Source organism: Streptomyces sp. NPDC005408, assembly GCF_040606445.1.
Taxonomy (GTDB): domain Bacteria; phylum Actinomycetota; class Actinomycetes; order Streptomycetales; family Streptomycetaceae; genus Streptomyces.
Map to the genome: position 1 here is coordinate 1 of NZ_JBEXEX010000045.1, position 57,671 is coordinate 57,671.

General features: G+C 68.6%; 51 protein-coding genes, 1 tRNA gene and 1 pseudogene. 34 read left to right on the forward strand and 19 right to left on the reverse strand.

What is annotated here, in order from left to right; all coding sequences use genetic code 11:
• Nucleotides 1–986: 986 nt before the first annotated feature.
• Nucleotides 987–1,391, reverse strand: a complete 405-nt coding sequence (locus ABZS64_RS30265; protein WP_355836583.1) for a GntR family transcriptional regulator — start codon at nucleotides 1,389–1,391, stop codon at nucleotides 987–989.
• 188 nt (nucleotides 1,392–1,579) lie between these two features.
• On the opposite strand from ABZS64_RS30265, the gene ABZS64_RS30270 reads away from it, so the two are divergent.
• From ABZS64_RS30270 to ABZS64_RS30300, 7 genes are all read left to right on the forward strand, one after another.
• Nucleotides 1,580–1,930: a hypothetical protein gene (locus ABZS64_RS30270; protein ID WP_355836586.1), complete on the forward strand. Its 351-nt coding sequence runs from the start codon at nucleotides 1,580–1,582 to the stop codon at nucleotides 1,928–1,930.
• Between the two features lie 83 nt (nucleotides 1,931–2,013).
• Nucleotides 2,014–2,139, forward strand: coding sequence for a hypothetical protein (locus ABZS64_RS30275; protein WP_355836589.1), 126 nt, complete (start codon nucleotides 2,014–2,016; stop codon nucleotides 2,137–2,139).
• A complete protein-coding gene (locus ABZS64_RS30280) occupies nucleotides 2,136–3,545 on the forward strand; it encodes a cell division protein FtsK (RefSeq protein WP_355836591.1) in 1,410 nt (469 codons plus the stop codon). The genes ABZS64_RS30275 and ABZS64_RS30280 overlap by 4 nt, the downstream gene beginning before the upstream one ends.
• Before the next feature lie 44 nt (nucleotides 3,546–3,589).
• A complete protein-coding gene (locus tag ABZS64_RS30285; protein ID WP_355836594.1) occupies nucleotides 3,590–4,300 on the forward strand; it encodes a DUF2637 domain-containing protein in 711 nt (236 codons plus the stop codon).
• Nucleotides 4,301–4,458: 158 nt separating this feature from the next.
• Nucleotides 4,459–5,946: a replication initiator gene (locus ABZS64_RS30290; protein WP_355836597.1), complete on the forward strand. Its 1,488-nt coding sequence runs from the start codon at nucleotides 4,459–4,461 to the stop codon at nucleotides 5,944–5,946.
• Nucleotides 5,943–6,149 (forward strand): helix-turn-helix domain-containing protein, encoded by a 207-nt coding sequence (locus tag ABZS64_RS30295; RefSeq protein WP_355836600.1) that lies wholly within the window; start codon nucleotides 5,943–5,945, stop codon nucleotides 6,147–6,149. Before ABZS64_RS30290 ends, ABZS64_RS30295 begins: the two co-directional genes overlap by 4 nt.
• On the forward strand, nucleotides 6,143–7,540 hold the full coding sequence (locus tag ABZS64_RS30300; protein WP_355836603.1) for a site-specific integrase: 1,398 nt from the start codon (nucleotides 6,143–6,145) through the stop codon (nucleotides 7,538–7,540). Before ABZS64_RS30295 ends, ABZS64_RS30300 begins: the two co-directional genes overlap by 7 nt.
• Before the next feature lie 58 nt (nucleotides 7,541–7,598).
• Here the strand turns inward: ABZS64_RS30300 and ABZS64_RS30305 are convergent, their stop codons facing one another.
• Complete coding sequence (locus ABZS64_RS30305; RefSeq protein ID WP_355836606.1) at nucleotides 7,599–8,297, reverse strand: hypothetical protein; 699 nt, start codon at nucleotides 8,295–8,297, stop codon at nucleotides 7,599–7,601.
• 170 nt (nucleotides 8,298–8,467) lie between these two features.
• Between ABZS64_RS30305 and ABZS64_RS30310 the strand changes: the two genes are divergently transcribed.
• Both ABZS64_RS30310 and ABZS64_RS30315 read left to right on the forward strand, forming a co-directional pair.
• A complete protein-coding gene (locus ABZS64_RS30310; RefSeq protein ID WP_355836609.1) occupies nucleotides 8,468–9,487 on the forward strand; it encodes a hypothetical protein in 1,020 nt (339 codons plus the stop codon).
• Between the two features lie 6 nt (nucleotides 9,488–9,493).
• On the forward strand, nucleotides 9,494–10,129 hold the full coding sequence (locus tag ABZS64_RS30315) for a hypothetical protein (RefSeq protein WP_355836611.1): 636 nt from the start codon (nucleotides 9,494–9,496) through the stop codon (nucleotides 10,127–10,129).
• A gap of 358 nt (nucleotides 10,130–10,487) precedes the next feature.
• Here ABZS64_RS30315 and ABZS64_RS30320 read toward each other — a convergent pair whose 3' ends face one another.
• Nucleotides 10,488–12,017, reverse strand: a complete 1,530-nt coding sequence (locus ABZS64_RS30320; protein ID WP_355836614.1) for a trypsin-like peptidase domain-containing protein — start codon at nucleotides 12,015–12,017, stop codon at nucleotides 10,488–10,490.
• Nucleotides 12,018–12,263: 246 nt separating this feature from the next.
• On the opposite strand from ABZS64_RS30320, the gene ABZS64_RS30325 reads away from it, so the two are divergent.
• The 3 genes from ABZS64_RS30325 (at nucleotide 12,264) to ABZS64_RS30335 (ending at nucleotide 14,846) form a co-directional block, all read left to right on the forward strand.
• Nucleotides 12,264–13,064, forward strand: a complete 801-nt coding sequence (locus tag ABZS64_RS30325) for a glycerophosphodiester phosphodiesterase (RefSeq protein ID WP_355836617.1) — start codon at nucleotides 12,264–12,266, stop codon at nucleotides 13,062–13,064.
• 53 nt (nucleotides 13,065–13,117) lie between these two features.
• Nucleotides 13,118–13,717, forward strand: a complete 600-nt coding sequence (locus ABZS64_RS30330) for an ATP-binding protein (protein ID WP_355836620.1) — start codon at nucleotides 13,118–13,120, stop codon at nucleotides 13,715–13,717.
• A 136-nt stretch (nucleotides 13,718–13,853) separates the two neighbouring features.
• Complete coding sequence (locus tag ABZS64_RS30335) at nucleotides 13,854–14,846, forward strand: DUF5926 family protein (protein WP_355836622.1); 993 nt, start codon at nucleotides 13,854–13,856, stop codon at nucleotides 14,844–14,846.
• Between the two features lie 195 nt (nucleotides 14,847–15,041).
• Here ABZS64_RS30335 and ABZS64_RS30340 read toward each other — a convergent pair whose 3' ends face one another.
• Nucleotides 15,042–15,647, reverse strand: a complete 606-nt coding sequence (locus ABZS64_RS30340) for a hypothetical protein (RefSeq protein ID WP_355836625.1) — start codon at nucleotides 15,645–15,647, stop codon at nucleotides 15,042–15,044.
• A gap of 196 nt (nucleotides 15,648–15,843) precedes the next feature.
• Complete coding sequence (locus tag ABZS64_RS30345) at nucleotides 15,844–16,527, reverse strand: bifunctional DNA primase/polymerase (protein ID WP_355836628.1); 684 nt, start codon at nucleotides 16,525–16,527, stop codon at nucleotides 15,844–15,846.
• A gap of 483 nt (nucleotides 16,528–17,010) precedes the next feature.
• On the opposite strand from ABZS64_RS30345, the gene ABZS64_RS30350 reads away from it, so the two are divergent.
• Nucleotides 17,011–18,552, forward strand: coding sequence for a PP2C family protein-serine/threonine phosphatase (locus ABZS64_RS30350; protein WP_355836631.1), 1,542 nt, complete (start codon nucleotides 17,011–17,013; stop codon nucleotides 18,550–18,552).
• An 89-nt stretch (nucleotides 18,553–18,641) separates the two neighbouring features.
• Nucleotides 18,642–20,126: an aminopeptidase P family protein gene (locus ABZS64_RS30355; protein ID WP_355836634.1), complete on the forward strand. Its 1,485-nt coding sequence runs from the start codon at nucleotides 18,642–18,644 to the stop codon at nucleotides 20,124–20,126.
• A gap of 33 nt (nucleotides 20,127–20,159) precedes the next feature.
• Here ABZS64_RS30355 and ABZS64_RS30360 read toward each other — a convergent pair whose 3' ends face one another.
• Nucleotides 20,160–20,621, reverse strand: coding sequence for an ATP-binding protein (locus ABZS64_RS30360; protein WP_355836636.1), 462 nt, complete (start codon nucleotides 20,619–20,621; stop codon nucleotides 20,160–20,162).
• 227 nt (nucleotides 20,622–20,848) lie between these two features.
• Here ABZS64_RS30360 and ABZS64_RS30365 point away from each other — a divergent pair, with 227 nt between their 5' ends.
• From ABZS64_RS30365 to ABZS64_RS30405, 9 genes are all read left to right on the forward strand, one after another.
• A complete protein-coding gene (locus tag ABZS64_RS30365; RefSeq protein ID WP_355836639.1) occupies nucleotides 20,849–21,649 on the forward strand; it encodes a hypothetical protein in 801 nt (266 codons plus the stop codon).
• A 96-nt stretch (nucleotides 21,650–21,745) separates the two neighbouring features.
• Nucleotides 21,746–22,483: a YcnI family protein gene (locus ABZS64_RS30370; protein WP_355836642.1), complete on the forward strand. Its 738-nt coding sequence runs from the start codon at nucleotides 21,746–21,748 to the stop codon at nucleotides 22,481–22,483.
• 32 nt (nucleotides 22,484–22,515) lie between these two features.
• Entirely contained in the window at nucleotides 22,516–23,166 is a 651-nt protein-coding gene (locus ABZS64_RS30375) for an SCO family protein (protein WP_355836645.1), read from the forward strand.
• Entirely contained in the window at nucleotides 23,163–23,609 is a 447-nt protein-coding gene (locus tag ABZS64_RS30380) for a copper chaperone PCu(A)C (protein WP_355836648.1), read from the forward strand. Before ABZS64_RS30375 ends, ABZS64_RS30380 begins: the two co-directional genes overlap by 4 nt.
• Before the next feature lie 22 nt (nucleotides 23,610–23,631).
• Nucleotides 23,632–25,572, forward strand: a complete 1,941-nt coding sequence (locus ABZS64_RS30385) for a copper resistance protein CopC (RefSeq protein ID WP_355836651.1) — start codon at nucleotides 23,632–23,634, stop codon at nucleotides 25,570–25,572.
• 32 nt (nucleotides 25,573–25,604) lie between these two features.
• Nucleotides 25,605–26,864, forward strand: a complete 1,260-nt coding sequence (efeB, locus tag ABZS64_RS30390) for an iron uptake transporter deferrochelatase/peroxidase subunit (RefSeq protein ID WP_355836735.1) — start codon at nucleotides 25,605–25,607, stop codon at nucleotides 26,862–26,864.
• A 27-nt stretch (nucleotides 26,865–26,891) separates the two neighbouring features.
• Entirely contained in the window at nucleotides 26,892–27,827 is a 936-nt protein-coding gene (gene pheA, locus ABZS64_RS30395; protein WP_355836654.1) for a prephenate dehydratase, read from the forward strand.
• A 590-nt stretch (nucleotides 27,828–28,417) separates the two neighbouring features.
• Entirely contained in the window at nucleotides 28,418–29,695 is a 1,278-nt protein-coding gene (gene serS / locus ABZS64_RS30400; protein ID WP_355836657.1) for a serine--tRNA ligase, read from the forward strand.
• Nucleotides 29,692–30,492: an HAD family hydrolase gene (locus tag ABZS64_RS30405; RefSeq protein ID WP_355836660.1), complete on the forward strand. Its 801-nt coding sequence runs from the start codon at nucleotides 29,692–29,694 to the stop codon at nucleotides 30,490–30,492. The genes serS and ABZS64_RS30405 overlap by 4 nt, the downstream gene beginning before the upstream one ends.
• A 128-nt stretch (nucleotides 30,493–30,620) precedes the next feature.
• Here ABZS64_RS30405 and ABZS64_RS30410 read toward each other — a convergent pair.
• The 6 genes from ABZS64_RS30410 to ABZS64_RS30435 form a co-directional block, all read right to left on the reverse strand.
• Nucleotides 30,621–30,724 (reverse strand) — tRNA-OTHER (locus ABZS64_RS30410).
• Nucleotides 30,725–30,990: 266 nt separating this feature from the next.
• A complete protein-coding gene (locus tag ABZS64_RS30415; RefSeq protein ID WP_355836663.1) occupies nucleotides 30,991–31,704 on the reverse strand; it encodes a hypothetical protein in 714 nt (237 codons plus the stop codon).
• Between the two features lie 262 nt (nucleotides 31,705–31,966).
• Entirely contained in the window at nucleotides 31,967–32,686 is a 720-nt protein-coding gene (locus tag ABZS64_RS30420; protein WP_355836666.1) for an ABC transporter permease, read from the reverse strand.
• A gap of 17 nt (nucleotides 32,687–32,703) precedes the next feature.
• A complete protein-coding gene (locus tag ABZS64_RS30425; protein WP_355836668.1) occupies nucleotides 32,704–33,615 on the reverse strand; it encodes an ABC transporter ATP-binding protein in 912 nt (303 codons plus the stop codon).
• Nucleotides 33,612–34,529: an ABC transporter permease gene (locus tag ABZS64_RS30430; protein ID WP_355836670.1), complete on the reverse strand. Its 918-nt coding sequence runs from the start codon at nucleotides 34,527–34,529 to the stop codon at nucleotides 33,612–33,614. Before ABZS64_RS30430 ends, ABZS64_RS30425 begins: the two co-directional genes overlap by 4 nt.
• Nucleotides 34,526–35,500, reverse strand: a complete 975-nt coding sequence (locus ABZS64_RS30435) for an ABC transporter ATP-binding protein (RefSeq protein WP_355836738.1) — start codon at nucleotides 35,498–35,500, stop codon at nucleotides 34,526–34,528. Before ABZS64_RS30435 ends, ABZS64_RS30430 begins: the two co-directional genes overlap by 4 nt.
• A 287-nt stretch (nucleotides 35,501–35,787) precedes the next feature.
• Here ABZS64_RS30435 and ABZS64_RS30440 point away from each other — a divergent pair, with 287 nt between their 5' ends.
• The 5 genes from ABZS64_RS30440 to ABZS64_RS30460 all read left to right on the forward strand — a co-directional run bounded on the left by ABZS64_RS30440 (nucleotide 35,788) and on the right by ABZS64_RS30460 (nucleotide 41,027).
• The gene (locus ABZS64_RS30440) at nucleotides 35,788–36,630 is read left to right on the forward strand and encodes a M24 family metallopeptidase (RefSeq protein WP_355836673.1); all 843 of its coding nucleotides are present in this window, start codon (nucleotides 35,788–35,790) and stop codon (nucleotides 36,628–36,630) included.
• 14 nt (nucleotides 36,631–36,644) lie between these two features.
• The gene (locus ABZS64_RS30445; RefSeq protein ID WP_355836742.1) at nucleotides 36,645–38,414 is read left to right on the forward strand and encodes an SDR family oxidoreductase; all 1,770 of its coding nucleotides are present in this window, start codon (nucleotides 36,645–36,647) and stop codon (nucleotides 38,412–38,414) included.
• A complete protein-coding gene (locus ABZS64_RS30450) occupies nucleotides 38,411–39,328 on the forward strand; it encodes a metal-dependent hydrolase (protein WP_355836676.1) in 918 nt (305 codons plus the stop codon). Before ABZS64_RS30445 ends, ABZS64_RS30450 begins: the two co-directional genes overlap by 4 nt.
• Before the next feature lie 63 nt (nucleotides 39,329–39,391).
• Nucleotides 39,392–40,345 (forward strand): MerR family transcriptional regulator, encoded by a 954-nt coding sequence (locus tag ABZS64_RS30455; RefSeq protein WP_355836678.1) that lies wholly within the window; start codon nucleotides 39,392–39,394, stop codon nucleotides 40,343–40,345.
• A 124-nt stretch (nucleotides 40,346–40,469) separates the two neighbouring features.
• Complete coding sequence (locus ABZS64_RS30460; protein ID WP_355836681.1) at nucleotides 40,470–41,027, forward strand: RNA 2'-phosphotransferase; 558 nt, start codon at nucleotides 40,470–40,472, stop codon at nucleotides 41,025–41,027.
• 15 nt (nucleotides 41,028–41,042) lie between these two features.
• On the opposite strand, the gene ABZS64_RS30465 is transcribed toward ABZS64_RS30460, so the two are convergent.
• A complete protein-coding gene (locus ABZS64_RS30465; RefSeq protein ID WP_355836684.1) occupies nucleotides 41,043–41,942 on the reverse strand; it encodes an LLM class flavin-dependent oxidoreductase in 900 nt (299 codons plus the stop codon).
• A 184-nt stretch (nucleotides 41,943–42,126) separates the two neighbouring features.
• Between ABZS64_RS30465 and ABZS64_RS30470 the strand changes: the two genes are divergently transcribed.
• Nucleotides 42,127–43,008 (forward strand): Cof-type HAD-IIB family hydrolase, encoded by an 882-nt coding sequence (locus ABZS64_RS30470; protein ID WP_355836687.1) that lies wholly within the window; start codon nucleotides 42,127–42,129, stop codon nucleotides 43,006–43,008.
• Between the two features lie 76 nt (nucleotides 43,009–43,084).
• On the opposite strand, the pseudogene ABZS64_RS30475 reads toward ABZS64_RS30470, so the two are convergent.
• The 4 genes and pseudogenes from ABZS64_RS30475 to ABZS64_RS30490 all read right to left on the reverse strand — a co-directional run bounded on the left by ABZS64_RS30475 (nucleotide 43,085) and on the right by ABZS64_RS30490 (nucleotide 50,424).
• Nucleotides 43,085–44,295 (reverse strand): annotated as a pseudogene (locus tag ABZS64_RS30475) (GAF domain-containing protein).
• 20 nt (nucleotides 44,296–44,315) lie between these two features.
• Nucleotides 44,316–47,876, reverse strand: coding sequence for a thiol reductant ABC exporter subunit CydD (gene cydD / locus ABZS64_RS30480; protein ID WP_355836691.1), 3,561 nt, complete (start codon nucleotides 47,874–47,876; stop codon nucleotides 44,316–44,318).
• 15 nt (nucleotides 47,877–47,891) lie between these two features.
• Nucleotides 47,892–48,893: a cytochrome d ubiquinol oxidase subunit II gene (gene cydB, locus ABZS64_RS30485; RefSeq protein ID WP_355836694.1), complete on the reverse strand. Its 1,002-nt coding sequence runs from the start codon at nucleotides 48,891–48,893 to the stop codon at nucleotides 47,892–47,894.
• Between the two features lie 22 nt (nucleotides 48,894–48,915).
• Nucleotides 48,916–50,424 (reverse strand): cytochrome ubiquinol oxidase subunit I, encoded by a 1,509-nt coding sequence (locus tag ABZS64_RS30490; protein ID WP_355836697.1) that lies wholly within the window; start codon nucleotides 50,422–50,424, stop codon nucleotides 48,916–48,918.
• A gap of 187 nt (nucleotides 50,425–50,611) precedes the next feature.
• Between ABZS64_RS30490 and ABZS64_RS30495 the strand changes: the two genes are divergently transcribed.
• Nucleotides 50,612–50,989: a cyclophilin-like fold protein gene (locus ABZS64_RS30495; protein ID WP_355836702.1), complete on the forward strand. Its 378-nt coding sequence runs from the start codon at nucleotides 50,612–50,614 to the stop codon at nucleotides 50,987–50,989.
• Between the two features lie 11 nt (nucleotides 50,990–51,000).
• Here the strand turns inward: ABZS64_RS30495 and hisC are convergent, their stop codons facing one another.
• The gene (gene hisC, locus ABZS64_RS30500) at nucleotides 51,001–52,080 is read right to left on the reverse strand and encodes a histidinol-phosphate transaminase (protein WP_355836705.1); all 1,080 of its coding nucleotides are present in this window, start codon (nucleotides 52,078–52,080) and stop codon (nucleotides 51,001–51,003) included.
• Nucleotides 52,081–52,452: 372 nt separating this feature from the next.
• On the opposite strand from hisC, the gene ABZS64_RS30505 reads away from it, so the two are divergent.
• The 3 genes from ABZS64_RS30505 (at nucleotide 52,453) to ABZS64_RS30515 (ending at nucleotide 55,827) form a co-directional block, all read left to right on the forward strand.
• Nucleotides 52,453–53,565 carry a LacI family DNA-binding transcriptional regulator gene (locus ABZS64_RS30505; RefSeq protein ID WP_355836708.1) on the forward strand — a complete coding sequence of 371 codons (1,113 nt, stop codon included), beginning with the start codon at nucleotides 52,453–52,455 and terminating at the stop codon, nucleotides 53,563–53,565.
• A 174-nt stretch (nucleotides 53,566–53,739) separates the two neighbouring features.
• Nucleotides 53,740–54,852, forward strand: coding sequence for a metallophosphoesterase (locus tag ABZS64_RS30510; RefSeq protein WP_355836711.1), 1,113 nt, complete (start codon nucleotides 53,740–53,742; stop codon nucleotides 54,850–54,852).
• A gap of 153 nt (nucleotides 54,853–55,005) precedes the next feature.
• Nucleotides 55,006–55,827, forward strand: coding sequence for a hypothetical protein (locus ABZS64_RS30515; RefSeq protein WP_355836714.1), 822 nt, complete (start codon nucleotides 55,006–55,008; stop codon nucleotides 55,825–55,827).
• A gap of 25 nt (nucleotides 55,828–55,852) precedes the next feature.
• Here the strand turns inward: ABZS64_RS30515 and ABZS64_RS30520 are convergent, their stop codons facing one another.
• Nucleotides 55,853–55,981 (reverse strand): hypothetical protein, encoded by a 129-nt coding sequence (locus ABZS64_RS30520; RefSeq protein ID WP_355836747.1) that lies wholly within the window; start codon nucleotides 55,979–55,981, stop codon nucleotides 55,853–55,855.
• Between the two features lie 76 nt (nucleotides 55,982–56,057).
• On the opposite strand from ABZS64_RS30520, the gene ABZS64_RS30525 reads away from it, so the two are divergent.
• Complete coding sequence (locus tag ABZS64_RS30525) at nucleotides 56,058–57,626, forward strand: recombinase family protein (protein ID WP_355836717.1); 1,569 nt, start codon at nucleotides 56,058–56,060, stop codon at nucleotides 57,624–57,626.
• Nucleotides 57,627–57,671: the final 45 nt, after the last annotated feature.

Here is a 57,671-nt window from a genome sequence, read left to right on the forward strand (position 1 = left end):
TCCGGCGAACACAATCGCCGGAAGATCGTCTAGGGAAGACGTCAAGCATCACCCGACGCCAACCCGTCAACCATCAACTGAGACTCGACATGCTGCGCTGGGCTCCTGGCCGGTCGCTCGGCCCCATGCGTTGGTCCCGTCTTCCCGCCCGTTCCACAGTCCTCATGCCGCTCTGCCTCGTTAGATCAGCTTTCATGCCTATTTGTTCTGGCGGTCGCCGAAATTTATCCACAGGCAGGTGATTGCAAGATGCCGTTGCGGGGCTGGTCGGGACTTACCGGGCCATTCCGTGACTTTCTTGTGACCTTGTTCGGCCGCTCATGGTCGGCGTGGTGGTCGGTGGTGAGTGCTGAGCTGATTTCTACCCGGCGACTGTCACACCGACTGGCTTTCCGACACCTGTAGCAATCGAGAGGGGCTCTGACCGGGTCCCAACGCCGGAGCTGGAGGAGCGATGTGGATCAGCGGAAAGGCCGTCACACCGACGCGAACTTCGACACCCCTATGGGCAGTCCGCGATGGATCGGGCGACGCAACGCAGCGGCGATGTGCCGGTTAGCGAGACCGGGGATCCTCCGGACCCTTGATGCCCTGGCCGACGACTGGAAGGACGAGTGGCGTGAGCGCGAAGAGACACGGTCCCGCCTGGCGGGATGCGAAAGAAGGCTTTTGCCCGCCTGAAGGGAGCGCGGCACCACACGCCCCTTACGCGTCCGGTCCGGCCGGTACACCTAACTCAACAGCCGCACTGACGGCTTGCCGGGCGATACGGGCAAGCCCCGATGTGGCGGTGAATGACCGCTGGGCAAGCCTTCGGGCAAGCCCCCGGCGGTTGGCTGAACGCACTGCGCAGCAACGGCACATCAACGAACGGGCGGACATGAACGAGCACGAGGCAGCACGCATCGCGGCACGACTCAAGGAGGTGGAGGAGAAGGTGAAGCGACTGGAAGAGCTTGTGCGTCGGGTCGCCGAAAAGGGTCCCGCTACTTCTTCGACCCAGTAGCGCCGCCGAGTTGCTGGAAGACCTGCAACAGGCCGTCGAGTCTGGCGTTTATGGCATCCAGTCGTTCGGACAGCTCGACGTATTCCGGTGTGGGCATTCGCCCGCCGCTTGCCGCCTCGGGAGTGCCGGCCTTCGGGTCGGCCTCTGAGGGCAGGGGATCGGCAACGAAGTTGCCCCGACCCGGCATGGAGTAGATCAGACCTTCATCGCGCAGTATGCGTAGCGCGGACCGTGCGGTCATGTTCGCGATTTCGTAGGTCGCTTCGAGATCGCGCGACGACGGGACTCGCTCGCCCGGCTTGAGGCGCCCGGAACGGATCTGCCGCCGCAGCTCCTCGGCGACCAGGCGGTACGGAGGAGTGTCGGAATCCTTGGGCAGCTTCATATCCCGAGGGTAGCGGGCCTAGCCCGCCTCGTGCAGTAAGACCCTGATGCAGCACCACCCTGCCCAAACTGAGCTAGCCCACCTCTAGCGCGATGTGCGCTAGGCGCTTGACGCACTCATCGGACGTAGTGCACTGTTGATCTCGCTTCACCACCACGGCGGAGCACAGCCGAAAGGACGTAACACCCATGGCACGTATCCGTGTTGGCCTGCTCCCCACCGCAGCGTTCATGGTCGGCACCCTGCCGGTGCCGAAGTACGCGGACCAGGAGAAGACGCAGTTCGCGACCGACCGCGAGACCGGCGCGAAGCTCTACACGATCACCCTCTTCTTCATGGAGGAGGACCGCGCCGAGGCTCTGAAGATCACGGTCCCGGAGACCGGTCTCCCCAACGGCCTCAAGCCGGGTGTGCCGGTGATGCCGGTGGAGCTGTTCGCCACCCCGTGGGCGCGGATCTTCAACGGCTCGCTTTCGGACGGCATCGCCTACCGCGCGGCCCGCGTGGACCTGGCTGGCGCCGCTGCCGAGGCGGCGTGACCGGGTCCGCTTTCCGGTTCGGCGCTGAGCGCAGTTACCCGCTGCCTCACGCCGGACCGGACCCCCGGTTCAGCGAATCTCTCGTGACCTCGGTAGCGGCCGTACTCGTCGGCTACGGCTACCCCCGCCTCGCCGCTTGGGAGGACTGGGCGGCTCTCGAATCAGCCCTCGCGGCCTTCCTCTACAACCCTCAGGAGAACGGCATATGAAGAATCTCAACGACACGGCGGAAGGGGTCTTCGGCTGCGTCGGGCTGGTGCTGGCCGTCCTGGCCGTCTGGATGGTGTGGTGGGTGGTCCGCTACTTGCGCGCCGACGCCATGACCCGGCAGTCGATCCGACAGGCCGTGCGCGTGCGGCGGGGCTGGAAGCGCCTCGCGCCAATGCTCAAACTGTCGGCCACGGACAAGACCCCGACCGCACTGGCGTCGCTGGCGAACGCGGACGGCAAGCCCGTCAAGCCCCGCGTTCTCATCCCCGCGTTGAAGGTCGCGCATGACGCGTACGGGGTAATCGCACGGGCAACCTGCCTGCCCGGGGTGGGCCTGGAACAGTTCCAGAAGGCGGCCCCTCACCTGGCGGACGCGTGGCGCTGCACGCGGGTCGCGGTCACGCAGGAGCAGCCCGGATCGGTCGTTATCCGGGGTGTGCGGCTCGATCCACTGAAGTTCCCCACCGAGCACCGCCCCACGGGCGACGTGCCGGACGAGACGGCCCGGTGGGACCTCGGGTTGGACGAGTACGCACGGCCGGTGTCCGTGGACCTCACACAGGTGCCCGGTGTGACCCTGGCCGGCCTTCCCGGCTTCGGCAAGACCAGCCTGATCAATCGGCTTCTCTCGGACTGGGCGCCCTCGCCCGCAGTGCAGTTCGCCTGCGCCGACGGCAAGGTGTCCGCCGCGTTCGAAGGCGATTACGCCGACTGGGTGCAGCGCATGTTTGCCTTCGTGGGCGACGACTTGGAAGAGGCCAACAAGCTTTTCCGACAGTTGGTGGAGCTGCGGCGCGTGCGCTCGTCCTGGCTGCGCACGGTGCTCGGAACGAAGTCGATGTGGGACATCGGCCCGTCCGAGAACTGGCCGCTGGTCGTGCTGATCATCGACGAAGCCCACACCTACTTCCGCGACCACAAGGGCAGCGACCCGAAGACCAAGAAGCTCGCCGCGCTCGCTGCCGAGAACGCCCGGCTCGTGGAAGACCTGGTGAAGAAGGGGCGCTCGGTGGGGATGCTCGTCATCCTCGCCACCCAGAAGTCCACCGGCGACGCGATACCGACCTTCATCCGCGACGTGTGCCCCGTGGGCCTGAGCTTCGCGCAGAAGACCGCTGAGGCCGCTGTCGCCGCTCTCGGCGAGGAGATCAGGGAGTGGCCCGATGCCAACCCGATCAACCTCCAGGACCCGACCTATGTCGGCGTCGCCTCCATGAATCACCAGTCGCAGCGCGGCTTCACCCGCATCCGCACCCCCTACGTGCCGGACGCAGACGCCGCTCACGTCGCTGACACCACCGCCTACCTGACCGCCGACCCCTACTCGCTCCTGAAAGCGCTCCTCGGCCCCCGCATAGGAGACAAGGACGTGGACTTGAACAAGCCTGACGCCGCCGCGGCCTGACCCCCGCACCGCCCGCCACGCAGCACCGAAAGGAGGTGAACCCTTTGGCAGAGGACCGGATCACTCAGCGCACCATCACCGCCGTGATGATCGTCATCGCCGCGCTGGCGTTCGTCTTCTCCTTCGGCAACGTATGGTCCCTCGCCCTGCGCCTGGGCGTCCCTGGGCCGATCGCACCGCTCATCGCCCCGATGGTGGACCTGTCCGTGGTCGGCCTCCTGGTCGCCCTGCGCTATCTCTCCCTGCGCGGACTGCCCGCCGAACAGATGACGGCCGCCACCCGGCTGATGCACTTCTCCGGGCTCCTGACCCTGGCCCTCAACGTCGCCGAACCGATCACCGCCGGACACTACGGCCGAGCAGCCGTGGACGCCGTGGCTCCTCTGCTCCTGCTCGGCTGGGGCGCCGTTGGCCCGCAGCTCCTGCGCGCCTTCCACGCCGTCACCCGGCCAGCCGACCCGGCCTCCGGGCCGGACTGGATCGAGCAGCAGCCTGAGACGGCCTCCAACCCTGCCCCCTCTGCGGCGCCATTCACAGTCCCGGCCCTGCCCGTCACACCGGGAGCGCCCTCAGCCCCGGTCGTTCCGGCTCCTGCCTCGCCCGCGGTCAAGGTGCCCGAGCCGCTGCTGATCGAAGCACGCTCCATCGCCACGTCCCACCACGCCGAGCACGGCGAAACGATTACCCCGGCTCAGCTCAAGACGCGACTCGGCATCGGCCTGCCCATGGCCACCGCCCTCCACGCCGCCCTTTAGGGCCGCACCCTCCGCCAGCCTTCCGGCACCCCCCACGCTCGCCCGCCCACCCCTGGGCCCGACTTGCCATGCGCATGCCTGCGGGCAGCAGCCCGAGCGCACTGAATCGCTGCTGCCCGCAGGCTCACCCTCACGCCAGAAGGGAGACCCCGCCACCCATGCGCCGCCCCCTCGACCTGCACCACGTGATCAGCCCCGGCCTGCGGGACCTGATCGAACTGGCCAACACCCACGACTTCGATCGCGTCACCGAACAAGTCCGGAACCTGCGCGGCTGCACCCAGCCCGTCAACCTCCACGGCTGGACGGTCACCACCGACCAGACCACCAAGCAAGTGGTCCGCTCCTACCGTTCCGAAGACGAACCCTCCGGACGCCTCCTCACCACCTGCGGTAACCGCCGCGCATCCCGCTGCCCCGCTTGCTCGCGCCTCTACGCCGCCGACACCTACCACTTGATCAAGACCGGACTGTCCGGCGGCAAGAACGTCGCCGAAACCGTCCGTGACCACCCCCGAGCCTTCGTCACCCTCACCGCCCCCTCCTTCGGCCCCGTCCACCACCGCAAGACCGATACCGCGGGCAAGACCCGCCCTTGCCGCTGCGGCATCCACCACGCCGAGGACGACCCGGTGTTGGGCACCCCGCTGGCCCCAGCCACGTACGACTACACCGGCGCCGTGCTGTGGAACGCGCACGCCGGAGCACTGTGGGCACGCTTCACCACCTACCTTCGCCGTGCCCTCGCCGAACACCTCGGCATGACGCAGAAGGCGTTGAACACCGCCCTCCGCATCTCCTTCGCCAAGGTCGCCGAGTACCAGAAGCGCGGCCTGGTCCACTTCCACGCCGTGGTCCGCTTCGACGGACCCGACGGGCACACCACCTCGCCCCCGCCCTGGGCCACCTTTGATGTCCTGCGCGCCGCTGTGGGGATGGCGCGGGAGCGTGCCCGGCTCACCATCGCTTCAGACGCCATCGGCGAACGCATCATCACCTGGGGCAGCCGCTTCAAAGTCGACCCCATCACCGCCCTGGGCGACGGCGAACTCACCGACGCCAGGGTGGCTGAGTACACAGACGCCAAGGTCGCTGGGTACATCGCCAAGTACGCCACCAAGAACGCCGAGGGCGCAGGGACCGTAGACCGCACCCTCATGTGCCGCCCCTGCGCCGGACGCGGCTACGTACGTGGCCCCGATCGCTTCCACGACCGCTGCACCGACTGCGATGGCACCGGACAAGCCGACCCCATCAAGGCCCTGCCCGTCCAGCAGCACGTCCGGCAGATGATCCGTACCGCCTGGAACCTCGGGCACCTGCCGGAGTTCGCCGACCTAAAGCTCTGGAAATGGGCCCACATGCTCGGCTTCCGCGGCCACTTCTCTACCAAGTCCCGCGCCTACTCCACCACCCTCGGCGCGCTCCGTGACGTACGCCGCGCCTGGCGTCTCGCCCAGGCCGAAGCCGCCCGTGCCCGCGCCGGCCTCCCCGTCAACGACGAGAACACCGCCCTCGTCACTGCCTCCTCGTGGGCCTACCTCAGCAGCGGCTACCGCCCCGGCGAAGAACTCCTAGCCGCCCAAGTCCGCCACGAGATCGCCCACGCCCAGCACACCAAGTCCGAAGGAGAGCCCTGGCTGTGATCACTCCGACCAAGGCCGATAGGCAGACGCTGAAGCTGGTCGAAGCGCTGGCTGAGATCGGTGTGTCCCGCGCCGCCTTCTACCGGATGCGTGCTCGGGGGCAAGCGCCCAGGCACTTGAAGCTGCCCAACGGTCAGATCCGTATACGCAGGACAGACCTCGACGCCTGGTTCGACGCTTGCGAGGTGCAGGAAGCGTGCTGACCTACGACGTTCAGATCTGGGGCATCCGCAAGCGGGCCAACCGTGCGGCGGCCTATCAACTCCGGTGGCGGGTCGGCCCCCGGCCCTTCTCCAAGAGCTACAAGATCAAGGCTCAGGCGGACGGCCGACGCTCGCAGCTGATGACTGCCCTGCGCAACCGCGAGCAGTTCGACACAGAATCCGGCCTACCCGCCTCGGAGGTGCAGGCGCTCAACTCCTCCACCTGGTACGCCCACACTCGCGCGTACGCCGAAATGAAGTGGCCGGGCGCCTCGGCCAAGCACCGCGCGAGCATCGCTGACACGCTCGCCACCATCACGCCGAAGCTGGTCAAAGACACCCGTGGTGCTCCCGCTCCGAAGGTGCTCCGCCTCGCGCTCTACTCGTGGGTCTACCGGTTCGTCCTGGGCGATGATGGAACGCTGAGGCCCCGTCTCGACGTCGAAGAACCGCCTGCCGACATCGTGGCCGCGCTGGACTGGATCGGTCGAAAGTCCGTAGACATGACCGCCCTCAGCACGCCCTCAGTGGTCCGTACGGCACTCGACGCGCTGAAGCTGAAGCAGGACGGCACGGCCGCTGCCGAGAACACGGTGAACCGCAAGCGGACGGTCTTCAGCAACTGTCTCCGATACGCGGTGGAACGGGAGTTGCTGACGTCCCTGCCCTTCGACAGGGTCGACTGGACCGCGCCCGAGACCGACGACGAGATCGACTTCCGGTTCGTCCCCGGCCCCAAGCTGGCAAAGGCGTTGATCAACTCTGTCGGCGAGCAGGGCGAACGCGGACGGCACTTGATGGCGTTCTTCGGCTGCCTCTACTACGCGGCCAACCGCCCTGGTGAGGCGGCCAGTCTGCGTGAGGACGACTTCACCCTTCCCCAGGAGGGCTGGGGCGAAGTCCTGCTCTCCACAAGCATGGCCCGGGTCGGCTCCGGATGGACCGATACGGGCGAGTCGTTCGATACGCGCGGTCTGAAGAAGCGGGCCCGCAAGGCAACCCGGCCGGTGCCGATTCCGCCGATTCTCGTGCGCCTGGTCCGCGAGCACCTCAAGGAGTTCGGCACCGCCGAAGACGGCCGGCTCTTTCGCGCGGCCCAGGGCGGCCACCTCTTGTCCAAGGAGTACGGGGAGGCGTGGAAGGCCGCCCGGCTCGCAGTGCTGACGGAGCCCGAAGCAGCCTCGCCCCTGGCTGACGTGCCGTACTCCCTACGCCACGCGGGCGTCTCGCTCTGGCTTGAGTCCGGCGTCTCCCCGGCCGAAGTCGCACGCCGTGCAGGCCACAGCATCGCGGTCCTGTTCCGCTTCTACGCCAAGGCCATCCATCGGAGCCAGGAGCGCTCGAATGACCAGATCCAGCGTGCTCTGGATGCGGCGGAGCACGACGCCTGAGCCAGCCTCGCTGTGTAAGGGTGCCGTCCCGGTGCGGCACCCCTACCCCTCATTGGTGTCAACTCGCGGTCTCGCCATTGCCGGACGCCGAACTCTCCTGAAGCTTCGCCAGCAGCGCTCCGAGGGCAGCTTCCGCTTTGCGGAGATCGTCCTTGGTTCGATCACTTGGCCTGTTGCTGTATGCAATGTATGAGCCGGGGCTAATGATGTGCCCTGCACGAATGGTGAAGACGAGCAGTGGTTGCCAAACCCGGTAACGCCTGAGAACGCGGTCGAGCAACCTCCGGTGTCCCAGGCGGACTTCGATGACAGCCCTGTAGTCACGGGCCTCGGGCACGAACCCAGGGAACGGCGCCCCGAACTCGATGAACACCTGATCGGCCTTTCTCCCGCCGACAGCGAACGGAGCAGGCAGCCGCATGCCGTCTTCCGACTCTGGCCTGAGGCGGTCACGCGTGCTCGTCCATGGCAAAGGCAGTACAGATCGCTCTTCGTCCGGAAACGACAATCGAAGGTCCACAACGACGATGGCCCTGGCTCCCGTGTTCAAGAGCACAAGAGGAAAGCGAAGCCGAGCCATCTGCGGCGTCACCGCAGCAGCGAACGAGTGCGGTTCCCAGCTCCTCAGGACGCCCTGACGGGCATTAAGCCACCAAAAGGACGCCACAGTAAACACCAGGGCACACGCCGTCACAACAGCGGCCGCAGGAAGAGAACCGTTGCTCTGTTGCGCCACGGCAAGTAGCAGACCCGTCACGTTCGAGAGTGTGTCACTTGCAGGAGAACTTCTCCGACGATCTGCAAGAACTAGCAGGTCAAGCACACGCGATTACTACACCTGGACCGAGCGACAACCACCATCGGCGTTGAAGGCCACCCCCAGTGGGCGTGCGGGACAAGACAGGAATCAGGGATGGTGCGCAGACCATGGAGCATCTGCTGCCCATCCCGGCCCGATTGTCAGTCCTCGGGCGTAGCCTGCGCGCGGGCCAGGACACTGACGCGCCAGGCCAACTCCCAGTACTGGAGGAGGGGGACATGCAACTCTCACCTGAGCAACGATTCGCCAAATTGGCGCGCTGGACGAACCCACCGAGCAAAGCGGAGGAGGAGCGCCTTGAGCGCGCCCGCCGCATGGTGACCCGCGCGGTGCAGCAACATCCCCAGTTCGCCGACCTCGGACTCAGCGTCGAGGCGAAGGGCTCTTGGGCGAACAACACGAACGTGAGTCGCGACAGCGACGTCGACATCAAAGTGGAGTTCACCCAGCGCGCGTACCAGGGCTCCTCAGCGAGCGGGATGAGTTTTTGGGAGCTGGCGCTGCATCCCAACAGTTACAAGGGTCCCTGGACACCCGAAGCATTCCGGCAGGAGCTCGGGGTAGCGCTGAAGGGGGTCTCCAGCGCTGTAGACGCAACACACAATGTCGCCTTCTACGTACCGGATGTTCCCGGCAGCCGCCCCAGCACAGACGTGGTCCCGTGCTTCACGTACCTTCACCAACGCGGCTGGGGCCGTCCCACCCAGGGCACCGTCGTCTTCACGAAGGACGGCCACCACATCGTCAACTGGTCCCACCAGCAGCTGATCAACGGCCGGGAGAAGAACAAGAGCACCAATCACCGTTACAAGTTCGCTGTCCGCGCGCTGAAGGCGATTGAGAACGATCTGGTGCAGCTCGGCAAGATCGAGGACCTCCCGTCTTACTTCATGGAGTGTCTGATCTATAACGTCCCCGACTCGGTGCTCACGGCTGGTTCCCTCGACACGGCCTTCAAGGGAGCGCTGACCCACCTGCGCCAACAGTTCAGCTACTGGTGGGGAAACCCGGACGCTTTGGTCGAACCGAACGAGATCAAGAAGCTCTTCCAGAGCGGCCAGAAGTGGAAGACGGACGATGCCCGCCGACTCCTCAATGCGGCGTGGCACTACCTCAACTACGGATGACCGCCGATGACTTCACCAGCCCGGTCCATACGCTGGGGCGCGGCAGCCGCCTCCAGCGTCTACGGCGTCCTGCTCTATCTACTGGGCCTACGCCCTGACCAAGAGCTGAAGTACGCCTTCGCTTACGTTCCTGCAGTCCTGGGTTACCTGGTTCTGGTCTTCGACAAGTGGGCCTGGCGCTGGCCCGGCGTCCACAGGATCACCGGGCACCCACGCCTGGATGGCACTTGGCGCACGACGCTCACTCCAAGCGTCGAAAGCCACATCCCCGCCGGTGGCAACCGAGGCCCCATCCGGGCCTATCTCGCAGTCGAGCAGTCCTACTGGAGCCTGCACGTCACGCTGCGCACTGCGGAGAGCAGCTCCCGCTCCAGCAACGCGACCGTCGATAAGACCGACGGATCAGGTATCTCCGAACTGCGATTTCTCTACGAGAACATCCCACAGGTTGCCCACCAGCAGCGCAGCCCTCGGCACACCGGTGCCGGCCGGTTGAGCCTGGCAGGTAGAAACCCTACGGCGCTCACCGGCCGTTACTACACCGATCGCTTCACTGCTGGTGACATGGAACTGGTTCTGATCAGCAGGACCACCGACTACAGCACCTTCGCTCAGGCCGCAGCAGCAGACACCATGCCCTGATGCCCATAGCTCAGCACGGTGGACCGCGGTCCACACCTGGTCCACACGCACTGATGAACTACGCGACAGAGTCGCGCCAAGGTGAGACAGGCGCATGCAGAAGGGGCGCCCCTCAACGAGAAGCACCCCTTCTGACAAGCACGTCTATGACCTGCGGAGTCGGTGCGATCCGAACCCACGGGTGCGCTTTCGTGGCCTCGCGTTTTTCAAGACCGTTCCCTTAGGCCGCTCGGGCAACCCACCCACGCCCCAACCACCTGCGGCGGAGCGGGCTACAGACTACCGGCCCCGCGTCGTGCGTCGCAGCCGCCTTCTTCCGCACCAAGGGGCCCTGGGGCGAACCCAGGAAGCAGCAGGGTCAGCTGTCGCCCGTGCGCTTGCCCAGGACGACCTCCGCCGTGTGTTCCTTGCCGTCGCGCTCGTACGTCAGCGTCACCTTGTCGCCCGGCTTGTGGTTCCAGATTTCGCTGATCAGCGTCGGGCCGCTGTCGACCGGCTTGCCGTTGAACTTGGTGATCACGTCGTCCGCCTTGAGACCCGCCTTCGCGGCCGGGCCGCCCGGGCTCACCGCCGGGGTGCCGCCCGTGCCCTGGGTGGCGATCTTGGCGCCCGAGTCCTTGCCCGACATGTCGACCGTCGCGCCGATCACCGGGTAGACCGGCTTGCCCGTCTTGATCAGCTGTTCGGCGACGTTCTTCGCCTGGTTGATCGGGATGGCGAAGCCGAGGCCGATCGAGCCTGCCTGTGTCTGGCCGAGGCCGCTGCCCGCCGACTGGATCGCGGAGTTGATGCCGATCACCGCGCCGCTTGAATCGAGCAGCGGGCCGCCGGAGTTGCCCGGGTTGATCGAGGCGTCGGTCTGCAGGGCGCTCATGTACGAGTTCTTGCCGCTGGAGCCGTCGCCCGAGGCGACCGGGCGGTTCTTCGCGCTGATGATGCCGGTGGTGACGGTGTTCGACAGGCCGAAGGGGGCGCCGATCGCGATGGTCGAGTCGCCGACCGCGACCTGCTCGGAGTTGCCGAGGGCCAGCGGGTTCAGGCCCGAGGGCGCGTTCTTGAGCTTCAGTACGGCGACGTCGTAGCCCTGTGCCCGGCCGACCACTTCGGCGTCGTACTTCTTGCCGTTGGAGAAGGTCGCGGACAACGTGCCGCCGTCGGCCGCGGAGGCCACCACATGGTTGTTGGTGAGGATGTGGCCTTCCTTGTCGTAGACGAAGCCGGTGCCCGTGCCGCCCTCGCTCTCACTGCTGTCGCCGGTGCCGCCTCCGCTCGCCTTCGCTTCAATGGTGACCACGCTCGGCAGCGCCTTGGCAGCGACCGCGGCGACCGTGCCCGGCTCGCGCTTGAAGTCCTTGGGGGCCGCCGCGGCGGAGATGGTGGTCGAGTCGGGGGTGTCGTCGTTGCGCTCGGCGGCCCAGTAGCCGATACCGCCGCCGACGCCGCCCGCGACAAGGGCGGCGACGAGCACCGCGGCGACCAGTCCGCCGGAACGTTTGCGCGGGGGCTCCGCGACCTGGGCCGGTGCTCCCCAGACCGGGCCGCCGCCGCTGTCGCCGCCCCCGTGGGAGCCGCTCCCGTAGGAGGGGAGTGCGGGCGGGGGCGGGGGCCAGGCGGCTCCCTGCGGCTGGGCCGCGGTCGGCGGGGCGGCGGGTACGGGACCGGGCAGCGGCGCGGTGGCGGGCTCGGGCTGGGGGGAGTGCCCGGGCTCGTCGACCGCGGCCGCTGCCGGCTCTGTGGTGTGTGTGGTCCCGTTCGAATAAGCCGTCTGAGCCGTCCCGGCTCCCTCTGTGGACGCAGTCGTGCCCGCGGGAGCGGCGGCCGGCACAGGAGGTAGCGACGGGGCGGCCGGAACCGCAGTGCCCTCGTTGCCCTCGTTCTCGGTGCTCACAGCTCTTTCTCCTCAGGTTCCACGTCGTCTTCAGGTTCCACGTCAGTCTTCGGCAAGAGTCCGCTGTTGGCGCCGTCGCTCCGCAGGTGTCTGCGGACAGCTTTTCCCACAGCACGTCAGGCCACTGTAAGCAGGACCTGTGTGTATCTCCGTAATCCTTTACTTCCGGCAAAACGGACGCATCTTCACCGCCGCCGGTTGGCCCCCCTGCAAGCGCCTACCCCGTCGCGGTGACACCATGACGCGGTGACTCAAGCACGACAGCACAACATCCAGGTCGTCGCCCACCGAGGCGCCTCCGAAGACGCGCCCGAGCACACGCTGGCCGCGTACAAGAGGGCGATCGAGGACGGCGCGGACGCCCTCGAGTGCGATGTACGGCTCACCGCGGACGGCCATCTCGTCTGTGTCCACGACCGGCGCGTCAATCGCACCTCCAACGGCCGCGGCGCCGTCTCCGCCCTGGAGCTCGCGGATCTCGCCACTCTCGACTTCGGTTCGTGGAAGGACAGCGAGGAGAGCCCCGACTGGGGAGACCCGTCCTTCACCTCCGTACTGACCCTTGAGCGCCTCCTTGAGCTGGTGGCCGACTCTGGGCGCCGCATCGAGCTGGCCATCGAGACCAAGCACCCCACCCGCTGGGCGGGCCAGGTGGAGGAGCGGCTGATTCAGCTGCTCGGCCGCTTCGGACTGGCCGATCCGACCGCGGCCGACGACTCGCCCGTACGGATCATGAGTTTCTCGGCCCGCTCCCTGCACCGGGTGGCCGCCGCCGCGCCGAACATCCCCACCGTCTATCTGATGCAGTTCGTGACGCCGCGGCTGCGCGACGGGCGGCTGCCCGCCGGCGCACGGATCGCCGGCCCGGGGATGCGGATCGTACGCAACCACCCCGGCTACATCGCCCGGCTGCACCGTGCGGGCCATCGCGTGCACGTCTGGACGGTCAATGAGCCGGAGGACGTCGAGCTCTGCGCCCGCCTCGGCGTGGAGGCGATCATCACCAATCGCCCCAAACAGGTGCTGTCCCAGCTGGGTCGCCTTTAACTCTGATTACAGGGAGTGCACCGGCGCGTTCGGTCCGTATTCGATCGTTACGAGTGCGTCACTGGCCCGCCCTTGGCCGGTTTCCGGTCCAGTCCATTGGGGCATTCACACCGTGGCGTGGGGCAAAGGAGGTCTCGGGGGTGGCGTTGGTGGTGGCACAGGTGGTGCCCACGTCGTCGAGCATGGCCGTACCCCATGGCCCTGCGGGCGTGGGTGAGGCAAGACACCGGATGCGTGAGCAATTGCGACGCAGTGGGGTGTCCGAATCGGTCGTCGACGATGCAGTTCTGATCCTTTCCGAACTTCTCAGCAACGCATGCCGCCACGGCAGGCCGCTGAACCACGCAGAGGTGGGCGACGGCGACATCCGCGCAGACTGGCGCGTCGACACGGCAGGCCGGCTCACCGTGGAAGTGACAGACGGGGGCGGTCCCACCCGACCGGTTCCGGCCACGCCGTCGGTCACCGCGCGCGGCGGCCGCGGGCTCAACATCATCAGCGCACTGGCCCAGGACTGGGGTGTCCGGGACAGCGCGGTCGGCGAGGTCACGGTGTGGGTGATCGTCACCGAAGGGCATCGCCGCGAGGATTTCGCTACGCGCGTCGCAGGCCCCCGCTTCGACTACGCGGACTCCTACGACGACCTCGACTGAAGCGAGGACCGGATCCGGCACCACCGGTTCGGCACAACCGGCCGCACCACTGTGGGCCGCTGCTCCCCGGTGACGGCGGCGGAGGACTAGGCTCGCGCCCGACAGTGCACCACCGCAGCCGGGAGAGAGCCGCACCATGGCGAAGAAGCGTCCCCAGACGAAGGCCGTCAGGCCGCAGACGAGCAGCGGGGCCCGCGCCGCGGGCGCTGACGTGAACGTCCCGGTCGTCGGGGCCCGCGAGCCCTGCCCGTGCGGCTCGGGCCGCCGCTACAAGGCCTGTCACGGCCGGGCCGCCGCGCACGCCGTGACCGAACTGGTCCAGCGTCCCTTCGAGGGACTGGCCGGCGAGTGCGACTGGGTCGCCCTGCGCGAGCTGGTGCCCGCCGCGACCGTGGCCCTGACCCTGAAGGGCGGACTGCCCGAGGGCGTGCCCTCCGTGACCCTGGCGACCGTACTGCCGATGGCCTGGCCCGCGCTGCGCCGCGACGACGGCTCCGTGCTGCTCGGCCTGCAGAACGACACGTCATCCGGCAATCTGAGCCGCGATCTCGCCGACACCCTGCGGCGGGCGCTGACCGCCGAGCCCGGCTCCCCGGTCGCCGCCCAGCGGGTTCCCGCCGACGGCCCCCGGCTTCAGGATCTTCTCGACGAGAGCGCCGCCTTCGAGCCGGCCGTCCACTCCGGCTTCGAGTTCTGGATCCCGGACTCCACGGACAACGCCAGCCCCGAGGTCGCTGCATCGCTGGAGCGCGCGAACGCCGCCGCGATCCCGACCGTGAAGCTCTCCGGCGTCGACGCCGCGTACTGGTGCGAGACCCCGGAGAAGAACCATCTGCGCTGGGTCATGCCGCACCCCGAGGAGCAGCTCCTGGACGCGCTCGCCCGGCTGCATGCCGCAGGGACTTCCTCGCTCGGCGAGGACACCCGGCTGGTCGGCTCCTTCCGTGCGCACGGGCTGATGGTCCCGGTCTGGGACCTGCCGAGCGGGATGGGCGCCGAGGAGTGCGAGAAGCCCGCGGCCGAGCTCGCCGAGCGGCTCGCCAAGGCTCTGGAGACCGATGCTCCGCTGACCGCCGAGGAGCGCCGGGCGCGCGGCGGGCTCACCAACCGCCAAGTCACGCTGAGCTGAGAGTGACGGTTTCTGTCGACCGATAGGTGACTCCAGTCACAACTCGCCCTATGGACAGGTAAATCCCTGTCCGAATACCCGAGATCGAATTTGCGAACTGCCGATCTCTTGTTACGGTTCTAGAAGCCCGGTCGCTGGTGCATCCCCCGTCGCCAGCGACCGGGCGCTTCCATTTCCGCGGAACGGCCGATTCCGTCAACGGCCCGCCGGAGCACCCGAGTTGCTCCCCGATCGCAGCAGCAGCGGCCCTTCGCCCGCCTCGTCCGCAGTTGCGAACTCCGCCACCGCCGAATACTCCGCAAAAGCCCCTCGCGAGGGCTCACGAGGCGTCTGACAGGCATCCGGTTCGTCGCCCGCCTCGACCACACAGTTGGTCTGCAAAGTGCGCCCGCCGGGCCCCATCAGAGTGAGTACGGAACTCAATTCCTCGCCCGTCGCATTGCGGTAGTAGGTACGCGCCCAGGTGTCGCGCCCCTCCCTCAGCACGCAGGTCTGTGCCTCGACGCCGTCGGGAGAGGTGAGTTCCGGCCCACATCGCGCGGATGTCTGGGGGGCAGTGGCCCCGGTCACATCCGAGGGCCCTGCGGGGTCGGAGGCGTCGGAAGCGGCGGTTCCGCCGGCGGAGTCGAGCGCGGACAGCAGGCCCTGCTCCGGTTCGGTCCTGCTATTCGGCTTCGCCTCGTCCGCGGGCGCAGCGCCGGTTCCCGGCCAGAATCCCTCGCTCGGTCCTGCGGACGCGGCCAGCGGCAGCAGCGCGGTGAACACCACGACGGCGGAGAGCCCGATCATGCGGAGATTCATGGGTCCACCTGCCGACTGCGCGGAAATTGTTGATGGTGGGCCGAAGATAGCGACGGAATGCGGGCCCCCGGGGTGCCGCGCGCCCAATTCCCGTGCAACTCGGGCCGGCTCCTACCCGTACGAGTGAAGGAGCCGGCTCGGATCAGTGCACGCGATCAGTAGGCGGTGTCCGTGCGCTCTGTGTCATGGCGCGCGGTCAGTAGGCGAGGCGGCTGCCGCCGTCCGGCGCGATGGTGCTCGCCTCGACCAGCGCGTCCACCACCGCCTCCACGTCCGGCAGCCAGGGGGCGGCCGAGCCGGGCAGCGGCGCCCGCTCCCAGCGAACCTGTCCCGTCCCCGCCTCCGAGGGCGGCAGCACCAGATAGCCGCCCTCTCCGTGGAAGCGCAGCGAACTGGGCACGCAGTCCTTGACGAAGAGAAGCTCACCGAGCTGTTCGAGGGTGTACGGAGCGACTAGGAGCGACCAGCGGGTGGGTGTCGCCACAACCGGGCCGAGCCGCATGCCCATCCGGTCGAGGGCCGACAGTGCACGGGCGCCGGCGACCGCGGGCAGGCTGACTGCGCACGGCGCGCGTCCGCCGGTGGCCAGCATGATCGGAGCGGTGGGCCGGTTGGTCCACCACCAGCGCACCATCCGCTCGTCCGTCGTCGCCGCGAGGATTCCGGGGTCGAAGGGGTGCGCGCCGGGTACGACGCACTCGGGATCGGGGCAGGCGCAGCCGCGCCCGCGGTCACCGCGACTTCCGGCCGCTTTCAGTCCCACACCGGGGAGTACGGGCCATTGCCACTCGGCGGCGCAGGTGAGCGCCGCTTCGAGCTGTACAGGCCCCCTCTTGCGCCGGAACCGGAGCCTGCGTCGCCTTCCGAGGATCTCGCGCATGAGCGCTCGTTCCTTTCCGTTGAACGCCGAGGTCCACATCACAACTTGTGTGCAGCTCTTCACTGTGCGTACAAGTCGGCGGATCGCCGCCCCTTGCCGGTGGCATGGGCGGCCCGCCGCTTCGCCTGCGGCAGGATCGCCGCCCGGGGCCGAACGTGGGCTGTCGTCCATTAAACGCGTGGCGAGGGGTGGCGCGCGCCTGGCGCTTGCAGTCCCGCTGAACTTTTCCCCGCCACTCGGGATGAGGCGCGGCCTCCGGCTGTTATGACGCCCGGGCCCGTCGCCAGGTTCCGGGGCGGTCCCAACTGCCCCTGGCCATCACCGTTTACGTACCCATCACGCTTGGAATGACTCCCCCTCGGGCTTCGCCCTGGGAGGACCCCCATTGCCGAACAGCCCTCAGTCGACCTCAATTGACCGCCAGGGGGTGCATTTTTCGGCCAAGTTCAAGGTCACGTAGACACCACCGATCCCAGTGGTCCAATGCTGGACATCCCCTCACTTGTGCGTGTACATGTGGATGCATTGATAGCGGCGCAGAATGACATGGGGGTTTGCGATGCTATTGAGCAAAACGCACCAGTCGGAAAGCCGGCTGCCATGAGCGCCCCTCACCTGCCGAAAGTGGCTGGAATCGACTCAACGGTTCCCAACCCCACGCACACTGCCGCTGCCCTGCCCGCCCTACCGACCCCTCCGGGGGCGGTGATTCAGGATCGGCTGGCCGGGTGGGTCTCCGATCTGACCACCCTCCACGAACTCACCGAGCGCCTGGTCCGGACCGCTTCGCTCGACGACGCCCTCCATGAACTGCTGCGGGCCGGTGCCGCCCTGGTCGGTGCCCGTCGCGGCATGGTCGTCCTCGAACCTCCACCCGGCGCCTCACGGGCCGACTGTTTCGAACCGGACCGCGGTCCCGCCCTCACCAAGGGCCTCGGGTTCACCCATGCCGAACTTGGCCATATCGAGACGGTGCCGCGCGCCGCCACCGCCTACGGCCGGATCCTCGACGGCCGCCTCCCGGACGGACGGCCCGGTCCTGCCGGTCCCCCTGAGGCCGTCGCCCATCCCGATCTGCTCGCCGACAAGACGCTCGACCCCCGCCACCGCGAGGTCGTCGTCCGCCTCGGCTACGCCGCCAGCTACACCGTGCCGCTCGCCTCCGAGGTGGCCGGGACGCTCGGCGCCGCCGTGTGGATGTACGACGAGCCCGCCACCCCGGTGGAGCGCCAGTGCCATCTCGTCGGGCTCTACATGCGCTACGCCACCGAGCATCTGGCCCGGCTCGTCGAGCTGGAGTTGGCGCGTGCCACGGTGGCGACCGTCGCCGAGGAACTGCTGCCCAGCCGGCTGCCCCGGGTGCCCGGCGTCCAGCTCGCCGTCAAACACCGCACCACTCCCAACGGCGGCGGCGACTGGTACGACGCGCTGCCGCTGCCGGAGGGCGCGCTGGGGCTCGCGGTCGGCTCGGTCAGCGGCTCCGGACCGAGCGCGCTGGCCGCGATGGGACGGCTGCGCGCGTCCCTGCGTGCGTACGCCGTGATGGAGGGCGAGGACCCCGTCGCCGTACTGTCCGATCTGGAGCTGCTGCTGCGGCTGACGGAACCGGCCCGTACCGCGACCGCGCTCTTCGCGTACGCCGAGCCGGCCAACCGGAAGATCGTGCTGGCCGGGGCCGGGCACACACCACCTCTGGTGGTCGGGGAGCGGCGTACCGAGTTCGTGGAGACGTCCCTGTCCGCGCCGCTGGGGATGCTCGCCTGCTGGGAGGCGCCGAGCGTGGAGCTTTCACCCGAGCCCGGAGAAACGGTGCTGCTCTACACGGACGGGCTTCTGCGGCGTACCGGTGACCCCATGGACCGGGCCTTCGCGCGCCTGCACGCGGCGGCCGCGTGCGTGCCCAAGTCGCTGCGGGACGACCCTGCTGCGATCGCCGAGCATGTGCTGCGCACGGTGCTGCCGGAGGGTCTGTACGAGGCCGACAGCGGTGAGGACGTGGTGTTGCTCGCCGCCCGCTTTGACTGATTTCTCACACGTTATCCACAGGGCAATGGGCCGTCTTCCCGTCGCACATACGATGGAAGGCGGTCCAGTGTCGTATCGAGGAGGCAGACGTGGCCGAGGAGCTCCCCCCGGCAGAATCCGATCTTGCTGCTACCGCAGCAGGCGCGGAAGAAGAAGAGCAGCCCATCAAGCAGCGAAAGAACGGCCTGTACCCGGGCGTGTCCGACGAGCTCGCCGAGAACATGACGACGGGCTGGGCCGACACCGAGCTGCGCGATCTGGAGCCCATCGCGCAGGCCTCGCAGACCGCCGCCCGCCGTGCCGCGCTCTCGGCGCGTTTTCCCGGCGAGCGCCTGGTGATCCCCGCGGGCAATCTGAAGACCCGCTCCAATGACACCGAGTACTCCTTCCGCGCCTCCACCGAGTACGCGTACCTCACAGGCGACCTGACCGAGGACGGCGTCCTGGTGCTGGAGCCCAAGGGCGCGTCGCACCGGGCGACCATCTATCTGCTGCCGCGCTCCAACCGTGAGAACGGCGAGTTCTGGCTGTCGGGTCAGGGTGAGCTGTGGGTCGGCCGCCGCCACTCCCTGACCGAGGCCGAGCAGCTGCTGGGCATCCCGGCGAAGGATGTGCGCGAGCTTCCGGAGAAGCTGCGCGAGGCGACCGGCCCGGTCCGCGCCGTGCGCGGCCACGACGCCGGTATCGAGGCGGCGCTGACCGACAAGGTCACCGCCGAGCGCGACGACGAACTGCGCGTGTACCTCTCCGAGGCGCGTGCCGTGAAGGACGAGTTCGAGGTCGGCGAGCTGCAGAAGGCGTGCGACTCCACCGCGCGCGGCTTCGAGGACGTCGTCAGGGTCCTGGACAAGGCCGAGGCGACCAGCGAGCGCTACATCGAGGGCACCTTCTTCCTGCGTGCCCGCGTCGAGGGCAATGACATCGGTTACGGCTCGATCTGTGCAGCCGGTCCGCATGCCACCACGCTGCACTGGGTGCGCAACGACGGCCCGGTCCGCTCCGGCGAGCTGCTGCTGCTGGACGCCGGCGTGGAGACCCACACGCTCTACACCGCCGACATCACGCGCACGCTGCCGATCAACGGCCGCTTCAACGAGCTGCAGCGCAAGATCTACGACGCGGTGTACGAGTCCCAGGAGGCGGGCATCGCGGCAGTGAAGCCGGGAGCCAAGTACCGCGACTTCCACGACGCCTCGCAGCGGGTGCTCGCCGAGAAGATCGTCGAGTGGGGTCTGGTCGAGGGCCCGGTCGAGCGGGTGCTCGAGCTGGGTCTGCAGCGCCGCTGGACGCTGCACGGCACGGGTCACATGCTCGGCATGGACGTCCACGACTGCGCGGCCGCGCGCACCGAGGCGTATGTCGACGGGACCCTGGAGCCGGGCATGTGCCTGACGGTGGAGCCGGGGCTCTACTTCCAGGCGGACGACCTGACCGTGCCGGAGGAGTACCGCGGCATCGGCGTCCGGATCGAGGACGACATCCTGGTCACCGAGGACGGCAACCGCAATCTGTCGGCGGCGCTGCCGCGGCAGGCCGACGAAGTCGAGGCGTGGATGGCCTCGCTCAAGGGCTGACCGTTCCGTCAGGACCTCGGGAGGGCGCGCGGCTCAGGAGACCTTGAGCAGCGCGCCCTCCCGCCATTTGAGGATCTTGTCGAAGCTGACCACCGCGCCCCGGCCGGGCCGGTTGCGGACATGAACGTGGTCGGCGAGCTGCTCGATCAGACACAGACCGCGGCCGCTCTCGGCGGTCGGGGACGGCGGCGGCGTGGCATGCGCGCACTGGCCGCCGCGCCGGACGGGAAAGCCGGGTCCCGAATCGGCCACCTCGATACGGCACTTCTCGCCGTCCAGATACGCGGTCACGCGGTACGCCGCCGAGGCGTCGCCGCACCCCTGGCCTCCGCCGTGTTCGACGGCGTTCGCGCAGGCTTCGCTGAGGGCGACCGACAGATCGTAGGAGATGTCGGGGTCGACTCCCGCGGTCTCCATGGTGCCGAGCAGCAGGCGGCGGGCGAGCGGGACGCTCGCGGCATCGCGCCGCAAATGGAGTGACCACCAGATGCTCATGCTCCGGCCTCCTGGCTGCGGCTCGACATACCGATACGTATTGCCGCAAGACACAGTGCGTAAGCACACAGTTGATGTGATTGCGCTCATTCGGCGGACGCGCGGGGCTCGGGCGGCGGTGTATGAGGCGGTGGATAGGGCCGTGTGGGGCGCGCGGGGGTCGGCAAAGGGGATCTTCCGGACCTGCCGTACGGTCGCTCCCGGCTCAGTGCGATGATGACCCGGCCATGTCGTCCATCCCCGTTGCGCGCGCCGGAGCCGGTCTGCGGCTGCTGAGGGCCGCGGTGTTCACCGCGGTCTGCGTTGCGCTGTCCGCGACGGGACATGCGCTGGCGGCCTGTGCGGCCATCCCCTGGTGGACGCTGGCGGCAGGCTTCATCGGGATGTTCGCGCTGGTGGCGCCGTTCGCAGGACGTGCGCGCACGCTGCCGTCCATTGCCGTCGCGCTCACCGCCGGACAGCTTTCCCTGCACGCCCTGTTCGGCCTCGGGCAGCACCAGCTGCGCCTTGCCCCGACGGCCGACGACGCGCTGATCAGGTTGGCAGCGAAGCTGATGTGCGGGGCGGGTGCTGCCGCGATCAGCCCCACGGACGCCCGGCGGATCGTCACCACTGCCGGTATCGCCCCCGCAGGCATCGCCCCGGCCGCTCACAGCGGCCACCACCACATGGCGCAGACCGCCGTCGCTTCGCCGGAACTGCTGCCCTCGCTCCCCATGATGCTGGGGCATCTGCTGGCCGCGCTCGCGACCGGCTGGCTGCTGCGGCGCGGGGATCTGGCGCTGGTGCGGCTGATCCGGCTTTCGGCGGACTCGGCCCATGAGGTGGCCGAGGCTGCGTGGCTGCGGTCGCTGCGCGCCGCGCTCGGTCTCGTACGGGCGCTGCGTGCCGGTCTGGCGGGGGCACCCGCGGTGGACCCGCGCGCTCCCCGGGCCTCGTCCGACCCTCCCGGGCCTTCGGCCGGTGAGGTACTCCAGCACACGGTGATCAGGCGCGGGCCTCCTGCCCGCCTCGCTCTCGCTGCCTGACGCGGCCCACTCGACGGGAGTGGCGCCGTGGTGCCCGCGCACCCGTTTGTGCACGGCACGCACTCACCGCTTCTGACCTGTGGAGTGTCCTCAGTCATGAACGTTTCCCGCATCGCTGTCGCGACCGGAATTGCCGCCTCCTCCGTGCTGCTCCTCTCCGGCACCGCCTTCGCGCACGTCAGCGTGCAGCCGCAGGGCGAGGCCGCCAAGGGCGGTTACGCGACGGTCAACTTCAAGGTCCCCAACGAGCGCGACAACGCCTCGACCGTGAAGCTCGAAGTCAGCCTGCCCACCGAGCACCCGCTGGCGTCCGTGATGCCGCAGGACGTGCCCGGCTGGAAGGTCGAAGTCACCAAGTCCAAGCTGGCCAAGCCGCTTGAGGTGCACGGCAAGAAGATCACCGAGGCGGTCTCCAAGGTCACCTGGACCGCCGACGGTTCCAAGATCGCGCCCGGTCACTTCCAGCAATTCCCCGTCTCCCTCGGCCGGCTGCCCGAGGACGCCGACCAGTTGGTGTTCAAGGCGCTCCAGACGTACGACAACAAGGAGGTCGTGCGCTGGATCGAGGAGTCGAAGGAGGGCGCCCCGGAGCCCGAGGCCCCCGCGCCCGTCCTGAGGCTCTCGGCCGCGACCGAGGACGAGCACGGCGGCGGCGCCAAGGACGCGGCCGCGAAGGACAGCAAGAACAGCGGGCACGACGAGGGCACGAAGTCCGAGACCGCGTCCGCCGACAGCAGCGACACGACCGCCCGCATCCTGGCCATCGTCGGCATCCTGGCCGGCATCGCGGGCGTGGCCTTCGGAGTCCTGGCCGGCCGCCGTCGCGCCTCCTGACGGTCCGCACACCACCATTGGGACATTTCTCCATGCGCAAGAAGACCGTGCTCGCGGCCACGCTCGTCGTGGCCGCCGGGCTCACCCTCACCGCCTGCTCCGGCGACGACTCCGCCAAGAGCCCCGTCGCCGATGTCTCGGCCGAGGCGAACCGGCCCGCGACCGTGCTCGACCAGCCGTTCACCAAGCCGAACCTCGTCCTCACGGACACCCACGGCAAGAAGTACGACCTGCGTGAGCAGACCAAGGGCAGGCCGACGCTGATCTACTTCGGCTACACGCACTGCCCCGACGTCTGCCCGCTGACGATGAGCAATATCGCCATCGCCAGGAAGCAGCTCTCCAAGGCTGACCAGGACAAGCTCCAGGTCGTGTTCGTCACCACCGATCCGGAGCGCGACACCCCGGCCGAGCTGGCCAAGTGGCTGCCGAGCGCCGGGGATCCGTCCTTCACCGGCCTCACCGGCGACTTCCCGACCATCCAGGCCGGCGCGCGCCAGATCGGCATCGGCATCGACCCGCCGAAGAAGGAGAACGACGGCACCGTCGTCTCCATGCACGGCGCCCAGGTCATCGCCTTCTCCCCGAAGACCGACAAGGGCTATGTGCTCTACGGCGAGGACGCCACGGCGGACGACTACGCCAAGGACCTGCCGAAGATCATCCGTGGGGAGAACCCGTGAACCGCCGCACCACCCTCGCCGCCGTCATAGCCCTGACCGCCGGGCTGGCGCTGGCGGGCTGCTCGTCCGACGGCAAGCCGGAGTTGAAGGTCAGCGGCGCGTTCATGCCGCAGCCCGTCAGCGACATGGCGGCCGGTTTTCTGACGGTGCAGAACAGCGGAGCCGGGGCGGACAGGCTCACCTCCGTGACCAGTGACGTCTCCGACGACATCACGATCCATGAGTCGAAGAACCAGACGATGCAGGAGGTGAAGACCTTCGACGTCCCGGCGGACGGCGAGCTCGATCTCGAACGCGGTGGAAACCACATCATGTTCATGAAGCTCAAGCAGAAGCCGAAGCAGGGCGAGAAGGTCACCGTGGAGCTGCGCTTCGAGAAGTCAGACCCGATCAAGGTCGAACTTCCCGTCAAGGAGCCCACGTACAACCCGAAGAAGCACTGAGCACCGAGGGACTGATCACTCCATGACAGCCATCGCCCCGCGCTTCGGCCCGTCCCCCCTCCGGCTGCTGCTCGCCGCGACCGTGCTGATCGGCACGCTCTTCTGCGCGCTCCTGGCCGGTGCGAGCCCCGCGTCGGCGCATGCCGCGCTGACCGGGAGCAACCCGAAGGACGGGGCGGTGGTCGCCACCGCCCCCAAGGACGTCACGCTCACCTTCTCCGAGCAGGTGGCCATGGGGAAGGACTCGATCCGGGTCCTCGAACCCAGCGGCAAACGCGCCGACAAGGCCGCCGTCAAGGATCTCGGCACCGGCGGCAAGGTCACCTACGGCGTCGATCTGCTGCCCGGACTGCCCAACGGCACCTACACCGTGGCCTGGCAGGCCGTCTCGGCCGACAGCCATCCCGTCTCCGGGGCCTTCACCTTCTCCATCGGAGCGCCCTCCAAGACCTCTGCGGTCCTGCCCGACCAGAAGGCCGGCGGTGGCCTGGTCGGTGTCCTCTACGACATCGCGCGCTACGCCTCGTACGCGGGCTTCGTGCTGCTCGCCGGAGGCGCGGCCTTCGTGCTCGTCTGCTGGCAGCGCGGTGCTTCCGTACGACCCCTGCAACGCCTCGTCGTACACGGGTGGGTGACGCTCACCGCGGCCACCCTCGCGACGCTGCTGCTGCGCACCCCGTACACCGGCTCCGGGAAACTTGCGGACGCCTTCGACCTCGGCGGGCTGCGGGACGTCCTGCAGACCAAGACCGGCGCCGCGCTCAGCTCCAGACTGATGCTGCTCGGGGCGGCGGCGCTGTTCATCGCCGTGCTCTTCGGGGCGTTCGCGAAACGGGAGGACGAGGCCGAGAAGAGGGACCTGACCTTCGGTCTTGCCGTCGGCGGCACGGTCGTCGCGGCGGGGATCGCGGCGACATGGGCGCTCTCGGAGCATGCGTCGACGGGCATTCAGCCGGGGCTCGCGATGCCGGTCGACGTGCTGCATCTGCTGGCTGTGGCGACCTGGCTCGGCGGGCTCGCCGCGCTGCTGACCGCGCTCTACCGTGCTCCGTCGACCGGGGCTCCGTCGATCGAGCGGGCGGCGGTACGGCGGTTCTCCAAGGTCGCGTTCGGCAGTGTGGTCGTACTCGCCGCGACCGGCACCTACCAGTCCTGGCGACAGGTCGGCTCCTGGTCGGCGCTGACGGGGACCTGGTACGGGCAGCTGCTGCTGATCAAGGTGGGCCTGGTCGTCGTCCTGGTGAGCGTCGCGTGGATCTCGCGGCGGTGGACGGCGCAGCTCGCCGAGACGGCCGAGGTGAGGGAAGAGGCCGACGAGAAGCCGGTCACGGTTCCCGAGGCCGCGTCCGCGGAGGCCGATGAGGCAGCGGATCCCGAGCGGGCGGCCCAACTCGCCCGTCAGAAGGCCGCGGTGTCCACCGCCCAGAAGAAGAAGGCCAAGGAGACTGCGAGGGACGCCGACCCGGTACGTACCGGACTGCGCCGTTCCGTGCTGGCCGAGGCGGGCGTCGCGGTGGTCCTGCTGGCCGTGACCACCATCCTCACGGCCACCGAACCGGGCCGTACGGAAGAAGAGGCGGCCGGGACCTCGGGCTCCCAGGCGGCCGCGACCGTGCCCAACGGACCCACCGAGCTCAGGCTGCCCTTCGACACCGGCGGCCAGAACGGCAAGGGCACCGTCCGCCTCAGCCTCGACCCCGCCACCTCCGGCGCCAACGAGATGCACGTCTGGATCTACAGCCCCGACCTGAAGCCGATGGACGTGCCCGAGGTGAAGGTCTCCTTCACCCTCAAGGCCAAGCAGATCGGCCCGCTGCCGATCACGCCCGACCGCATCACCACGGGACACTGGAGCGCGGACGCGGTACAGATCCCGATGCCCGGCGACTGGCAGGTCCAGGTGACCGTGCGGACCTCCGACATCGACCAGACGACCGTCGACAAGAACATCAAGATCGGCTGACCCACCTGTGAGTGACCCCAGTGAGTGACCCTGTGCGCGACAACGACATCTCCAGGCGACGGCTGCTCGGCACCGTGGGTGCGGCGGGCGCCACCGGTCTTGTGCTGGGGGCCGCGGGCGGCGCCGCCGCGCATGCCGCTGCTTCCGGCGACGCCCCGACCGCGCTGACGGAGCTTGGCTCGTCCGCTGTTGCCTTCCACGGCACGCACCAGGCGGGCATCACCACACCGCTCCAGGCCCGCGGCCATCTGATCGCCTTCGACCTGGCGCCGGGAGCGGGCCGCAAGGAAGCTGCCGCACTGATGCGCCGCTGGTCCACGCTCGCGAGCGAGCTGATGGCGGGCCGGGTGGCCGGCGACGGCGACACGGGTGTCGCTCTGGACGCCGGACCCTCTTCGCTGACGGTCACGTTCGGCTTCGGCCGCACCTTCTTCGACCGTACGGGTCTGGTGGCGCAGCGCCCGCCGGGGCTGGATCCGCTGCCCGCGTTCTCCTCCGACCAGTTGGACAAGAAGCGGTCGGACGGCGATCTGTGGGTGCAGATCGGCGCGGACGACGCACTGGTCGCCTTCCACGCTCTGCGCGCGATCCAGAAAGCGGCGAGGGAAGCGGCCCGGGTGCGCTGGCAGATGAACGGTTTCAACCGTTCGCCGGGCGCCACCGGGCAGCCGATGACCGCCCGTAATCTGATGGGCCAGGTCGACGGCACCCGCAATCCGAAGCCGTCCGAGCCCGACTTCGACCGGCGGATCTTCGTCCCGTCGGAGCCGTCGGGAAGGTCGGGAACGTCGGGGACGAAGTACGCGTGGCTGGCGGGTGGCTCGTACGCCGTCGTACGCCGGATCCGGATGCTGCTCGACGACTGGGAGCAGCTCCCGCTGAAGAAGCAGGAGCAGGTGATCGGCCGCCGCAAGTCCGACGGCGCTCCGCTGACCGGTGGCAGCGAGACGACCCTGCTCGACCTCGACAAGACGGGGCCCGACGGCAAGCTGGTCATCCCGGACAACGCCCATGCCCGGATCTCCGCGCCGGAGCAGAACGGCGGCGCGGCGATGCTGCGGCGGCCGTTCTCCTTCCACGACGGGATCGGGGCCGACGGGACGCCGGAAGCGGGGCTGCTCTTCATCTGCTGGCAGGCCGATCCGCTGCGCGGCTTCGTTCCGGTGCAGCGCAAGCTAGACCGGGGCGATGCGCTGTCGGCGTTCATCCGGCACGAGGCGAGCGGACTGTTCGCGGTGCCGGGCGGGCCCAAGGAGGGCGAGTACGTGGGGCAGCGTCTCCTGGAGTCGTAAGGACTCCGGGCCCATTAGGGTGACGGTATGTCGGCCACGCGCTACACCTATCTCGGTCCCGAGGGCACCTTCACCGAGGCCGCCCTGCGCACGCTTCCGGAAGCCGCCACGCGGGAGCTCGTCCCGATGCTGTCGGTGCCCGCGGCGCTCGATGCCGTACGCAACGGGGATGCCGCGGCCGCCCTCGTACCGATCGAGAACTCCGTGGAGGGCGGCGTCACCGCGACCCTCGACGAGCTGGCCTCCGGCGAGCCGCTGATGATCTACCGCGAGGTGCTGCTGCCCATCGCCTTCGCGCTGCTGGTACGGCCCGGCACCACGCTGTCCGAGGTGAAGACGGTGACCGGCCATCCCGTCGCCCAGCCGCAGGTGCGCAACTGGCTGCGGGCGAACCTTCCGAACGCGCTGTGGGAGTCGGCCGCGTCGAACGCGGACGGCGCCCGCCTGGTCCAGGAGGGGCGCTACGACGCGGCCTTCGCGGGCGAGTTCGCGGCGGTGACGTACGGGCTCGAGCCGCTGGTCACCGAGATCCACGACGCGGAGAACGCGGAGACCCGCTTCGTGCTGGTGGGCCGTCCCGCCAGGCCCGCGGCGCCGACCGGCGCGGACAAGACGTCGGTGGTCATCTGGCTGGGCGACGACCACCCGGGTGCGCTGCTCGAACTGTTGCAGGAGTTCGCCGTACGCGGGGTCAACCTGATGCTGATCCAGTCCCGGCCGACGGGTGCGGGGATCGGGAACTACTGCTTCGCCGTTGACGCCGAGGGCCATATTTCGGACCGCCGGGTCGGCGAGGCGCTGATGGGGCTGAAGCGGATCTGCCCGAAGGTGCGGTTCCTCGGTTCGTATCCGCGGGCGGGTGTGGCGGTCGAGGACGTACGGGCGCTGCGCGCGGGGACGTCGGACGCGGAATTCACGGCCGCATCGGACTGGCTGGCGCGCTGCCAGGACGGCCGCGCCTGACTCCACCTCGTGGATTCCACCTGAGGGATTCCACCCGGGGCCGTTTCCGACCCAGTCCTACCTGCAGATTTTCGTTGTCCACAGAAGTTATCCACAGGCTCGCTTCTCGACCTGGGGACAAGTCGACAACGCAGTGCGACATGGTCGACAAATCGGCCCAGTAGCCCCACTTCCGTCCACAGGTACGCACGGTGTCCTCTGTCACCTCAATTCCATTGATCAACTCTTTGGAGCGAGGAATTCCCACCCGAATGAGTGTGTGAGGTGGGTTTGGAAGGGGAATCCTCCGGCTCACGCACGGCATTGAAAACGATCATTTCCGTGGTCCACAGATCCCGCACACAGCCTGTGGATAACCTTGCGACAGCCCGTATCCCTGTGGACAAGAGAAGATCACACCCCACCCCCCGCAAGGGGAGCGGGTCAATTCAGACAACGGCCGGATGCCCCATTTCAGCGAGAAGTCGAGCGTCTATTGACGCTTACCGGTGAATTGGCGGCAGCTTTCTAAATTCCGGCAATTCGGACAAAGTGACACGCAAGGCAATATCGAGTGAGGTTGCGCGAGTCGGCACCGGTAGCCTGGTGGGGTGATTGACCTTCGCCTGCTCCGTGAGGACCCCGACCGTGTTCGCGCCTCCCAGCGCGCCCGTGGAGAGGACGTCGCGCTCGTCGACGCCCTCCTCTCTGCCGATGAGCGGCGCAGGTCGTCCGGCCTCCGCTTCGACGAGCTTCGTTCCGAGCAGAAGCAGCTCGGCAAGCTCATCCCCAAGGCCACTCCCGAGGAGCGCGCCGAGCTGCTGAAGAAGGCCGAGCAGCTCAAGGCCGACGTCAAGGCGGCCGACGCCGCTCAGGACGAGGCCGACGAAGAGACCAGGCGTCTGCTGCTCCAGCTCGGGAACATCGTCCACGAGGACGTCCCGGTCGGCGGCGAGGAGGACTTCGTCGTCCTCGAGACGCACGGCACGATCCGCGACTTCGGAGCCGAGGGCTTCGAGCCCAAGGACCACCTGGAGCTCGGTGAGGCGCTCGGCGCCATCGACGTCGAGCGTGGCGCCAAGGTGTCGGGATCGCGTTTCTACTACCTGACAGGTGTCGGCGCGCTGCTCGAGCTCGCGCTGGTCAACGCCGCGATCGCACAGGCGACGGAGGCCGGGTTCATCCCGATGCTGACGCCCGCGCTGGTCCGGCCGCGCGCCATGGAGGGCACGGGCTTCCTCGGCCAGGCCTCCGAGAACGTCTACCACCTGGAGAAGGACGACTACTACCTGGTCGGCACCTCCGAGGTCCCGCTCGCGGCGTACCACATGGACGAGATCATCGAAGCCGACAAGCTGCCGCTGCGGTACGCCGGCTTCTCGCCTTGCTTCCGCCGCGAGGCGGGGACGTACGGCAAGGACACCCGCGGCATCTTCCGGGTGCACCAGTTCGACAAGGTCGAGATGTTCTCGTACGTCGCTCCCGAGGACGCGGCGGCCGAGCACAAGCGGCTCCTGGACTGGGAGAAGCAGTGGCTGACCGGCTTGGAACTGCCGTTCCAGGTGATCGATGTGGCGACCGGCGACCTGGGCGCTTCGGCCTCGCGCAAGTACGACTGCGAGGCGTGGATCCCCACCCAGGGCAAGTACCGCGAGCTGACCTCCGCCTCGAACTGCGACAGCTTCCAGGCGCGCCGCCTGTCGGTCCGCATGCGCGACGGCAAGAAGGTGCAGCCGCTGGCGACGCTGAACGGCACGCTGTGCGCCGTACCGCGCACGATCGTGGCGATCCTGGAGAACCACCAGTTGGCGGACGGTTCGGTGCGGGTGCCGGAGGTGCTCCGTCCGTACCTCGGCGGTCGTGAAGTGCTGGAGCCGGTCTCCAAGTGAGTTTTCCCTACCGCCTGATCGCGACCGATCTCGACGGCACGCTGCTGCGTGACGACGACACGGTCTCGCAGCGCACGCGCGACGCGCTCGCCTCGGCCACCGCGGCGGGCGCCGCGCACATCATCGTCACCGGACGCGCGGTGCCCTGGACCCGGCACATCCTGGACGACCTCGGCTACGACGGCCTCGCCGTCTGCGGCCAGGGCGCGCAGGTGTACCACGCGGGCGAGCACCGGCTGCTGACCTCCGTGACGCTGGACCGGCAGCTGGCCGGTCTCGCGCTCTCCAAGATCGAGGCGGAGGTCGGCCCGCTGGCGCTGGCCGCGAGCCGCGACGGGCTCGACGGCGAGGTGCTGGTCGGCCCCGGGTACCGGGTGCAGGAAGGCCCGCTGCCTGTGGTGTCGTTCGAGGACCCGGCCGAACTGTGGTCGGCCCCGCTGAACAAGGTGTACATCCAGCACCCCGGGCTGGACGACGACGCGCTGGCACGGGCCGCCAGGGCGACGGTCGGCAACCTGGTGGACGTGGTGATGGCGGGCGCGGGCGTCGTGGAGATCCTGCCGCTGGGGCTGAGCAAGGCGACGGGGCTCTCGCTGGCGGCCCGGCGGCTGGGACTGCGGGCGGCGGACACGATCGCGTTCGGGGACATGCCGAACGACATCCCGATGTTCGGGTGGGCGGCGCACGGTGTGGCGATGGCCAATGCGCATGAAGAGCTGAAGGCCGTGGCGCACGAGATCACGGCGTCGAACGAACACGACGGCATCGCCATCACGCTCGAACATCTGCTGGGCTGACCGACTGTTGTGGGCATTCGTTCCGCTGGGGCGGAACGGGCGGGCACAACACCCCCGCCCCGGGTGCCCTTACGTCGGACGGTCACGCGGATGCCCGAACCCGGCCCCGCGGCCGCCCAAGGGCCCGGCGGAGGATGCGCGGATCGAACGCGCGCGAGGCTTCCGCCCCGACTACGACTCGCGTTGATCAAGCACAGCGCAAGCCGCTGCCTTACCACTTGGCCAATCCTCCGGGAGGGGGCGGCCCGCGCGGATGCGCGCTCGAAGCGGCCGCCCCCGGGCAGCTGCCTGCGGGCTGCTTGCGGAGCCGTCGGTGGCTACTCCGCTGCCTGCCCGGCGCTGCCCTGATGGGAGCTCGCCGGACTCGCGCTCGTACTCTCGGTCATCGCCGCGCTCCACTCCCGGTCGGTGGCACCGGCCGCACTGGTGTGCGTCGGCTCAACTACTGTGCCCCGGGCGGCGATCCGGTGCCACCGATTTTCCTCCGCGACGGAAGGGTCAGCGGCGCTTACGGCGTTGGCCGCGCTGCAGTTCCCTCCGCTGATGGACGAAGTCGTCCATCCTCCTGTCCATCCGGCGCTCCATCCGCCGCATGTCGTCCGAGAGATCGCAGAGGCGATTGCTGATGGCTCCGACGACCTGATTGGTGGCGTCGAGCCGCCGGTCGAGGCGATCGAGCCGTACCGAGATCCCGTTGATCACTGGGCCGAGTTCCTGCAGCGCGCGTCCGACGGTGTCCAGGTTCGCCTTGGCGGCGGCGACCCGGCGGTCGAGGGATGCGTACCCCTTGCGCCAGCCCTCCTCGGCGTCGAGGAGGTAGGTGCGGACGCAGCGGGCGATGTCGCTGTCGCGAAGAAGCATCGCGACGTTGAGGACGGTGCGGCGGGTGTACAGGGTGAGCTGGGTAGCCGCCTGTGGATAACTTTCACCCTGGTTGACGTTCCATAGGGACAACATGTCCCTATGGAAGAGATGCAGGTCATCCCCTCGCAGCACTTGCAACCCGTTCTCGTTCACCTCGTCGCGATGGCGCTGGGTCACCTTCTTGATGACCTCTGTGGATACTTCGAAGTACCGCGCCACATCCTCTGTGCGAACGTGAACTCCGTCCGGGAGCATGACAAGCGCCTTCACCTTGTCCAGGACGTCGACGCGCCCCAGATTCTCGTCTCTCATCGTGCGCGACTCGAGCAGGGTGACTTCCGATGGCATGGAGATGCCTTCCGTTCGTGAAACCGGTCAGGGACGGCCCGCTCCCCGGGCACAGGGGTGGAGGTCGGCTCACGGTGCTGCTCACCCAATGACCGGCCCGGCTTTCGATCCGGTACCGGCAATCCCCAACTTCACGAACTCTCGTCGCCACGAACTCCAGTTGCCTCCACGCACGGTGAACAACGAGGCGATAAACGTACAGTCACGCGCATACGCGTCAACCCCCGGCCGACGGACGGGGGTTGACTCATGAATCCGCTGCCTACTCCTCGCCGGCGAGCTTCAGCACCCGCAGCTTCTGACCGGCGTACCAGGTCGCCACCACCGTGACACCCGCCAGCAGCGTCACTGCGAGCGGCAGCCCGACGTCCGAGCCGATCAGCCCCTCCCCGCCGATCTTCTCGGCGAGCGACAGCGACCACTGCTGCACACTCAGCGTGCGCGCGCCCGGCACCAGACTGCCGAACAGCGTCTCCCACACCAGCGCGTAGACGAGTCCGATGACGACCGCATGGCGGCTGACCGTCCCGAGCAGCAGGAACAGTGCGCTGTACGCGATCGACGCGACCAGCGCCGCCACGGTGTACGCCATCGCGACCTGCTGACCGTTGCCGTTGAGGATGAATCCGGCGATCAGCGTGGGAATCGCGGAGAAGGCCATCGTGATGGCGATGGCCACGATCAGCTTCGTGAAGATGATCGTCGGGCGCTTCACCGGCTTGGCGAGCAGGTAGACGATCGACCCGTCGTCGATCTCGGGCCCGATCGCCCCGGTGCCCGCGATCACTCCGATCAGCGGCACCATCGTGGCGATGGCGAATCCGCCGAGGACATCGGCGGCGACCTGGTCGTCCAGGCCGTTGAAGCTCCGTACCGCCGCCGCGATGAGCAGCAGCAGGCCGGGCAGTACGAACAGGATCGCCGCGCGGCGCCTGCCGAGCACGGCCCGATAGGTGAGCCGGGCGACTGTGGGGTTGTACATGGACGTCACAGCTCCTTTCAGGCCGCTACGAGGTAGGAGAAGACCGATTCGAGGGACTCGTCCGAGGGCGAGACCGTGAGCAGCCGGATGGAGTGCTCGCGGGCGACCCGCGGCAGCAGCTCGGTGAACCGGCCGAAGTCGACGGCCTGGATGCGCAGCGCGCCCTCGGCCAGGTCGACCTCGATGCCCGCCGTCGACGGGTCGGCGATCAGGGCCGCGGCAAGCGCCCGGTCGTCGCTGGACCGTACGAGATAGCGGTGCGGCCGGTCCGTCATCAGCCGGCGGATCTTGCGGAAGTCGCCGGACGCGGCGTGCCGCCCGGCCACGATCACCTCGATGTGCGAGGCGAGTTGCTCGACCTCCTCCAGGATGTGCGAGGAGAACAGAACGGTGCGGCCATCGGCGCCCATCCGCCGCAGCAGGTCCATCAGCTGCATGCGCTGGCGCGGGTCCATACCGTTGAAGGGCTCGTCGAGCAGCAGCACGGACGGCTCGTGCACCAGCGCCGATGCCATCTTCACCCGCTGCCGCATGCCCTTGCTGTACGTCGAGATCTTGCGGTCCTGCGCGTACTCCATCTCGACCGTGGCCAGCGCCTTCTGGGCGGCCTTCTTGCCCAGATTGTGCAACTCGGCGTTGGCGACGACGAATTCGCGGCCGGTGAGGAAGTCGTACATCGCTTCCCGCTCGGGCACGACGCCGATCTGCCGGTAGACGGACTCATTGCGCCAGATCGCACGACCGTCGAGCGTGACGCTTCCCGTCGAGGGTGCGAGGAAACCACCCATCATGTTGATGATCGTGGACTTTCCCGCGCCGTTGGGGCCGAGCAGGCCGGTGACGCCCGGGCCGATCGTCATGGTCACGTCGTTGACGGCCACGACATTTCCGAACCACCGCGAGGTGTGCTCGATGTTGATGGTGGTCACAGCCCGACCTTTCGGTAGCGGCGCATCAGTACGGCGTACGAGCCGGCGACGAGTGCGAGGACGACGAGCAGATAGACCATGCCCGGGCCTGCTCCCGGGCCCGCCTCGCCGGGGAAGGCGGAGGTGGCACCGAGGAAGGCGGTCTGTACGCCGTCGATGAGCGTGACCGGCGAGAAGAGGCCGAGCCACTTGATCACTCCGGGCGATCCGGTCTCCCAGGCGATCGCCTGGACGGTGGAGACCGCGCCGTAGGTGATGGTCATCGTCGCGATGACGGCGGCGACGCCGAAGCCGCGGCGCGGCGTGAGCGCGGCCATCACCAGGCCGATGCCGCCGAAGAGTACGGACAGGAGCGCGACGGAGACCATGCCCTGCGCGAAGCCCTTCGTCTGGTCCGCGAAGTCCATCTTGGCGAGCAGCGAACCGATGTAGAGGATGACGAGCGGTGCCGCGGTGAGCACGAACAGCGCCGATGCCATCGCCCCGTACTTGGCGAGTACGTAGTCGATCCGCTCGATGGGACGCGAGAAGTAGAGCGGAACCGTCTTGAAGCGCAGATCGCGCGAGACGGACTGCGGGGCCTGCGCGGCGAGGAACAGCCCGATGACCGCCTGGGTGACGATCGCGTAGCGGGTGTAGTCGAGGGGCAGGTCCTTGAGCTTCGTGGCGACGGCGACCGCGACGATGATCGCCGCGGGCAGGCACATCACGGCGAAGAGAATCATCGGCAGGACCTTGGACTTGGCCGAGCGGCCGAGTCCGTAGGCGCCGCGCAGCGACTGCGAGTAGAGCGAGCGGCGGGCGTACGCGCGGCCGAGCCGCGGGCCTTCGTAGTTGCGGTATCCGATGTTGTGGATCCGGGTGGTCTCGTTCTGGACCCCGCTGCTCTGGACCCCGGTGAGCTCTGTGCTCATCGCGCCTGCACCTCCATGGGCTCTGCCGTTGCCTCGGGAGCTTCGGGACGGAAGACCTCCGCGATGTGGTGGCGGCGCTGTTCCATCCGTACGAGACCGAGGCCGAGCCCGGCCACGGTGTCGCGCACGACGTCGTACGTCTCCTCGCCCGTCGCCTCGATGAGCAGGATGTGGCCCGCTCCGGGCAGACCGTCCTCCACGCGCGCGTGGAGCGTGACTCCGGCGGCGCCGAGTGCCTCACGCAGGACCGCGGTGCCGTCGGGATGGGTGTCCGTGTCGGTGACCTCGACCGCGAGGGTCGTGGTGATCTTGGTGAAGTCGCTGGTGGAGCTCGAGCGCAGCAGCGAGCCGCCGTCGATGACGACGACATGGTCACAGGTGCGCTCGAGTTCACCGAGGAGGTGGGAGGTGACCAGGACCGAGATGCCGAAGTCGGTGTGGACTCGGCGGATCAGGTTCAGCATCTCGTCGCGGCCGACCGGGTCGAGCCCGTTCGTCGGCTCGTCCAGCAGGACCAGCTTCGGGTCGTGGACGAGGGCCTGCGCGAGCTTGACGCGCTGCTTCATGCCGGTCGAATAGCCGCCGATGGGGCGGTACCGCTCCTCGTACAGGCCGACATGGCGCAGCGTGTCGGCGGTGCGCTCGCGGGCGGCCGTCGGCGGCAGCCCGGACATGCGCGCCATGTGGACGACGAACTCGGTGGCCGAGACATCGGGCGGCAGGCAGTCGTGCTCGGGCATGTACCCCACCTGTTCCCGGATGGCGGCGCCGCTCGTGGCGACGTCGAGGCCGAGCACGGCGGCCCGGCCCTCCGTGGCGGGGGACAGACCCAGCAGGATCTTGATCAACGTGGACTTGCCGGCTCCGTTGGCGCCCACCAGGCCGGTCACACCGGGTCCGATGTCCAAGGAGAGCCGGTCAAGCGCGGTCACCCTGGGGAACCGCTTGCTCAGGCTTTCGGTCGCGATCACAGTCACAGTTCGAAGGTAGTGGCGCACGACACATGGAGCGTCAGCCTGGGCGGCTGGATCCGTGTCCGACTCCAGAGGTACGGACCCGTAGGGGGCTGCTACCTGAGTGGACACCCCCGGACCCTCGGCGTGCACAACTCCGGGCCCTCGACGTGGACAACTCCGTGACCCTTCGCCTCCGGGTTTTCCACAGGCTGATGCACGGGCCTTGACGCAGCCGCCGAGCATTGTCACATTCATCAGTGTCAAGTTACGAGCGAGTACCGCACACGGGACGGGCGGGTGGCATGACCTCAGCAGTGGAAAGCGAACTGACCGCGGATCTGCGGGGGTTCAGGGAGGTGCAGCGTCTCGCGTACGAATGCGCGGAGGCCGTCGCGGCACAGCTCAAGCCCGGCGTGACGGAGCGCGGCGCGGCACGGATGCAGCGCGAGTGGCTGCGTGAGCGGGGCGTGCACGACTGGTTCCACCTCCCCTTCGCCTGGTTCGGGGACCGCACCGCCTTCGTCAACTTCCGGATACCGCTCCAGTTCTTCCCGACCAACCGCGTCCTCGAGGCGGGCATGCCCTTCATCCTTGACATGGCTCCGGTCTACAAGGGCTTCACGGCGGACATCGGGTACTCCGGCTGCCTCGGCCCGAGCCCTTTGCACAACAAACTGCTCGCCGATCTTCAGGCGCACCGCGAGCTGATCCTGCGCGAGGTGCGGGAGCGGCGCTCGCTGCGCGAGATCTACGAGGACGTGGACCGGCTGATGGTCCGGCAGGGCTATGCCAACCGGCACCGCGCGTATCCCTTCGGCGTCATCGCCCACAAGATCGACCGGGTGAAGGAGCGGCGTTGGTCGCCGACCCTCTTCGGATTCGGCACCCAGTCGCTGAAGGGCCTTGCGAGCGACGCGCTGCACGGTCACCGGGACGGCTGGTCACCGCTGTGGAGCCCGTACACATTCTCCGACCATCCACCCCGTCCGGGGCTGTGGGCGGTCGAACCGCACCTCGGATTCCGGGGTACGGGCGCGAAGTTCGAGGAGATCCTGGTGGTCACCGACTCCCAGGACCCCGAGCAGAGCGCGTTCTGGCTGGACGACGATCTGCCGCATGTGCGGCGCTGGGCGGAGGACTCGTGAGCAAGGAAGCGGGCATGGGTCTGGACGGTGCGCGGGAGCGCTGGGTCCGTACGGGCGGAATCGAGCTGTGCGTCGCCGAGCTGGGGGATGCGACGCAGCCGACGGTGCTGCTGGTGCACGGCTATCCGGACAGCAAGGAGGTCTGGTCGGATGTCGCGCGGCGGCTGGCGGACCGCTTCCATGTGGTGCTGTACGACGTACGGGGGCACGGCCGCTCGACCGCGCCGGTCCCGCTGCGCGGCGGCTTCACGCTGGAGAAGCTGACGGACGACTTTCTGGCGGTCGCTGACGCGGTCAGCCCGGACAAGCCGGTGCATCTGGTCGGCCACGACTGGGGCTCGGTGCAGTCGTGGGAGTTCGTGACGGTCAAGCGCACCGAGGGCCGTATCGCCTCCTTCACCTCGATGTCCGGTCCCTCGCTGGACCACTTCGGGCACTGGATCAAGAAGCGGATGAGCCGGCCCACACCCCGCAGGGTCGGCCAGCTGCTCGGCCAGGGCGCCAAGTCCTGGTACGTGTACATGCTGCATACGCCGGTGCTGCCGGAGCTCGCCTGGCGCGGGCCGCTGGGCAAGCAGTGGCCGAAGATCCTTCAGCGGGTGGAGAAGGTGCCGGCGGGCGACTACCCCACCCCTTCACTGCCTCAGGACGCTGCGCACGGCGCCTGGCTCTACCGCGACAACGTCCGGGCCAGGCTGCGCCGCCCGCGCTCCGACGCGTACGCCCATGTGCCCGTCCAGCTGATCACGCCGACCGGCGACATCTTCCTGTCCGAGCACCTCTATGACGAACTGGGCAAGTGGGCGCCTCAGTTGACGCGCCGCTCGCTGCCGGCCAAGCACTGGGTGCCGCGCACCCGGCCGGACCAGCTGGCCGCCTGGATCGGCGAGTTCGTGACGGCCAACGAGGACAGCGCGGCCGGGGTGGCCGCGCGGGAGACCGTGGCCCGGGGTCCGTATGCCGAGCGGTTCGGGGGGCAGCTCGTCCTGGTGACGGGCGCGGCCAGCGGCATCGGGCGGGCCACGGCCTTCGCGTTCGCCGAGGCGGGGGCGCGGATCGTCGCGGTGGACCGGGACGCGGAGGGCGCGGCCAGGACCGCGGAGATGTCACGGCTGATCGGCGCGCCCGAAGCATGGGGCGAGACGGTCGACGTGAGCGACGAGCAGGCGATGGAGAAGCTCGCCGAGAAGGTCGCCACCGAGTACGGCGTGGTGGACGTCCTGGTCAACAACGCAGGCATCGGTCTTTCCGGCTCCTTCCTCCAGACCAGCGCCGAGGACTGGAAGAAGGTCCTCGACGTCAATCTGTGGGGTGTCATCCACGGCTGCCGGCTCTTCGGCAGGCAGATGGCCGAGCGCGGACAGGGCGGCCATATCGTCAACACCGCGTCGGCCGCTGCCTATCAGCCCTCGAAGGCCCTGCCCGCGTACAGCACGTCCAAGGCGGCGGTGCTCATGCTCAGCGAGTGCCTGCGGGCGGAGCTGGCCGGACAGGGCATCGGCGTCTCCGCGATCTGCCCCGGCTTCGTCAACACGAACATCACCTCCACGGCGCGCTTCGCGGGGGTCGACGAGGCCGAGGAGAAGCGCCGCCAGAAGAAGTCCGCCCGGCTGTACGGGCTGCGCAACTACCCGCCGGAGAAGGTCGCCGACGCGATCCTGCGTGCCGTCGTGAAGAACCAGGCGGTGGTGCCGGTGACGCCCGAGGCGCGGGGCGCCCACTTCATGTCCCGCTTCACGCCCAGGACCCTGCGTGCGATCGCCCGATTGGAGCCGCCGCTATGAGCGCCGAGGAGCGCATCGGCCATTACCCCATCACGCCGCGCCGGGTCTCGTTCGACTGGGACGAGACCCCGCTGCACTGGATACCGGACGAGCCCACAGCCACGCACGTCATCAATGTGCTGCATCTGCTGCTTCCGGCCGGGGAGCGGTGGTTCGTCAAGGTCTTCAAGGAGGCCCTGCCGCTGGTCCGTGATCCGGCGCTGCTGAAGGACGTCAAGGGGTTCATGGGCCAGGAGGCCACGCACAGCGTCCAGCACTCCTATGTACTGGACCACCTGGCAGCGCAGCGCCTGGACACCGAAGGATTCACGAAGTACGTCGACTTCCTCTTCGAGAAACTCCTCGGCGAGAAGCCGCCGTTCGGGGCGCCGATACCGACCCAGGAGTGGCTGCGCTTCCGGCTGGCGGTCATCGCGGCGATCGAGCAGTTCACGGCCGTCCTGGGCGACTGGGTGCTGCACGCCGAAGGGCTCGACCGGGCGGACGCCGACAAGATCATGCTGGATCTGCTGCGCTGGCACGGCGCGGAGGAGGTCGAGCACCGGGCCGTCGCCTTCGACATGTACCAGCACTGCGGGGGCGAGGGCCTGCCGCGCTATGCCCGCCGTATCGAGGGCATGGCCGTCACCGCTCCCGTACTGGCCTGGCTCTGGGTGTGGGGCACGGCCTATCTGATCCGGCACGATCCCCAGCTCGCCGGCCGGCTGCGCTACTCCCTGCGCGAGCACAACGGTGCGGTCGGCAAGGGGCTGCTGCCCACCTGGCGCGAGTTGGGCGCGGCCATACCCCGCTACTTCCGGCGGTCGTACCATCCCTCGCAGGAGGGCTCGCTGCGCAAGGCGGTCGAGTATCTCGCGACCTCGCCCGCGGCCCGCGCCGCGGCCGGGGCGGTGGGGCGGGCCGCCATGTCGTAGGCGGCCTGTCATCGACCGTCGATCTGTCACGACCGTCATCGATCTGTCCTCAAGGGGGCGGGCTTGTCCGAGCAGTCAGTGGCCCAGTCAGTGGCCGAGTACCGGATCGAGGATCTGGCGCACCACAGCGGCGCCACCGTCCGTACGATCCGCGCCTACCAAGACCGTGGACTGCTGCCGAAGCCGGAGCGCCGCGGCCGGGCCAATGTGTACGGCTCCTCCCATCTCGCCCGGCTCCGGCAGATCGCCGACCTGCTCGACCGCGGCTACACCCTGGCCTCGATCAAGGAGCTGCTCGAGGCCTGGGACGCCGGGCGGGGGCTCGGCGGGGTGCTGGGCCTGGTCGCGGAGGTGCAGGGTCCGTGGACCGACGAGGAGGCGGCCCGGATCACCCGCGCCGAACTGGATGCGAAGTTCGGCGGAAAGCCGGACGAGGCGGCCGTCGCGGAAGCGGTGGAGCTCGGGGTGCTGGAGCGCGTCCCGGGACGGGACGACGAATTCCTCGTGCCGAGCCCCCAAGAGCTCGCGGTGGCAGCCGAGTTGTACGCGGCCGGGGTACCGCTGTCCGCAATCTCTGGTCATCTGCGGGAACTTCGCGGGCAGGTCGAGCACATAGCCTCCCGCTTCCTGGAGTTCACCACCGAGCATGTCTTCGCCCGCTATCTGGGCCATCGTCCGCCGACGGACGCGGATGCGGCCGAGGCGGCGTCTATGGTGCGGCGGCTGCGGCCGCTCGCTCAGCAGACGGTCGACGCCGAACTGGCCCGGGCCATGCGGACGTTCGCCACGCGTCATCTTCAGCACCATCTGCGTGCGGAGGGTCCGTCTCCGGCGGACATGGAGCCCCGTTCGGTGACGTTGCCGCCGGAGACAATACGGGCGGTGCACGGCCTGGTTGGGCAGGAGCACGCGGCGGCGTTCATCGCGGCGGCGACCGAACGGGAGGTACAGGCCAGGACATTGGACACTCTTGCCTCAAATGGCCGTCATTCCCGGCAATTTGATCAAGAGCCCTAAAACGGCGTGCCGTTGTCCACAGAAACGCCAATTCCCTTGTGGATAACTACAGTTGGCTGTGGATCAAACCTGTAGAGCAATTTTTTCAGTGGCGTCGAACGGGGACGAGAGGCACGCTGACGGGATGAACGAAAGACCCGACGAGAGACGCACCGTCAAGGTGTCGAAGTACCTCTCGAAGCATCTCCGGCACCAGCCGGAACGGATCGGCATCACCCTCGACGAGAACGGCTGGGTGGCGGTCGACGAGCTGATGCGCGCCGCGGCAGCGCACGGCTTCCGGTTCACCCGCGCCGAGCTGGACCATGTCGTCGCCGTCAACGACAAGCAGCGCTTCACGATCGACGGCCCGCGCATCCGCGCCAACCAGGGCCACACCGTCAAGGTCGACCTGGATCTCCCCCTGGCCGAGCCGCCCGCGTATCTCTACCACGGCACTGTCGCCCGCAGCCTGGACGCGATCCGCGCCGAAGGCCTGCGCCCCATGAAGCGCCACCATGTCCATCTCTCGCCCGACCGGGAGACCGCGACCCGCGTCGGCGCCCGCCGCGGCCGCCCCGTCGTCCTGTCCGTGGACGCCGGAGCGATGCACCGGGCGGGCCACCTCTTCCACGTCAGCGCGAACGGCGTCTGGCTGACCGACGCCGTACCACCGGAGTTTCTGCGCTTCCCCGGCGCCTGAGCGCATCCGCCGGCCTCAGCGGGCGAGCTGCGCCAGGCCCTCCGTGGCGATCTGCTCGAAGACCGCCTGGTCGGCGGCGAAGTCCGAGTCGGGGATCGGTGCGTGGATCACGATCTCCGTGAAGCCGAGCTCGAAGTGCTTGCCCGCGAAGTCCACAAAGGCGTCGAGGGACTCCAGCACCCTGCCCGGTTCCGGGGTGAAGCCGGTGAGCAGGATCTTGTCCAGCTCGGCCACGTCCCGGCCCATGTCCGCGCACGCCTTGCCGAGCTTGTCGATCTGCCCGCGGATCGCCTCGACGGACTGCTCGGGCGTACCCGTCTCGAAGAGCTTCGGGTCACCCGTGGTCACCCACGCCTGCCCGTGCTTCGCAGTGAGCTTCAGCCCGCGCGGCCCGGTGGCGGCGACCGCGAAGGGCAGCCGCGGCCGCTGTACACAGCCGGGGATGTTGCGGGCCTCGACGGCCGAGTAGAAGGTCCCCTCGTACGTCACGGAGTCCTCGGTGAGCAGCCGGTCGAGCAGCGGGACGAACTCACCGAAGCGGTCGGCCCGTTCGCGCGGCGTCCAGGCCTCCTGGCCCAGCACGGTGGCGTCGAAGCCCATGCCGCCCGCGCCGATGCCGAGCGTGATCCGGCCGCCGGAGATGTCGTCGAGCGAGATCAGTTCCTTGGCGAGGGTCACCGGGTGCCGGAAGTTCGGCGAGGTGACCAGGGTGCCCAGACGCAGCCGCTCGGTGGCGGCGGCCGCCGCGGTCAGCGTCGGAACCGCGCCGTACCAGGGGCCGTCGCGGAAGGTGCGCCACGACAGATGGTCGTAGGTGTACGCGGTGTGGAAACCGAGCTGCTCGGCTCGGGTCCATTCGTCGCGGCCACCGTCGTGCCAAGGACGGACAGGGAGGATCACGGTACTCAAACGCATGCCTCGAGGTTACGTGTCCCCGGAGGGGCCCGTGCACACGCGGCAGAGGAGCCCGGGCGCACTCGTCGGAGCGGCCGGTGCGAACTCACCGCAAGCGGCCCGTGCGCACTCACCGGAGTCGCTCGTGCACTCAAATGTGCACCCTCTCGCACGCCCGTGCGCCGTGGTACGGGAGAATGGATCTGTGACCTCAGCTACCGATCCCCGCGCCCTGCCCGCCGCCCCCCGGCTGATCGCCACCGATCTCGACGGCACTCTGCTGCGTGACGACAAGTCCGTCTCGGACCGCACGATCGCCGCCCTCGCCGCCGCCGAGAAGGCCGGGATCGAGGTCTTCTTCGTCACCGGCCGCCCGGCCCGCTGGATGGATGTCGTCAGCGACCATGTCCACGGCCACGGTCTGGCGATCTGCGCCAATGGCGCCGCCGTCGTGGATCTGCACGCCGGCGGGAAGGTGATCGAGGTCCGCCCGCTGGAGCGGGAGACGGCCCTCGATGTCGTACGCACGCTGCGCGACGCCGCACCCGGCACGTCCTTCGCGGTCGAGACGACCACCGGCATCCACTACGAGCCGGACTATCCGCCGTTCCATCTCGATCCGGGCGCGACCGTCGCGGTCGCCGAGAAGCTGCTCCGTGAGGAGGAGCCCGGCTCGGGCGCCCCGGTGATCAAGCTGCTCGCGCACCACCCCGAGCTGACGCCCGACGGCTTCCTCACCCTGGCCCGTACGGCCGCCGGCGAGCTCGCGTCCTTCACCCGCTCCAGCCCGACCGCGCTGCTGGAGATCAGCGGCCTGGGCGTGAGCAAGGCCAGCACGCTGGCGCTCTGCTGCGCCGAGCGCGGGATCTCCGCCGACGAGGTCGTCGCCTTCGGGGACATGCCGAACGATGTGGACATGCTGACCTGGGCGGGAACCTCGTACGCGATGGGCAACGCTCACCCGGACGTGATCGCCGCGGCGTCCGGGCGCACCGTCGCCAACAACGAGGACGGCGTCGCGGTCGTCATCGAGCAGATCCTCGCCCGGCGCGCGGAGTCCAGCGAGGGCGGCCGCCGACGCAGCTAGAGCCGGGTCCCGGCCGCGGGAGCCGCCATAGCCGGGTCCCGGCGGCCGCGTGTAGGGGTCCCGGCGGCCGGGTGGACTAGAGCGGGGCCTCCCACGTCACCGTCGTACCCCCTCCGCCCTCCCCGACCCCCGGGCCGCAGTCGCTCGATCCGCCCAGCGACTCAGCCCGCTGCGGCGGCCGCCGTCCGGGATGCCCACCCCGTCGTCCGCGACCGACAGCCGCACCGCGTCGGAGCCGTCCGGGAGTGTCGCGTTGGCGTCGACGACCACCTCGATACGGGAGGCATCGGCCTCGCTGAACTGGCGTGCTCCGCGTGCCCGCGGGGTGGCGAGCGCCCCCAGCACCCGCCCGCCACTGTGCAGCGGCAGCATCATGCTCGGCCCGTACTGGCCGGCCAGTCTGGTGATCATGCGCGGGTCACTGGCGGCGTCCGCGACGAACACCGACTCGCCGGACAGCAGCTTCGCGACCACCGGACTCTCGGCCGGAATGACCACGCCCAGCGAACTCGCGGGCCGGTCGGAGGAGACGGCGACAATCTCCAGGCCGCCCCCGTCGGCGGGCAGCAGCACGATTCCGGCGGCGGAGTCGGCGAGATGGCGGGCCTGTTCGGCGACGACGGTCAGGGCATCGTCGGCGTCGCCGCCGGCGAGCAGGGCGGTGGTGACGGCCACCGAGCCGTCGATCCAGCGCTCGCGCTGGCGTGCTGCTTCGTACAGGCGGGCGTTGCCGACGGCGATCCCGGCCTCGGTGGCGAGGACGCGCACCATGTGGAGGTCGTAGTCGTTGAACTCGCCCCCGCCGTTCTTCTCGGTCAGATAGAGAGTGCCGAAGATCTCGCCCTGGACGCGGATGGGGACGCCGAGGAAAGTCCGCATCGGGGGATGGCCCGGAGGGAATCCGGTCGAGCGCGGATCGGATGTCAGATCGGCGAGCCGGACCGGCACGGGGTGGTGGATCAGCGCGCCGAGCAGGCCCCGGTGCCCGTCGGGCCTGTGACCGATCCGCCGCGCCACGTCCTCGCCGACGCCGTACGTCACGAAGTCCGAGAGCGCTTTGCCCTCCTCGTCGATGACGCCGATGGCGGCATAGCGCGCGTCGGCGAGCTCGGCTGCGGTCTCGCAGATCCGGTCGAGGGTCGAGTGCAGCTCAAGGCCGGTACCGATGGAGCGCATGGCCTCCAGCAGCTGCGGCACCCGCGCGGTGAGCTCGGTGGACAGGCCCTGAAGGCTGCGGGTCGCCTGTGTCGCGGCTGCGAGCGGGTCCTTCGGTTCGGACGCTGTCATGCCCCCGAGATTAGTAAGTCCTATTTCGCGAGGAAAGTCTGGTACGCGGTGCTGCCGGACCGGATGGAGAGCAGGTCCGCGGCCCGCTCACGCTCCAGCATCGCCCGCAGGGGACCCTCGGCCGCCGCGAGCTCGGCGTACGAACCGCGCTGCACTGTCCGTCCCTCCTTGAGGACGACGATCTCGTCGACGGCATCAAGACCCTGCAGCCGGTGAGTGATGAGCAGCGTCGTCCGCCCTTCGGTCGCCGTCAGCAGATCCGCCGTCAGCGCATCCGCCGTCGCCAGGTCGAGATGCTCGGCGGGCTCGTCGAGTACGAGCACGGGGAAGTCGGCCAGGAGCGCACGCGCCAGGGCCAGCCGCTGCCGCTGACCGCCGGAGAGCTGAGCGCCGTGCTCGCCGACGAGCGTGTCGAGGCCGTGGGGCAGCGCGTCGACCCACTCCAACAGCCGTGCCCTGCCCAGCGCCTGCCGGAGTTCGTCCTCCGTCGCCCGTGTACGCGCGAGCCTGAGGTTCTCCCGTACGGAAGAGTCGAAGAGGTGGGCGTCCTGCGAACACAGCCCGACGAACCGCCGGACCGCGTCCCCGTCGAGCCCGGCCGCCTCCACGCCGCCGATCGTGTACGTCCCCTCCCTGGCATCCAGGAAGCGGAGCAGCACCTGCGCGAGGGTGGTCTTCCCCGAGCCCGACGTGCCGACGACGGCGATGCGCTTCCCGGCGGTCAGCGTGAGGTCGAAGCCGTCGAGCGCGTCCCGCTCCTGCCCGGCGTACCGGGCGCTCAATCCGCGCACTTCGAGCGGGAACGCCGTCGCGGGCGCAGTGGCCGCCTGCTCCGGCTCGTGGACTGGAAGGGGCGCGTCCAGGACCTCGTACACCCGCTCGGCACTTCGCTTGACCCGCTGCCGGTACTGCACGGCCAGGGGCAGTCCGGTGACCGCCTCGAACGCGGCGAGGGGAGTGAGCACCACAACCGCCAGGGACACCCCGTCGAGCCGTCCGTCCCGCACTGCCTGCACTCCGACGAACGCGGCACAGACGACGGTCAGCCCGCAGGCCAGGGCGGAGAGTCCACCGCCGAGCGCGGTGGCCGCGGCGCCCCGGGATGCGATCCGCGTCAGCCGCCGGTCGGCCTCCCGCGTCTTCTCGATCCGGCCTTTCAGGGCACCGGCGACGGTCAATTCGGCTGTCCCGCCGAGGAGATCGACGACCCGGGTGGCCAATGAGCCGCGCGCGGGGGCGAGTTGCCGCTCGGCCCGCCGGGCGAAGGTCCCGCTGATCAGCGGTACGGCAACACCGGCGAGGAGCAGCCCGGCGGCGAGCACCGCCCCGGCCTCGGGCAGCAGCCATGCGATGAAGCCGACGGATCCCGCACCCACGACGACGGCCACGCCCGCGGGCAGCAGCCAGCGCAGCCAGTAGTCCTGCAGCGCGTCCACATCGGCGACGAGCCGTGACAGCAGATCCCCGCGCCGGGTCCGCCGCAGCCCGGCGGGTGCGATGCGCTCCAGCCTGCGGTACACGGCGACCCTCAGCTCGGCGAGCATCCGCAACACGGCGTCGTGCGACACGAGCCGCTCGGCGTACCGGAAGACGGCCCGCCCGATACCGAAGGCGCGGGTCGCCGTCACGGCGACCATCAGATAGAGCACGGGCGGCTGCTCCGAGGCCCGCGAAATGAGCCACCCGGACACGCCCATGAGCCCTACGGCGGACCCCAGCGCGAGACTCCCCAGCAGCAGCGCAAGCCCGAACCGCCCCCGCAACTCCCCGGCCATCCCCCGCACCCACGCGAGACCCCCCGCACCGTCTGCCGACGTCGACGGGCGCGGCACCAGGGAGGGGTCCGGGGAACCCCCGGGTTCCCCTTCCTCCTTCAGGGGTGCGCGTGCGGGAACGACCCCCGCGCCGTCCGGCGAAGCGAACGGGCGCGGCACCCCGGAGGGTTCCGGGGAAGCCCCCACCTCCACCACCCGGTCCGCCACCGCCAGCAGCGCCGGCCTGTGTACCACCAGCAGCACCGTCCGGCCCGCCGACAGCCGGCGTACCGCGTCGACGATGCCCGCCTCGGTCTCGCCGTCCAGCGCCGCCGTCGGCTCGTCGAGCAGCAGCAGCGGCCGGTCCGCGAGGAACGCCCGGGCCAGCGCGAGCCGTTGCCGCTGACCGGCCGAGAGCCCGGTCCCGTCCTCACCGAGCGGTGTGTCCACGCCCTGGGGGAGTCCCGCCACAAAGTCGTACGCCCCCGCCTCCCGCAGTGCCTGCGACACTGCCGCGTCATCGGCGTCCGGCCGCGCCAGCCGTACGTTCTCCGCGATCGTCCCCGCGAAGAGATACGGCCGCTGCGGCACCCAGGCGATCCGCTCCCGCCACCGCTCCAGGTCCAGGGAGGACAGGTCCACGCCCCCGACCCGCACCCGCCCCTCGGCGGGCTCCACGAACCCGAGCAGCACATTCAGCAGCGTCGACTTCCCGACTCCGCTCGGCCCGACCAGTGCGACCGTTTCCTCGGGTTCGACCGCCAGCGAAGCGCTGTCCAACGACGCCTCGCTGCGCCCCGCATGGCGGACGGTCACCCCGTCCAGCTCCAGCCGCAGGCTGCCCGGAGTCTCCCCCGCACCGCCTGCCCGCGGCTCCGTCTCCAGTACCTGGAAGATCTCCTCCGCGGCCGAAAGCCCTTCAGCCGCCGCGTGGTACTGCGCGCCCACCTGCCGGATCGGCAGATACGCCTCGGGCGCGAGGATCAGGATCACCAGACCCGTGTACAGATCCAGTTCCCCGTGCACGAGCCGCATCCCGATACCGACGGCCACCAGCGCCACCGAGAGCGTCGAGAGCAGCTCCAGCGCGAAGGACGAGAGGAAGGCGATCCGCAGCGTCCGCAGCGTGGCCCGCCGGTACTCCGCGGTGATGGAACGAATGGACTCGGCCTGCGCCTTCGCCCGCCCGAAGACCTTCAGGGTGGGCAGACCGGCGACGACATCCAGAAAGTGCCCCGAGAGCCGGGACAGCAGCCGCCACTGGCGGTCCATCCTGGCCTGGGTGGCCCAGCCGATGAGCACCATGAACAGCGGAATCAGTGGCAGAGTCACCACGATGACCGCCGCCGAGACCCAGTCCTCGGTCACAATCCGCGCCAGTACCGCCACCGGCACGACGACCGCGAGCCCCAACTGCGGCAGATAGCGCGAGAAGTAGTCGTCGAGTGCGTCGACACCGCGGGTGGCGAGCGCGACCAGCGACCCGGTGCGCTGCCCGCTCAACCAGCCCGGCCCCAGCTCCGCGGCCCGGTCCAGCAGCTGCCCCCGTAGCTCCGACTTGACCGCCGCACTCGCCCGGTGCGCGGCCAGTTCCGTGAGCCAGGAAACGGCCGCCCGGCCGATGGCGACCACTGCCAGCAGCGCGAGCGGCGTCCCAAGACCGGAGGTGGAGAGCCCCTTCTGGAACGCCCCCACCACCACCTCGGCGATCAGCATCGCCTGGGCGACGACCAGCGCCGCCCCGACAAGTCCGAGCAGCACCACCGCGATCAGAAAGCGGCGGGTGGACCGGGCGTACCGGAGCAGACGCGGGTCGATCGGTTTCACGTGAAACATCCCCCACTAATGGGCGTCGACGATGTGCTGCGTACCGATCCGCTTGCGGAAGACCCAGTACGTCCAGCCCTGATAGAGCAGCACCAGCGGTGTGGCGATACCGGCGCACCAGGTCATGATCTTCAAGGTGTACGGGCTCGACGAGGCATTGGTGACCGTAAGGCTCCACTCCTCATTGAGCGAGGACGGCATGACGTTCGGAAAGAGCGTCAGGAACAGCATCGCGACCGCGGCCGTGATCGCCACACCGGACAGCGCGAACGACCAGCCTTCGCGCCCGGCCTTGATCGCCACAATCGCCCCGACGAGAGCCACGACCGCGACAACCATCGCGACCAGGCTCTTGCCGTCGCCGTGCGAGGCCTGGGTCCAGATCAGGAATCCGAGCGCCAGCGCGGCCGTGAGCAGCCCCAGCTTCAGGGCCAGAGCCCGGGCCCGGGCCCGGATGTCGCCCACCGTCTTCAGCGCGGTGAACACCGCACCGTGGAAGGTGAACAGCGTCAGCGTGACAAGCCCGCCCAGAATCGCGTACGGGTTGAGCAGATCGAAGAAGTTGCCGACGTACTCCTTCTGTCCGTCGATCTTCACGCCGCGCACGATGTTGCCGAAGGCGACGCCCCACAGCAGGGCAGGCAGCAGCGAGGTCCAGAAGATCGCATGCTCCCAGTTGGTCTGCCACCGTTCCTCGTCGCGCTTGTGCCGGTACTCGAAGGCGACTCCGCGCACGATCAGACAGACCAGGATGAGCAGCAGCGGCAGGTAGAAGCCGGAGAAGAGCGTGGCGTACCAATCGGGGAAGGCGGCGAAGGTCGCGCCGCCGGCGGTCAGCAGCCACACCTCGTTGCCGTCCCAGACGGGCCCGATGGTGTTGATCAGGACTCGCCGCTCGGTCCGGTCCCGGGCCAGCAGCTTGGTGAGGACGCCGACCCCGAAGTCGAACCCCTCCAGGAAGAAGTAGCCGATCCACAGGACGGCGATGAGTACGAACCAGACGTCGTGAAGTTCCATGCCTCAGCAGCTCCTCAGCGCTTCAGTACGAGAAGGCCATCGGCCGGTCGGCGTCACGGTCGTCGCCGCCGATCTTGGTGGGCGGGTTGAGGTCGGCCTCGGTGAGCTCGGGTGGTCCGGCCTTGACGTACTTCACGAGCAGCTTGACCTCGACGACGGCGAGCACCGCGTAGAGCAGGGTGAAGACGAGCATCGAGGTGAGCACCTCGCCCTGCGAGACACCGGGGGAGACCGCGTCACGGGTGCGCAGGACGCCGTACACGACCCAGGGCTGCCGCCCCATCTCCGTGAAGATCCACCCCCAGGAGTTGGCGATCAGCGGGAAGGCCATCGTCCACAGGGCGATGATCCAGTACCACTTGGTCAGCTTGGGGCTCAGCGCCTTGCTCTTGAACAGCACCAGATTCGGCACTTCGTCCTCGCTCGTCCGCAGGCTCTGCGGGAGCATGAACTTCTTGCGGGTGAGCCAGAGCCCGATCAGGCCGATGGTGAGGGACGCCATGCCGAAGCCGATCATCCAGCGGAAGCCCCAGTAGGCGACGGGGATATTGGGCCGGTAGTCGCCGGGCCCGAACTTCTGCTGCTCGGACTTGTTGACGTCGTTGATGCCGGGGACGAACGAGGTGAAGTCGTCGTTGGCCAGGAAGGACAGCAGTCCCGGGATCTCTATGGCGACCTTGTTGTGGCCCTTTTCGACGTCGCCGTACGCGAAGACCGAGAAGGGCGCGGGAGCCTCCCCGTCCCACAGCGCCTCGGCAGCGGCCATCTTCATCGGCTGCTGCTTGAACATGACCTTCCCGAGCAGATCGCCGCTCAGGGCGGTGAGCAGTCCGGCGACGACGATGGTGACCAGCCCGAGCCGCAGCGAGGTCCGCATCACCGGGATGTGCTTCTTGCGCGCCAGGTGGAAGGCGGCGATGCCGACCATGAACGCGCCGCCGACGAGGAAGGCCGCCGTGATGGTGTGGAAGAACTGGGCGAGCGCGGTGTTCTGGGTGAGTACGTGCCAGAAGTCGGTGAGCTCGGCCCGCCCGCGCTCCTTGTTGATGCGGTAGCCGACGGGGTGCTGCATCCAGGAGTTGGCGGCCAGGATGAAGTACGCGGAGAGGATGGTGCCGATCGACACCATCCAGATGCAGGCCAGATGGATCTTCTTCGGCAGCTTGTCCCAGCCGAAGATCCACAGCCCGATGAAGGTGGACTCGAAGAAGAACGCGATCAGCGCCTCGAAGGCGAGCGGGGCGCCGAAGATGTCACCGACGAAGCGCGAGTAGTCGGACCAGTTCATGCCGAACTGGAACTCCTGGACGATACCCGTGACGACGCCCATGGCGATGTTGATCAGGAAGAGCTTGCCCCAGAACTTCGTGGCCTTGAGGTACTTCCCGTTCTCCGTCCGGACCCAGGCCGTCTGCAGGCCGGCGGTGAGCGCGGCGAGCGAGATCGTCAGGGGGACGAAGAGGAAGTGGTAGACGGTGGTGATGCCGAACTGCCATCGCGCCAAAGTCTCCGGCGCCAGAGCTAGGTCCACGTCGTCTTCTCCTTACGTCGCCGTGGTGACATCGGCAGCTTGCCCATCCAACCCCACCGATCTCGGGATGATCAGGACACGCTTGTGAACGCGTTCACATTCACAAGCAATTATGGCCCATGCGAAATCCGCACCCGCACGGGGGTACCCCTTCCCAAGAACTTCAACATCTTGTTGAATCCGGCGCATGCAGATACGCATCTCGTGGCCCGCCGGACAACTGACCGCCACCCTCGAAGAAACCCCCACGAGCAAGGCGCTCGCGGGGGCTCTGCCGCTTACCTCCACCGCCCAGACCTGGGGCGACGAGGTCTACTTCGACACCACCGTCTCCCCCGCCCTGGAGGCGGACGCACGGCAGGTGGTCGAGCCGGGCACGGTCGCGTTCTGGACCGAGGGCAACGCGCTCGCGCTGCCCTACGGCCCCACCCCGATCTCGCGCGGCGACGAATGCCGCCTCGCGAGCCCGTGCAACGTCCTCGGCCGGATCGACGGCGACCCCCGCCTGCTGGCGACGGTCCGCTCCGGCGACCCGGTCCGCGTCGAAAGGGTCGACGCGCTCTAGGTTCTGGACGGCTAGAGCTCCTTGCGGAACGCCTCGGTGGTGTGCAGGAAGAGGTCGTTGGCCTCGTCCTCCCCGATGGTCACCCGCACGCCCTCGCCCGCGAAGGGCCTGACCACGACGCCGGCCTTCTCGCACGCCGCCGCGAAGTCCAGCGTGCGGTCGCCGAGCCGCAGCCAGACGAAGTTCGCCTGGGTCTCGGGCACGGTCCAGCCCTGCCGGACCAGGCTGTCGTAGACCCGGGCGCGCTCGCAGACCAGCGAACCGACGCGGCCGAGCAGCTCGTCCTCGGCGCGCAGCGAGGCGACCGCCGCGTCCTGCGCCAGCTGCGAGACACCGAAGGGCACCGCCGTCTTGCGCAGCGCCGCGGCCACCGGCTCATGGGCGATCGCGAAGCCGACCCGCAGCCCCGCCAGGCCGTACGCCTTGGAGAAGGTGCGCAGCACCGCCACATTCGGGCGGTTGCGGTAGATCTCGATGCCGTCCGGGACCTGGGTGTCGCGGATGAACTCGCGGTACGCCTCGTCCAGCACCACCAGGACGTCCGACGGAACCCGGTCGAGGAACCGCTCCAGCTCGGCCCTGCGCACCACTGTGCCGGTCGGGTTGTTGGGGTTGCAGACGAAGATCAGCCGGGTCCTGTCGGTGATCGCGTCGGCCATCGCATCCAGATCGTGCACGTCACCGGCGGTCAGCGGCACCGGGACCGACGTCGCTCCGCTGATCTGGGTAATGATCGGGTACGCCTCGAACGACCGCCAGGCATAGATGACCTCGTCACCCGGGCCCGAGGTGGACTGCAGCAAGGACTGCGCAACGCCGACCGAGCCGGTGCCGGTGGCCAGATGCGTCACCGGCACCCCGAAGCGGTTCGCCAGCTCGTTCATCAGGCCGGTGCAGGCCATGTCCGGGTAGCGGTTGAAACCGTGCGCCGCGGCGATCGCGCTCTCCATCACGCCGGGCAGCGGCGGATAGGGGTTCTCGTTGGACGACAGCTTGTACGCGACCGGGCCGCCGGCAGCCGCGGGCTTGCCCGGCTTGTAGGTGGGGATGCCGTCCAGCTCAGCGCGCAGCTTGGGGCTCGTCTCGCTCACCGCAGGTCCTCCTTTATGCCTTCTCGTACCTTCTCGCACCTTCGCAGGTTCGAATACTGCTCACCTTATGAGGATTCCCGGCCGCTGCGAATGGCAGTGGCCGGGAAAGGGGGGGAGCGCCCCTCTCCGAGGCGCGCGCCGGTAGCTCACTCCGTGGCGCGCATCACCCGTAGTGGTGAGTTGAGACCTCTTCGAAACATCGACCATTCGCCAGGCCTGCGCGGCTGGACGCCCGAGACGCAGTGGGCGTAACGTCCAACTCCCTTGACTTCAAAGGCAGTTGAGCTTGAATGATCATGCAAAAACGTGCCTGTCAACGAGTGAATATGCGACCGGCTCAACCGCCCACGCGAGCCCTACTATCGGCTCGCCATGACAGCAGCAGGGAAGCACCAGGTGAGCCGGACGGAGACATCCCGCCGGGGCAGCCGGCAAAGTCGGGCGGGCATCCGAGACGTGGCCGCCGCAGCCGGTGTCTCCATCACGACTGTCTCAGACGCACTCAACGGCAAGGGCCGGCTCCCGGACGCCACCCGCCGACATGTCCGCGAAGTTGCCGACCGGCTGGGCTACCGCCCATCCGCAGCGGCCCGAACCCTCCGTACCGGAAAATCAGGCTTGATCGGCCTGACGGTGACGACGTACGGGGATGAACCTTTCACCTTCACCGAGTTCGCATACTTCGCCGAAATGGCGAGAGCCGCGACCTCAGCCGCGCTCGCCCGCGGCTACGCCCTTGTCATCCTCCCCGCAACCTCACGCCATGACGTCTGGTCGAACGTCGCCCTCGACGGCACCGTCGTCATCGACCCCTCCGACCATGACCCGGTCGTCACCGAACTCGTCCGCCAGGGCCTGCCCGTCGTCTCCGACGGCCGGCCGGCCGGCACGCTTCCGGTCACCGCCTGGGTCGACAACGACCACGAAGCCGCCGTACTCGATCTGCTCGACCATCTCGCCGCAGCCGGCGCCCGCCGGATCGGCCTGCTCACCGGAACCACCACCGACACCTACACACGCCTGTCCACCACCGCATATCTGAACTGGTGCGAGCGCGTGGGCCAGGACCCGGTCTACGAGTCCTACCCCGCCCACGACCCGTGCGCCGGCGCAGTCGCCGCCGACCGGCTGCTCGCCCGCCCGGACAGGCCCGACGCGGTCTACGGGCTCTTCGACCCCAACGGCACAGATCTGCTGGCCGCCGCACGGCGTTACGGCCTGCGCGTCCCCGACGATCTGCTGCTCGTCTGCTGCAGCGAGTCGACCGTGTACGCCACCACCGAACCGCCCATCACCACGCTCTCGCTCAAACCGCGCAGGATCGGCACAGCGGTCGTCCAGCTCCTCATCGACGCCATCGAAGGCATCAACGAAGACCGGCCGGTGGAGCAGGTGATACCGACCGAACTGATCGTGAGGACCTCCTCGCAGCGCCGCCCTCCGCGAACGACTGTGAGCGCCCCGCGATCGCCTTCACCGGACTAGACCTTCCTAATCAGGACGAATCAACCGGCGAACCAGGGGTGCTGATGGATTCACCACCCCTGGTGCGTCACACAGCGCGGAGCTCATTCCTATGATGGGCGCACGACACCGCGGACCACCCCGACCAGGCTGGGCCGAGAGGTGAACGGCGGCGCGACGGTGGTGGAGGGGTCGATGACTCAGGGGGCCGGTCAAGGACCCGTGGTGCGGACGGCGACATTGCGCGATTTCCGTGTGCCGCCCTATGCGCAGGTGCCCGTGCAGTCGCAGGTTCCGCCTCAGGAACAGGTGCCTTCGCAGACTCGGCCCTCCCCGGAGTCCACCCATCCCGGCAACGCGGTCCCTGAGGGCGAGGGGCCGGACGGCTACACGCCCACCGCGCGCGACCTCCCCGTGATCAGCGCCGGCGGTCCCGGCGACACCGTCCAGGTGCAGGTCTCGCCCGACGAGGCGCCCGCGCCCGAAGGCCCCGGCCCGCTCTATGTCGTCGGCGACGTGCACGGCTATCTCGACGAACTGGTCGCGGCCCTCACCGAACAGGGCCTCATCGACGCCGAAGGCCACTGGGCCGCGGGCCATGCCCGCCTCTGGTTCCTCGGCGACTTCACCGACCGCGGCCCGGACGGCATCGGCGTCATCGATCTCGTCATGCGGCTCTCCGCCGAGGCCGCGGCGGCCGGCGGCTACTGCAAGGCCCTGATGGGCAACCACGAACTGCTGCTGCTCGGCGCCAAGCGGTTCGGCGACACCCCCGTCAACTCCGGCGCAGGCACCGCCACCTTCCAGGCAGCCTGGCTGCTCAACGGCGGTCAGAAGTCCGACATGGACCGGCTCCAGGAGGTCCATCTGCAGTGGATGGCGCGGCTCGACGCGATGGAGCTGGAGGACGACCATCTGCTGATGCACTCCGACACGACCGCGTATCTCGAGTACGGCGACTCGATCGAGGCGGTCAATGACACCGTCCGCGAGACGCTCACCCGCAATGACGCCGACGAGTGCTGGGACCTGTTCCGCAAGTTCACCAAGCGCTTCGCCTTCCGTGACGAAACGGGACCGCAGGCCGCACGCGAACTGCTCTCCGCCTACGGCGGCAACCGCGTCGTACACGGCCACAGCCCCATTCCGTATCTGCTCGGCGAGGTGGGCACCGAGGACGGTGAGGACGGAGCACGTCCGGTTGTCGACGGCCCGCATGTGTACGCGGACGGGCTCGCGATCGCCATGGACGGTGGCGTGACCATGGCCGGAAAGCTGCTTGTCGTCCAACTCCCTCTGTCCACCTGAGCCGAGCCCGGCACGCGATTTACGGAAACCCCCTGTCACCCCGTGCCGTAACCGCTCTACCATCGGCTTATCCGTAGCAGGCTCTCCTCCGTTTCTGCCCAACTGCCCGTCGATGCGGGCATTCAGGCCCTACGGAGCATCGGGGGATGCAACATGAACAGCGCTCCGCACCTGCTGACCGAGGACCGCGCCGAGTACGAGCGCATCCTCGACGACGCGCTGCGCAATGCCCATGACCGTCCGGATCTCGCTGCCGTGGGGCAGCGCCTGAACGCCGAACAGCTGCGCACGATGGCCCTGAACGCGGCGGCACTGATCACCACCGCCGCCGCTGCCGAGTACGAGCACTACACCAAGGTCCGCGAGGAGATGCGTTCCCCCGCAGCCGCCGCATCCGTGCAGAACTCCGTACTGGCCCCCGCCGTGGGCGAGGCCGCCGAGAGCGGCGCCGGGTTCGGCGCCGTCATAGCGGTGCTGGCCCCGGTGCTCGCGGGGACGGCCGCGGTGATCTTCCTGCTGGTCGGTTACATCCTGAAGATGCTCAGCCCCCAGCCCTCCTTCGCGGAGACCCTGGTCTCGGCGGGCTGGTTCTTCGGAGCCCTGACGGCGGCCGCCATACTCGTCGCCGCGATAGGACTGCTGCTGACCGCCCTGCGCAACGGCGCGACACAGGTCCAGGCCGAGGAGTCGACGGGCGAACTGCCCGACGAGGTGTCCCGGGCCAAAGAGGCCTGGCGGCACGCCGTGCTGGAGCGCGGCCTGCTTCCCTTCCTGCGAGCAGCGCTGGCCGACCCCAGCGCCGACCCGACCTCCGCGGACCCGCCGCGCCATGTGAGCCGAATCCCGAAGGTCGGCTACAGCGGCCCGGACTACTCCAGCCCGAGCGAGGGCTCGACAGCGGGCCAGCGGCCCACCTTCACCAGCCCGGACTTCACGAGCCCGGACTTCGGCGGCCCCGAGCACCAGCCGGAGTGATCCCCCGGCCGGTGCTCGCGGGGCGTCACTCCGCGATCGGCAGATAGACGCGGTTGCCCGCGGCGGCGAACTCCTTGGACTTCTCCGCCATGCCCTCCTCGATCTCCTGCTTCGAGCCGCCGTGCCGGCGCCGGATGTCCTGCGAGATCTTCATGCTGTAGAGCATTACTGAAAGCCACACATGCGCTACGGTCGTTCCACAGCCCGTTCTACGGACCGAGGGGGACACCGTGGGCAAGCGCGAAGAGGTCGTCAGCAAGCTGCGAGGCGTGCCCGAGGGACTGCCGTCCGTCGAGGGAGTACGCGCGATGGTGGCCGCCGACCCCAATCTCAAGTGCGTTGTCTGCTATGCGCGGATCTCGTTCGACGGCCGGGTGAAGGACGCCCACGGCATCGAGGACCAGCACCGCGACATGACCAACGACGCCGAAAGGTTCGGGTGGCTGGTCGTCTACCGCTACACGGACAACGACAAGAGCGCCAGCAAGGAGAGCGTCGTACGCGACGACTTCGAGCAGCTGCTCAACGATCTTGCGGCGGGGACAACTCCGGAGGGCTATCCGATCCACGGCGTCATGGCGGCGAACGATGACCGCCTTTACCGGCGTCCGAGCGACTGGGAGCGGTACCTGAAGGCGTTCACCGCTCAGGAGGGGCGCGTCTACCACGACTCGAACGGTGTGCAGGATCTGTACGCGGAGGGGTTCGAGATCAAGGGACTTGTGGGCGTTGCCATGTCTCTCAGCGAGACACGGAAGAAGCAGCGGCGCAGCCGGAACAGTCACCGTAGCCGTGCGATCCGTGGAAAGGCTGTTGCCGCGTGGCGCCCCTTCGGGTGGGAGGACGACCGGGTCACGTTGCGCCCGGAGGAGGCAGAGGCGATCCGTAAGGCCGTGCATGACGTGATCGCCGGAGCCTCCATTTCGGAGATCACCCGTCAGTGGAAGGAGGCCGAGTTCATGACGAGTCGTGGCAACCCCTTCCAGTACCAGACCGTCAAGCAGGTCCTCATGAATGCGCGGCTGTGTGGATACCGCGAGATCAAGGGTGAGCTTGTCCGCGATGGCGATGACCAGCCAATCGTGGGCGAGTGGGAGTCGATCGTCACTCCTAAGCAGTGGTTCGCGGTCACGGCCAAGATCAGGGAGCGCGGGCGCGGAACCGGCATGCCCCGCGGAGGGTTGGTCCACAAGTACCTACTCACAGGGATTCTCCGCTGCGGCAACGTGCGGGAGGACGGCACCACCTGCAACAACAAGATGATCGGGATCAAGGCGAACGACTGGCTCAAGTACCAGCACGCCTACATGTGCAAGAAGACTGTGGACGGCGGCTGCAACAGGACGTACAAGCGCGGAGACAAGACAGACGACGTCATCCAGAAGCTGGTCATCGCGAAGCTGGAGAAGGACGCCGCGAGCAAGGCCCAGGACGTGCCTGACTGGGACAAGGCCGAGGCACTGGAGCGAGCGGTCAAGAGCCGCAATGAGCTGGAGCGTCGTTGGCACGACGACGATGACACTGACATCGACGATGAGACGTTCTTCCGTAACCTCCCGGTCCTGGAGCGGCGGATCAAGGAGCTACGTGCGGACGAGGCCAAGCACGAAGCCTTGAAGGCCGAGGCGGAAGAGGCTCAAGAGGACATCGCGAGGTCGTGGAAGTCGAAGACGCTCACGCAGAAGCGCGATGCGATCAAGAAGGTCCTGAGTGCTGTGGTCGCCGTGCCGGGCGGGAAGGGCAACAAGACCTTTGATCCTGAACTCCTCAAGCCTGTCTGGCGGACTTCCGGCGAGTGAGCTGAAGCCCCAGGATCTCCTCTACGCTCCGCAACTGCTCATCGG

Coding starts and splice junctions, on each gene's coding strand:
- ABZS64_RS30265 (WP_355836583.1), bottom strand. CDS start 1,391: ATGAAGCTGCCCAAGGATTCCGACACTCCTCCGTACCGCCTGGTCGCC.
- ABZS64_RS30270 (WP_355836586.1), top strand. CDS start 1,580: ATGGCACGTATCCGTGTTGGCCTGCTCCCCACCGCAGCGTTCATGGTC.
- ABZS64_RS30280 (WP_355836591.1), top strand. CDS start 2,136: ATGAAGAATCTCAACGACACGGCGGAAGGGGTCTTCGGCTGCGTCGGG.
- ABZS64_RS30290 (WP_355836597.1), top strand. CDS start 4,459: ATGCGCCGCCCCCTCGACCTGCACCACGTGATCAGCCCCGGCCTGCGG.
- ABZS64_RS30310 (WP_355836609.1), top strand. CDS start 8,468: ATGGAGCATCTGCTGCCCATCCCGGCCCGATTGTCAGTCCTCGGGCGT.
- ABZS64_RS30315 (WP_355836611.1), top strand. CDS start 9,494: ATGACTTCACCAGCCCGGTCCATACGCTGGGGCGCGGCAGCCGCCTCC.
- ABZS64_RS30335 (WP_355836622.1), top strand. CDS start 13,854: ATGGCGAAGAAGCGTCCCCAGACGAAGGCCGTCAGGCCGCAGACGAGC.
- ABZS64_RS30340 (WP_355836625.1), bottom strand. CDS start 15,647: ATGAATCTCCGCATGATCGGGCTCTCCGCCGTCGTGGTGTTCACCGCG.
- ABZS64_RS30345 (WP_355836628.1), bottom strand. CDS start 16,527: ATGCGCGAGATCCTCGGAAGGCGACGCAGGCTCCGGTTCCGGCGCAAG.
- ABZS64_RS30350 (WP_355836631.1), top strand. CDS start 17,011: ATGCTGGACATCCCCTCACTTGTGCGTGTACATGTGGATGCATTGATA.
- ABZS64_RS30360 (WP_355836636.1), bottom strand. CDS start 20,621: ATGAGCATCTGGTGGTCACTCCATTTGCGGCGCGATGCCGCGAGCGTC.
- ABZS64_RS30365 (WP_355836639.1), top strand. CDS start 20,849: ATGTCGTCCATCCCCGTTGCGCGCGCCGGAGCCGGTCTGCGGCTGCTG.
- ABZS64_RS30370 (WP_355836642.1), top strand. CDS start 21,746: ATGAACGTTTCCCGCATCGCTGTCGCGACCGGAATTGCCGCCTCCTCC.
- ABZS64_RS30375 (WP_355836645.1), top strand. CDS start 22,516: ATGCGCAAGAAGACCGTGCTCGCGGCCACGCTCGTCGTGGCCGCCGGG.
- ABZS64_RS30385 (WP_355836651.1), top strand. CDS start 23,632: ATGACAGCCATCGCCCCGCGCTTCGGCCCGTCCCCCCTCCGGCTGCTG.
- pheA (WP_355836654.1), top strand. CDS start 26,892: ATGTCGGCCACGCGCTACACCTATCTCGGTCCCGAGGGCACCTTCACC.
- ABZS64_RS30415 (WP_355836663.1), bottom strand. CDS start 31,704: ATGCCATCGGAAGTCACCCTGCTCGAGTCGCGCACGATGAGAGACGAG.
- ABZS64_RS30420 (WP_355836666.1), bottom strand. CDS start 32,686: ATGTACAACCCCACAGTCGCCCGGCTCACCTATCGGGCCGTGCTCGGC.
- ABZS64_RS30430 (WP_355836670.1), bottom strand. CDS start 34,529: ATGAGCACAGAGCTCACCGGGGTCCAGAGCAGCGGGGTCCAGAACGAG.
- ABZS64_RS30440 (WP_355836673.1), top strand. CDS start 35,788: ATGACCTCAGCAGTGGAAAGCGAACTGACCGCGGATCTGCGGGGGTTC.
- ABZS64_RS30445 (WP_355836742.1), top strand. CDS start 36,645: ATGGGTCTGGACGGTGCGCGGGAGCGCTGGGTCCGTACGGGCGGAATC.
- ABZS64_RS30450 (WP_355836676.1), top strand. CDS start 38,411: ATGAGCGCCGAGGAGCGCATCGGCCATTACCCCATCACGCCGCGCCGG.
- ABZS64_RS30460 (WP_355836681.1), top strand. CDS start 40,470: ATGAACGAAAGACCCGACGAGAGACGCACCGTCAAGGTGTCGAAGTAC.
- ABZS64_RS30465 (WP_355836684.1), bottom strand. CDS start 41,942: ATGCGTTTGAGTACCGTGATCCTCCCTGTCCGTCCTTGGCACGACGGT.
- cydB (WP_355836694.1), bottom strand. CDS start 48,893: ATGGAACTTCACGACGTCTGGTTCGTACTCATCGCCGTCCTGTGGATC.
- ABZS64_RS30495 (WP_355836702.1), top strand. CDS start 50,612: ATGCAGATACGCATCTCGTGGCCCGCCGGACAACTGACCGCCACCCTC.
- ABZS64_RS30505 (WP_355836708.1), top strand. CDS start 52,453: ATGACAGCAGCAGGGAAGCACCAGGTGAGCCGGACGGAGACATCCCGC.
- ABZS64_RS30510 (WP_355836711.1), top strand. CDS start 53,740: ATGACTCAGGGGGCCGGTCAAGGACCCGTGGTGCGGACGGCGACATTG.
- ABZS64_RS30515 (WP_355836714.1), top strand. CDS start 55,006: ATGAACAGCGCTCCGCACCTGCTGACCGAGGACCGCGCCGAGTACGAG.
- ABZS64_RS30520 (WP_355836747.1), bottom strand. CDS start 55,981: ATGAAGATCTCGCAGGACATCCGGCGCCGGCACGGCGGCTCGAAGCAG.